Genomic DNA, 54,610 nt, shown 5'->3' with positions numbered 1-54,610 from the left:
ACCATCGATCTGGTCATAGGCCTTGAATTCACCAAAATACTTGGTGATCGCAGCCGTCAGAGTCGTCTTGCCGTGGTCAACGTGACCAATGGTCCCGATGTTGACGTGCGGTTTCGTACGTTCAAACTTTGCCTTTGCCATCATGGCCTCCTATGCGAGAGGGCCACCCGCGCGACAGCCCCCACCGTGAAACATCCGCCGCGACTTATATTTGCATGGGGGAAAAATCAAGGGCAGGCGGGCCGTCCCATGCGCGCGATACGCCGCGACATTCGACGGAACCAGAAAGACCCCACGGCACTTGTGGCAGGGAAGGTCGCCCGCCCTTCCGGCGGGTGCGATTTCATGGCGGAGGACCAGATGAGTCTGATGAAGTCACTAGCCCGCGTTGCGGCCGGCGTCATGCTGGCCAAGGGCATCGGGACCATGATGAAGAACGCTCAGGCGCGCAGCAGCCAGACCGCGGGCGCGGGCGGCGCGCACGGCCGGCAGCCGCAATCCGGCAGCATCCTCGACGACCTGCTCGGCAACAACACCCAACATGCCGGCACCCGCCAAGCGGGTTCGGGCGGCCTTGGCGACATCCTGGGCCAGGTTCTCAGCGGGCGCGGCACGCCATCCGCCGGGGGCGGGACGCCCTATGGCGGCGCGCGCTCGCCCTCGGGCGGGCTTGGCGGGATCCTTGACGACCTGACGCGCGGGCGCGGCGGCGCGACCACTGCCGGTTCGGGTTCGGGCGGCGGTCTGGGCGGCATCCTCGCCGGGGGCGCTGCGGCAGGCGGCCTCGGCGGCATCCTCGGCGACCTTCTGGGCGGCGGCGGCCAAGCGCGCGCCGGCACTCCGGCCGAGGGCCTTGCGCAAAAGGGTTCGCAGCCCAGCAACGACACCAGCTTCGGCGATATCTTCAACCAGACGCTCGCCAGCGGCAACGAGCCCGAGGTCGCGCCCACGCCTGAACAGAACGCCCTTGCCGGGCTGATGCTGAAGGCGATGATCCAGGCCGCGAAATCGGATGGCGAGATCGACGAGGTCGAGCAGCAGCGCCTGATGAAGGAATTCGGAGAGCTTGACGACGAGGAGCGCAAGTTCATCCGCGCCCAGATGGCGGCGCCCGTCGATGCCGCCGCCCTTGCCCGCGAAGTCCCGCCCGAGGTCGCGCCCCAGCTTTACCTGATGTCGGTAATGGCCATTGATTTCGACAATCGCAAGGAGGCGGAATACCTGCATTCGCTGGCGACCGCGCTTGGCCTCGACAAGGCGACGGTGAACAGCATCCACGAAAGGGTCGGCGCGACCAACCTTTACGCCTGATCGAACAGGCCAAGCTGGCGCGGGGCGGCCACCGCCCCCGCCTCCTCCAGCGCGGAAAGCGTGATCCCGAGCAGCCTGACCCCGCGCGGATCGGCGAAGACCGGGGCGAGGAGTTCGCAGGCAATCGCCAGCATCTGGTCCCGGCTCTCGACCGGCGCGGGCAGCGATTTCGCCCGCGTGATCTGGCGGAAATCGCCGTATTTCACCTTCAGCGTAACCGTCCGCCCCGCCCGCCGGGCCGACGTCGCGTGCCGCCAGACCTTGTCGGCCAGCGGCGCAAGCTCGGCATGGGCGGCGGCAAGGTCGCGCAGGTCGTCGAAGAAGGTGTTCTCGGCCCCGATCGACTTCCTGATCCGGTCCGGCTTCACCTCGCGGTGGTCGATCCCGCGCGCGATGTTCCAGTAATATGTTCCCGACTTCCCGAAACGCCCGGTCAGGAACTCAAGGCTCTGCCGCGCCAGATCAGCGCCGGTCAGGATGCCATGCGCCTCCATCCGCGCCGCGGTGGCGGGGCCGACGCCGTGAAAGCGGCCGATCGGCAGCGACTGGACGAAAGCCGCCCCCGCCTCGGGCGGGATGACGAAAAGCCCGTCCGGCTTTCGCTGGTCCGAGGCGAGCTTTGCGAGGAACTTGTTGTAGCTGACCCCGGCCGAGGCGGTCAGCCCGGTCGCCTCGCGGATGCGGGCGCGGATCTCCTGCGCGATCCGGGTCGCGGTCCGCCCCTCCAGATGATCGGTCAGGTCCAGATAGGCCTCGTCCAGCGATAGGGGTTCGATCAGCGGGGTATAATCGGCAAAGATGGCGCGGATCTGCTGGCTGACGGTGCGATAGACCTCGAAGCGGGGCTTGACGAAAATCAGGTCGGGGCACAACCGTTTCGCCCGCATCGAGGGCATGGCCGAGCGCACGCCGAAGCGCCGCGCCTCGTAGCTCGCGGCAGCGACGACACCGCGCTGGATGCCGCCCACGGCGACCGGTTTTCCCCGCAATTCGGGATTGTCGCGCTGTTCGACGGACGCGAAGAAGGCGTCCATGTCGACATGGACGATGCGGCGGATGCGTCCCCCCGCGCTCACGCGAGGATGCGGGCGTCCCCCGCCGTCAGCCCCTCGCCCATGCGGTCGAAGCGCATATGGGCGATGGCCTTCCCGCCAGACTGGGTAAAGAGCGTCCCGGCCTCGCGCCCATCCGCCATCAGGATCGGCGTGCCGACCGGGGCCTCGCCCTCGATTCCGACGGTGATCAGGCCCTTGCGCAGCTCGGTCTTGTGCTTCATCCGCGCCGTGACCTCCTGCCCGACATAGCAGCCCTTGCGGAAATCGACGCCATGCAGGCGCTCGAACCCGGCCTCGAGGATGAAGGTCTCGTTCGGGATCAGCTCGATCAGCGACTCGGGGATGCAATGCTCGACCCGGATCGCGTCGAAATCGGTGCCGTCATCGCCCTCGGCGCTGCCATAGAGCCGCCAGCCAAGCGCCTCGTGGCGCGGATCGGCAATGGCCGCGTCAGGCATGTCGCCAACCCCGCGCGTGACCTGAAGGTCGGTGGCCTCGATCGCGACCGCCGAGCGCAGCTTGTACATCGAAAGCCTGCGCGTCAGATCATCCGCCAGCCGGTCATCGACGTCGATGAGCAGCCGCTCACCCATCGGGATGACCAGGAAGTCGGCCAGATACTTGCCCTGCGGCGTCAGCAGCGCCGCCCAGCAGGGCACATCGCCGACCTTGTTGGTCACCAGCCCTTGCAGGAATTCGACCCGATCCGCCCCCGTAACCGCCAGGATCCGCCGCATCACTTCTCTCCGAATTGCAGTTTGACCAGCGCCGCATAGGCGCCGCCCTTTTCCATCAGTTGGTCATGGCTGCCTTCCTCGACAACCCGTCCCGCCTCCAGCACGACGATCTTGTCAGCGCGGCGGATGGTCGAGAGGCGGTGGGCGATGACCAGCGTGGTCCGGTCCTGCGACAGCTCGTCCAATGCCTGCTGGACCAGCAGCTCGCTTTGCGCGTCAAGCGCGCTCGTCGCCTCGTCCAAAAGCAGGATCGGCGCATTGCGCAGGACCGCGCGGGCGATGGCGACGCGTTGGCGCTGGCCCCCGGACAGCGCGGAACCCCGCGGCCCGGCCGGCGTGTCGAGGCCCTGCGGCAAAGGATCGGTGAAATCCGCGACATGCGCGGCCTCGATCGCGCCGCGCAGCCGCGCCTCGTCCTCGGGATGGCCCAGCAGGATGTTCTCGCGCAGCGTCTCGTCGAACAGCGCCGCATCCTGGCTGACGGTCGAGAACTGGTCGCGCAGGGTGGCCAGGTCGAACTCGGCCAGCGGCACGCCCCCCAGCGTGATCGACCCCGAGGCGGGATCGACCATGCGCGTCAGCAGATTGAACACAGTGGACTTGCCCGCGCCCGAAGGCCCGACAAGTGCGGTCGTCTGGCCGGCCTTCGCAGTGAAGCTGAGGCCGTTCAGGACCGGATAGCCGTCATAGGAAAGGCGCACATCGTCAAGGATGATGGTGGTGTCCGGCGGCGGCTCGCGGCGCGGACCCGAGGTGATCGAGGGCCGCATGTCAAGGATCTCATAGATGCGCTCAAGGCTGGCAGCCGCCGTCTGCCATGTCCCGGCAAGACTGCCAAGGCGGCGTAGCGGCTGGAAGGCCAGCGCCATGGCGGTGAAGAAGGACATGAAGTCGCCGACCGTGCGCTCGCCCGACATGACCTCGGCCCCGCCGAGCCAGAGGACGCCCATGAAGCCGATGCCGGTCACGATGTCGACCAGCGCGGGGACCGTGGCCCCGATCGCCGACATCTTGATCTGGCCGCTGCGGATGCGGCCGACGATCTGGGCGAAGCGGCCGGCCTGATAATCCTCCATCCGGTTCAGCTTGACCGCGTTGATGCCGTGCAGCACCTCGTCAAGGCGCGTCGCGCGCTGGCTGGCAATCTGGCGGTTCTGGCGCATCTTGCGGCGGATATAGCGTTGGACCAGCACCATCGGCACGATCAGCAGCGGCGCGCCGATCAGCGCGGCCAGCGTCCATTGCGGATCGACCGCAATCGCAACCCCGAAGAGCGAGACGAGCGAGACGATGTCGCGCCCCATGCCCGAGATGAAGGTGGACCAGACGCCCTGCACCGCGATCGAATCGCCCTGCACCCGTTCGATCATTGCGCCGGGCGGGTTCTTCTGGAAGAAGCCGCCGTCGAGGGTCATCACATGGCGCAGCAGATCGGTCTGCATCCGGGTCGAGACCGCCAGCGAAACCGAGGTCATCAGGCTGCGGTTGATCACGAAGGTCGCGGCCCGGAGCATGAAGAGGCCGAAGATCACGCCACCCACCCACCAGATCGCATCGGCTTCGCCGCCGACGAAGACGCGGTCGAAAAGCGGCTTCAGCATCCAGCTGAGCAGACCCAGCGTCGAGCCCTCGAGGATAAGGAAGAACAGTGCCAGCGCGATCCGCGCCCAATAGGGATGCAGGTAGTCCCGCCACATCCGCGCGAAGAGATTGGCCCTGATCTGTAATCTGTCTGCCATCCGTGCTTCCCGCGATCGAGTTCCGCCAAAGGCATAAGCCGTGACGCCCCCCGCGGCAACCCGGCCGGGCGTTGACCTTGCCGCCGCGCCGGCCTACCGATTGCGGATTCACCTTGTAGAGGCCTTCCCGAAATGAGCTTTGCACAGGGCCGCCCGGTCGTCGCCATCCCCGGCCCCTCGCCTGTTCCCGATCGCGTGCTGCGCGCCATGCACCGTCCCTCGCCCGATATCTACGGTCCCGACCTCGCGGCCGAGAACCGCGCGATGATCGCCGGGCTGAAGCGGCTGGCCGGTACCTCGGCCCATTGCGCGCCCTATATCGGGAACGGCCATGCCGGCTGGGAAGCCGCGAATGTGAACCTGTTCAATCGGGGCGATCTGGCGCTGGTGCTGACCTCGGGCCATTTCGGGCGCGGCTGGGCGCAGACCGCCGGGGCGCTTGGCATCCGGGTCGAGACGCTGGATTTCGGGCTTTGCCCGCCCGATCCCGCCCGCCTTGCCGAACGGCTGGCCGCTGATAAGGGGCATGAGATCAAGGCGGTGCTGGTCTGTCAGGTCGATACCGCAAGCTCGGCCCGCGCCGACATTCCGGCGCTGCGGCAGGCGATCGGCGATCACCCAGCCTTCTTCGCGGTCGATGCCATCGCCGCGCTTGGATGCGAGCCGATGCTGATGGACGAATGGGGCGTCGACCTGCTGGTCTCGGCCAGCCAGAAGGGCCTGATGCTGCCGCCGGGTCTGGCGCTGCTGTGGCTTTCCGACCGGCTGCGGGCGATGGGGCCGACCGACCTGATCACGCCCTATTGGAACTGGGCGCCGCGGATCGAGGCGGCGGAGCTGTGGCAATTCTGGGGCGGCACGCCGCCGGTCCAGCACATCTTCGGCATGAACGAGGCGTTGAGTCTGCTGCTGGACGAGGAGACGCTGCCCGTCGCATGGGCGCGGCACGAGGCGCTGGCCCGCGCGACCTGGGCCGCGCTTGACGCCTGGGGCAAGGGCGGCAGCGGCATCTCGGCCGTGGTGGCCGAGCCTGCCGGGCGGGCGCGCTCGGTGACGGCGGCGACCATTCCGCGGGCGACGGCGCTGCGTGGCTGGGCGCAGGAAAAGGCCGGGCTGACGCTGGGCGTGGGCCTTGGTGCGGCGGATCCCGAGGCCGGATTGCGCATCGCCCACATGGGCCATGTGAGCGCCCATCAGCTGCTGGGCACGCTTGCGGTGATCGAAGCGGGTATGGACGCGCTTGGCATTCCCCATGGTCCGGGCGGGATCGCGGCGGCGGCGAAGCTGATCGCAGAGAGCGCCTGATCTGCTGGCCTTGCGCCTGTCCGCCATGTCGAGATGGGTATTTGGGAAACGGTGAAAGCGGAAGGTGCCGCGCGATTTCCGATTGTCCGGTGGATCGGCGCGCGGCATTTTCGGCACGACAACGAGAGGTGGCCGGATGCGCCTGACGACTCCGCCCGAGTTTCAGTCCGAAGCGATGCTGACCGGCACCGATTTCGCCCTGCTTGACGGTTTGCTGCGGCAGGAGGCCGCGGAGCACGGGCTTGACCTGCATGACGGGCACGGCCGGTCGACCTGGTGCGAGACCGAGATGGGCGAATTCGGCGTCAAGAGGCGTGGCCCTGACGTGTTGGTCTTTGCGCGCGCCCACCGGCCCGAATGGCTGGTCGCGATCCAGGAGGCGATCGGCGAGCATCTGGCCGAGGTTCACCCCAAGCTGGCCGAGCGCCTCGACTGGTCCTCGCTTGCCGATGTGGGCAAGATGCCCGCGAATTTCAGCCTGGCCAGCGTTGCCGGGATCCGGCGGATCTCGACGAATTTCCTGCGGCTCAAGCTGCAAGGCCCGGATCTGCGCCGCCTTGCGACCGAGGATTCGATCCATTTCCGCCTTGTCCTGCCAGCGCGTGGCGACAGGGCGCCGGAATGGCCGAAGATCGGCGCAAATGGGCAGGTGGTCTGGCCGAAGGGTGAGCGCGCGCTGCATCGACCGGTCTTTACCGTCCGCAATGCCGACCCCGACGCGGGCTGGCTGGAAACGGATGTGTTCCTGCATGCCGGCGGCCGGATCACCGAATGGGCGGAAAGCGACGCGGTTGGCGATGTGGTCGGGCTGAGCGGCCCATCGGGCGGGGGGATTCCCCCGGCGGGGCGGCTGATCCTTGCGGGGGACGAGACCGCCTATCCCGCGATCGCCCGGATCATCGCGGCGCGACCTGACGCAGTGGGCGAGGTCTGGCTATGGGGCGCGCGCGAGGATTATCCCATGCCGCGCACCCCCGGTTTCAGCATCCGGCACCTGCCCGGCGGGGCCGAGGACATGCAGGCGATCCTGCGCACGACGCCCCCCGCGCCCGATGATTTCCTGTGGATCGCGGGCGAGCGCGGAGAGATCGACCGCCTGCGCACCCTGCTGCTGGAAGATGGCGCCCACCGCCGGCATCGCAGCCATATCGCGGCCTACTGGACGCGCTAGACCCCGCCAATTCGGTCCGGGTAATAGTTGACAATTTTACCCTGAAGTTGGATATGCACGGCAAAGCCGCAGCCAAGGCAGATGCCTGCGTTCATGCGCAGGCCCGTTACCCGGCCTCAGCGGAGCTGCAAATGCCGAAGAGACGAAGGACCGCCATGAGCCACCTGCCGCTACCGCGCCTGCGCGCGGGGACCGCCCTTACGCTTGCCTGCCTGATGATGGCCGCGCCGCTTCATGCTCAGGACGCGGCAAGCCAGCCTCCGGCGGCTGTCACCGGCACGGCGGCGGATCCGGCCCCGGCGGGTGAGGCGGCCACCGTCGCAGAAACCCCAACTCCGGGGAGCCCGGCGACCGCGCCTGTCGAAACGCCCGCGACCCAGCCCGAAGCGGCACCTGCAACGGATGCCCAACCCTCCGAGGCCGAAGCCCAGCCCGCGCCTGCCCTCGCGCCGGTGCCGGTCGAAACCGCGCCGGAACCTGCCGGGATGCTGCCGCAGGTCATCCACGACGCGCTCGCCCCCCTCTCGCCGCAGGAGCGCGACCCGAACCTGCCCCATGACCTTTCGCCGATGGGCATGTTCTGGGCGGCGGACTGGGTGGTGAAGGGCGTGATGATCGGCCTCGCCTTCGCTTCGGTCGTGACCTGGACGGTGCTGGTCGCCAAGTTCCTCGAACTCGCCGGGGCGCTGAGCCGCGTGCAGCGCGGCATCCACCGGGTCGAGACCGCCGCCAGCCTGCCCGCCGCGCTGGCTGCGGTTGGCGGACGCCGCGACCCGGTCTCGCGCATGATCCGGGCCGCCGCGACGGAATATGACCGCTCGGCCCCGGCGCTGGATCAGGCGGGCGACAGCGGGCTGAAGGAACGCGTCGATTCCCATCTGGACCGGATCGAGGCGGTTGCCGGTCGCCGGATGGGCCGGGGCACCGGGGTTCTGGCCACCATCGGTTCGACCGCGCCCTTCGTCGGCCTGTTCGGCACGGTCTGGGGGATCATGAACAGCTTCATCGGCATCTCGGAATCGCAGACCACCAACCTTGCCGTCGTGGCCCCCGGCATCGCCGAGGCGCTGCTGGCCACCGCGATCGGCCTTGTCGCCGCCATCCCGGCCGTGGTCATCTACAACGTCTTTGCCCGCGCCATCACCGGCTACCGGCTGCGCCTTGCGAATGCCGCGGCGGGGGTGAAGCGCCTTGTCAGTCGCGACCTCGACTTTCGCGACGCCCCCCGCAGCGAGGTCTGAGCCATGGCCGGTGGCATCCGCGAATCCCAAGGCGACGATCTGGTCGAGAACCACGAGATCAACGTCACGCCGTTCATCGACGTGATGCTGGTGCTGCTGATCATCTTCATGGTCGCGGCCCCGCTGGCGACGGTCGACGTGAATGTCGACCTGCCCGTTTCGAACGCGACGCCGGCGCAGCGCCCTGACCAGCCGGTCTGGGTGACGGTGAAGCCCGACCTGACGTTGGCGCTGGGGAACGAGGACATCCCGCCGGGCGGGCTGGCCGCGGCGCTTGCGACGGCGACCGGAAACGACCGCGAGAAGCGCATCTTCCTGCGCGCCGACAAGGCCGTGACCTATGGCGACCTGATGGGCGTGATGAACACGCTGCGCGAGACGGGCTATCTGAAGATCGCGCTGGTCGGGCTGGAATCGACCGCCGCCACGCCCGGAACCGCGCCGGCGGCAGGCGAAGCGGCACCCGCGCCCGGAGGAGCCGCCGCGCCATGAGCAGCAACCACAACAGCGTGATCCGCGAAGGGGCGCTCTGGGGCTCTGCCGCCGCTGTGGTGCTGGCCGCGCATCTGGGTGGCGCGCTGTGGATCCTGCACCGGGCCGAGGCTGCGGCACCGCCCGGTATGCCTGATGCGGTCTATGTCGAACTGGCCGACATCGCGCAGGCCGCCGCGCCGCCGGACGAGGTGGAGTCCGAGCAGGTGGCCGAGGCCGAGCCAGAGCCGGAACCCGAGCCTGCGCCCGATTTCGCCATGGCGGAACCGCTGCCGGAACTCGAGCCGCTGCCCGACATGAACTCGCTTTTCCCGCCGCCGCCCGATGCGGTGGTGCTGCAAAAATCCGTCCGCCCGAAGACGCGCCCCGAGCCGCCCGACCCGGAACCCAAGGTGGCCACGCAAGAGCAGGTGCCGAAGAAGGAAGAGAAGAAGGAAAAGGCGCCGCAGCAGCAGGCTCAACGTCAGGCGTCCACCACGGTTCGCGCACCAAAAGCCCAGCAGACCACGTCCCAGCAATCCGGGGCGCAACCGAGCGCGCGACAGGTCGCGACATGGGAGTCGAAGGTCAACTCGGCCGTGGCCCGTCACATGCGGCGCGCACGCGTGTCGCAGAAGGGTGCCAGTGTCACCGTGGCGTTCACGATTTCCCCGAATGGCGCCGTCTCGGGCGGCAGGCTGATGAACTCGACGGGGGATGCCCGCACGGATGCGGCGCTGCAACGTCAGGCAGGCAGTCTGCCCCGGATGCCGCCCCATCCCTCGGGGAGGTCGATTCCCATATCGCTGCCGGTAAGGATCAACTGACGGCAGGGACCGGGCTGCCCGCCTCCAGCGCCTCGACCCCGAGCAGCGGGGCGAGGCTGCGGATCACCTCGGCCAGCGCGCGGGCATCGCCCTCGGCCTCGGCATTGCGGCGCCAGACGACGGCAAGGTCGCGCGAAGGGGCCGGCTCGGCAAAGGGCACGACCCGCAGGCGGCCATCGCGGTTCTCGTCGGCCAGCGCAAGGCGCGGGATCAGCGTCATCCCCATCCCGCTGGCCACCATCCGCATCAGGGTCGCCATCGACGCCGCCTCGAGGTTCAGCTTGTTGCGGGCATTGCGCATCCCGCAGACCTCCAGCGCCTGATCGCGCAGGCAATGGCCATCGGCCAGCAGCAGGAGGCGCCCGATCTCGATATTCTCGGGCCGGGCCGGACCGGACAGCAGGGTGGTGTCATCCTCGGACATGGCGACAAGGAACGGGTCGCGCAGGACCGGCTCGGCCTCGATCCCGGGGGCGCTGGCCGGCAGCGCCATCAGCCCGGCATCGAAGCGGCGCGCGGCGACCCCTTCCAGCAACTCATCCGTCACCACCTCGTGCAACTCAAGGTCGAGGAGGGGATGATTGCGGCGCAGCATCGGGATCAGATGCGGGATCAGATAGGGCGCGACCGTCGGAATGATCGCAAGCCGCATCCGCCCCGACAGCGCCGAACGCTCGGCCCGGGCCGCGGCCTGCAACCGCTGTGCGGTGTCCATCAATTCGCGGGCAATCGGCAGCAGGCGTTCGCCCAGGGCCGTCAGCCGGACCGGGCCGGTCCCTGCCCCGCGCTCGAACAGCGGACCGCCCAACCGCGCCTCAAGCTGGGCGATCTGGCTCGACAATCCCGGCTGCGAGACATTCGAAACCTCGGCCGCGCGGACGAAGCTCAGAAGCCGGGCGACGGCGAGAAAATAGGTGATCTGGCGCAGGGTGAAATTCATAACGAACGATTATCACACCTGCGCCGAATGAGAAGAAGGGATTCTATTTCACCCCTCAACTCCGCGCGAGGCGGTCGACCAGCAGCTTGTCGATGCGGCGGCCGTCAAGGTCCATGACTTCGATCCGCCAGCCGTCCCAATCGACCTTGTCGCCCACCTGCGGGATCGCCCCCGCAAGGTCAAGAACGAGGCCCGCGACGGTGGAATAGTCGTGATCATCGGCAAGCTGGACGCCCAGCCGGTCGGCAAATTCATCGACCGGCATCCAGCCCGCGACCAGCATGCTGCCATCGTCGCGCACGACCAGCTTCGGCTCGTCATCGTCCATGCCGGAAAATTCGCCGGTAATGGCCTCCAGCACATCCATCGGGGTCACGACGCCTTCGAAATGCCCGTATTCGTCATAGACCAGCAGCATCTGGCCCGGAGAGGCGCGCAGGCGGCTGATGACCTCGGGGGCGTCCATGGTCTCGGGGATGATCGGCGCGGGCTTCATCAGCTCGCGCAGGTCGAAATGCTGGCGATCGACCGAGATCAGGTCGGCGCTGGCGACGACGCCGATCAGATTCTGGTCGTCCCCGTCACTGACCGGCAGGCGGGTGCGATGGCTTTCCTTGAACTTGCGGGCGACGGTGGCATAGCTGTCCTGCAGGTCCACGGCGAGGATGTCGCGGCGCGGCGTCATCAGGCCCCGCGCGCTGCGGTCGGCAATGCGCATCACGCCGGCGATCATCTCGGTCTCGGCCCGGTGGATGACGCCGGCATTCTCGGCCTCGGCGATCACCAGCCGGATCTCCTCGTCCGAGATGCCGCGGTTGTCCTCGCCCGACTGGCGCAGCAGCGACAGCACCAGCTTGCCCGAGCGGTCGAGCAGCCAGACCAGCGGCGCCGCCACGCGCGAGATGCCGCGCATCAGCGGCGCGACCCGCACCGCCACGCTCTCGGGCGAGCGGAGCGCGATCTGCTTGGGAACCAGCTCGCCCAGGATCAGCGAGAGATAAGTGATCGCGACGACCACGCCCCCCATGCCCAGCGGTTGAGCGAGCGAGGGGGGCACCCCCCAGCCGGGCAGCGCCGCGGCCAGCCGGGCGCCCAGCGTCGCGCCCGAGAATGCGCCCGACAGCACGCCGACCAGCGTGATGCCGATCTGGACCGAGGAGAGGAAGCGGCCCGGATCCTCGGCCAGCCGGATCGCGGTCGCCGCGCCCTGATTGCCCCGGTCGGCCAGCACCTTGAGGCGCGCGGGCCGCGACGAGACGATGGCCAGCTCGGACATGGCCAGAAGGCCATTGAGCAGGGTCAGCAGGACGACGATCAGGATTTCAATCCACATGGAAGAGTCTCGGTTCCGTAAGGGAGATGCGCGGATGGCTCATGCCAGCACGCGCGACAGAAGGAAGATGGTGGCCTTGATCATCGCATAGACGACCCCGACCGCGATGAAGAGGGAGATGAGGCCGACGAATGCGCCGATGATCACCCAAAGCCCGTCCCGCCCCAGCAGGCCCAGCATGGCAAGGCTGATGCCAAAAGCGGGCAGCATGTTGCCCAGCGGGACCGGCAGGACGAGGATGACCGAGAGGGCGACGCAAAGCCCGCCAATGATCCGCTCGGCCAGCGGGCTGGCGAAGGGGGCAAGCCGCGGCCGCAGCCGCCGCTCGAGCCAGGCGAGGCCGGGCGTCACCCGCCGGACCAGCGCCGCGAATGTGGCACGTGAAACAGAGCGCTGCGCGATCATCGGCGGCAGCCAGGGACGCTGCGCCATCATCATCTGAAAACTGAGATAGATCAGCGGCAGGCCCAGCACCGCCGAGAGGCCGGGCGGCGCGGGCAGGACATTCGGCGCGGCAAAAAGCAGGATCAGCGCCGCAAGCGTGCGCCCCGGCAGCAATTCGAGGAGATCGCGCATGGCGATGCGCTGGTGAACGCCCTCCTGCGCAAGGTCGGCCAGGCGCTGCGACAGGCTCTGGCGCGCTTCAGGGTCGCTCTGGCCGGACTCCGGCGAGGGTTCATCCGCGGGCACGGGGATGACGGGTTCGACATCACCCGGCCCGCATCGTCGCGGGGGGTCGGGCTTGTCGGAAGGGTCGTCGATCATCGAAAGGTCGGCGGCTGTTTTTTCCGTGGGTGTGGCGTCCTAGTCTAGCGAAAATGCGTTGAAGAACAACCGCCGATCGGCAGTTCCCGCACCAAAACGCCGATCACACCGGCGAATGGGCAGATCGCGCGGGGCTAGCGGGCCCTGAAAAGCTCCTTCAGGGTCGCGGGTTGGCAGCGCAGAAACTGGGGCGAGACGGTGACGCTGGCGCCCAGTTCCGCCGCGACATGCCAGGGCCAGCGCGGATCATAGAGGATGGTGCGCGCCACCGCGATTAGGTCCGCATCGCCCGTTGCCACGATCGCCTCGGCCTGCTGCGCCTCGGTGATCAGGCCGACCGCGATGACCGGGATCGAGACCGCCTGCTTCACCGCGCGCGCGAGCGGCACCTGATAATTCGGGCCGACCGGGATCTTCTGCCGCGCATCCAGCCCGCCGCTTGAGACGTGGATCGCATCGCAGCCCCGCGCCTCAAGCTCCCTCGAGATGGCGACGGTGCTTTCGCTGTCCCAGCCGCCCTCCTCCCATTCTGCCGCGTCGATCCAGTCGGTTCCCGACAGGCGGACGGTGACGGGATAGCCTGCGGGGACGGCAGCCCTGACCGCGTCGAACACCTCAAGCGGGAAGCGCATCCGGTTTTCCAGACTGCCGCCATATTCGTCGGTCCGCTTGTTCGACAGCGGCGACAGGAACTGATGCAGCAGATAGCCATGCGCGGCGTGGATCTGGATTGCGTCGATCCCCAGCCGGACCGAGCGGCGCGCCGCTTCGGCAAAGCCATCCCGCACCCGGTCGAGGCCGGCGCGGTCAAGCGCGGTCGGTGGATTTTCAGTGGCCACGAAGGGCAGGTCCGAGGCCGAGACGGTCTGCCAGCCATTCGCCTGACCGGGCGCGATCTGCGCCCCGCCCTCCCAGGGCTTCGCGGTCGAGGCCTTGCGCCCGGCATGGGCAAGCTGGATCGCGATCGGCATGTCGGACCAGTCGCGGATGGATTTCAGGACACGAGCCATCGCGGCCTCGGTCGCGTCATCCCACAGCCCGACATCGCCATAGGTGATGCGCCCCTCGGGGACGACGGCGGTGGCCTCGATGGTCAGGATGCCCGCGCCCGACTGGGCCAGCATTCCCAGATGCATCTGGTGCCAGTCGGTCATCTTCCCGTCCTCGGCCGAATACTGGCACATGGGCGCGATGACGATACGGTTCGCAAGGGTAGAGCCGCCGATGGCGACCGGCTCGAACAGTTTCGACTGGGGCATGTGACCCTCCTGCTTGGGTTGCCCAAGATGAATTAGGCAGCAGGAGGGTTTTGGCAAGTGCGCTCAGAAACTGTTCCGCTCGTGATAGGTGCGCAGGAAGGACTGGATGCGGGGGTCGGCGGGCTGGTGCAGGATGCGGTCGGGGGTATCGACGCCCACCAGCTCGCCCTTTTCCATGAAGGCGACCTGATCGGCGACATGGGCGGCAAAGCCCATCTCATGGGTCACGACAACCATGGTCATGCCCTCGGCGGCGAGGGTTTTCATCACGTTCAGCACCTCGCCCACCAGTTCGGGGTCAAGCGCGCTGGTCGGCTCGTCGAAGAGCATCAGCCGCGGCTCCATCGCGATGGCGCGGGCGATGGCCACGCGCTGCTGCTGGCCGCCCGAAAGCCGCGTCGGGTGGTTCTCCATCTTGTCGCCCAGCCCCACCTTGGTCAGGGCAGCCGCCGCGCGCTCATGCGCCTCGGCCCGGGCGATGCCACGCACGCGGATCAGCCCCTCGGCCACGTTTTCCCGCGCGGTCATGTGCGGCCACAGGTTGAACTGCTGGAACACCATTCCGATCGAACGCCGCATCTCGCGCAGCTTGCGGCCCGACATCTTCTTGCCGGGCGCGTCATAGCCGATCATCTGGCCGTCGATCAGAACCTCGCCGGAATCGTATTCCTCGAGGAAGTTGATGCAGCGCAGCAGCGTGGACTTGCCCGAGCCGGAAGGCCCGATCAGGCAGGTCACCTTGCCCGGAATGATGTTCATGTCCACGTCTTTGAGCGCGTGGAACGGCCCGTAGAACTTGTTGACCTTGCGGATCTCGACGGCAGCGGCCTGCATCGCTCAGGTCCTTTCGATCAGATGTTTGGTGATGCGCGTCTCAAGCCGGCGGCCAACGCGCGAGATGGTTTCGACGAGCAGCCAGAAGAACAGCGCCAGCACGAGGTTCGCCTCCAGATAACGGAAGGTCTCGGTCGACATGCGGTTCACCTGATACATCAGCTCGGGCACGGTGATGATGGAGAGGATCACCGTCTCCTTGGTCAGGATGATCGAGAAGTTGATCAGCGCCGGCAGCGACGAGACGAGGCCGAGCGGCAGCAGGATGCGTCGCACGATGGCCATTTCGGTCATGCCGATGGCACGGGCGGCCTCGATCTGGCCATGCGGCACGGCCCGGAAGCCCGAGCGGAAGATCTCGGCGAAATAGGGGCTGCCATAGATGGTCAGGCCCAGAAGGCCGGCGGGCAGCGCATCAAGGCGCAAGCCGATCAGCGGGCCGCCGTAATACAGCACGAAAAGCTGGACGAGGAAGGGCGTGCCGCGGATCACCTCGATATAGGCCTGAATGATCCAGCGCACCCAGCGCGGGCTATAGCGCTGGATCAGCGCGATCACGAGGCCAAGGCACATGCCGAAGATCGTGCCGAGGATCCAGCACAGGATGGTGATGCCGAACCCCCTCAGCAGCGCGGGGCCGTATTGCTGGAAGATGCTGAAATCCATCACACGGCCGTCCTGTGTTCAAGGTAGCGTCCCAGCGCCGCGAGGCACAGGTTGATCGCCAGATAGATGATGGCGGCGGCGATATAGACCTCCAGCGGGCGGAAGGTGGTCGCGGCCTGCGCCTGACTGGCCCGCGTGATCTCGAGGATGCCGACGACCGAGACCAGCGAGGATGCCTTGACCAGCAGGATCAGTTCATTGACCAGCGCGGGCAGCGACAAGCTGAAGGCCTGCGGCAGGATCACCCGGGTCCAGACGTCGCGCGGGCCCATGCCAATGGCGACGGCCGCCTCGGCCTGCCCCTTCGGCAGGGCCGCGATCGCGCCGCGCCAGATTTCCGATATATAGGCCGAGGCGCAGACGCCGACGCAGATCACCGCCGCGGCAATGGCCGGGATATCCACCCCGATCACCGGCAGGGTGTAATAGAACACCAGAAGCTGCACCAGCAGCGGCACGCCGCGCAGGAAGCTGACCCAGATCGCCGCGAAGCGGCGCAGCGCCCCATAGGGCGAGAGGCGCGCGGCGCAGATCAGGGTTCCGATCACCAACCCCAGCGCGATCCCGAGGACCGAGATCAGCAGCGTATATCGCGCCGCCCAAATGAGCGGCCAGAAACTTTCAAAGAACACCGGGATGGAAAACATGCACGTCTCGCCTTGGGTCGGAAAACCGGGCGGAGATGTCCCCGCCCGGCGAAAGGCTTACTTCGTCGGAACTTCGCGGGGCAGCTCGGTATAGGTGCCCAGCCACTTCTCCTGAATCGCCTTGACGCGGCCGTCATCGGTCATCTTCAGCATCGCGTCATTGATCGCCTTGGCGAAGGATTCGCTGTCGGCATCCTTGCGCAGCACCCACGAGAAGTATTTCGGCTCGCCGAACTTGGCCGGCTCGAACATCGCGAAGGTCTCGGGGCGGTTCTTCACCAGATAGGTCAGGTTCGGCAGCGAGCCTGCGACGGCATCCAGACGACCGGCGGCGAGGTCGGCATAGGCCTCGTCGGTGGTGCCGTATTCGTTGATCGTCACGCCGCCCAGCTCGGCGCCATAGGCCTCGAGCTGCTTGAACTGCGCGGTGCCCTGCTGGACGCCGACGGTCTTGCCCTTGATGTCCTCGGGCTTCGCGAGGTCGCTCGACGCGGCCTTGACCAGCGCGACCGTGGCATCGGCGATCGGCAGGGTGAAGGTGTAACGCTCGACCCGCTCGGGCGTGATGGTCACCGGGGCGATGACGATGTCGAATTTCTTGACTTCGAGGCCCGGCAGCTCGGCGGTCCAGGGAATGTCCTGATAGACCGGCTCGACCCCGATTTCCTTCGCCACTTCGTCGAAGAGATCCTTGGTCAGGCCCTCATAGGTGCCGTTGTTCAGCATGTCGAAGGGCGCATAGTGCATGTCGGTCGCGGTGACGATCTTGCCGGCTGCCTTGATATCGGCGAGCTGGTCGGCCGAGGCGGCCGAGGCCGCGCCGAGAGCGATCAGGCTGACCAGTGCAGCCCGGACGGTCATGTGGAAGCTCATGTCTTTCTCCTTGTTGGACAGGGTGGACGGGGCGACGTCGGAGCGTTGCGTCGTCGCCCCCTTGGATCAGAGAATGCCGGGCAGATTCAAGCCATGCTCGCGCGCGCAGTCCAGCGCGATTTCATAACCTGCATCCGCATGACGCATTACGCCCGTCGCCGGGTCGTTCCACAGCACGCGGGCGATGCGGCGATCGGCATCGGCGCTGCCGTCGCAGCAGATCACCATGCCCGAATGCTGCGAGAAGCCCATGCCGACCCCGCCGCCATGATGCAGCGACACCCAGGTCGCGCCCGAGGCGGTGTTCAGCAGCGCATTCAGCAGCGGCCAGTCGGAAACCGCATCCGAACCGTCGCGCATCGCCTCGGTCTCGCGGTTGGGCGAAGCGACCGAACCCGAGTCGAGGTGGTCGCGGCCGATCACGATCGGGGCCTTCAGTTCGCCGTTGCGCACCATCTCGTTGAAGGCGAGGCCCAGCTTGTCGCGCAAGCCAAGCCCGACCCAGCAGATCCGCGCCGGCAGGCCCTGGAAGCTGATCCGTTCGCGCGCCATGTCCAGCCAGTTATGCAGGTGCGGATCGTCGATCAGTTCCTTCACCTTCTGGTCGGTCTTGTAGATATCCTCGGGATCACCCGACAGCGCGGCCCAGCGGAACGGCCCGACGCCCCGGCAGAAGAGCGGGCGGATATAGGCCGGAACGAAGCCGGGGAAAGCGAAGGCGCGCTCGAAGCCTTCTTCCAGCGCCATCTGGCGGATGTTGTTGCCGTAATCCACGGTCGGGATCCCGGCATCGGCGAAGGCCACCATCGCCTCGACCTGCACGCGCATCGAGGCGCGGGCGGCTTTCTCGACCGCTTTCGGATCGCTTTCCTGTTTCGCGCGCCATTCGGCGACGGTCCAGCCGATCGGCAGATAGCCATGGACCGGGTCATGGGCGCTGGTCTGGTCGGTGACGATATCCGGGCGGACGCCGCGCCTGACCAGTTCGGGGAAGACCTCGGCCGCGTTGCCGATCAGGGCCACGGATTTCGCTTCGCCGGCCTTGGTCCAGCGGTCGATCATCGCCAGCGCCTCGTCGAGGCTGTGGGTCTTTTCATCGACATAGCGGGTGCGCAGGCGGAAATCGGCGCGGGTCTCGTCGCATTCGACGGCAAGGCAGCAGGCCCCGGCCATCACCGCCGCCAAAGGCTGCGCGCCGCCCATGCCACCAAGGCCGCCGGTCAGCACCCATTTGCCCTTGAGGTTGCCGTCATAATGCTGGCGCCCCGCCTCCACAAAGGTCTCATAGGTGCCCTGAACGATGCCCTGCGTGCCGATATAGATCCACGAACCGGCGGTCATCTGGCCGTACATGGCCAGGCCCTTCTTATCCAGCTCGTTGAAATGGTCCCAGTTCGCCCAATGGGGAACGAGGTTCGAGTTCGCGATCAGCACGCGCGGCGCGTCCTTGTGGGTGCGGAAGACGCCGACCGGCTTGCCGGACTGGACCAGCAGCGTCTCGTCCTCCTCGAGCTTCTTCAGGCTGTCGACGATCAGGTCGAAATCCTTCCAGGTCCGGGCGGCGCGGCCGATGCCGCCATAGACGACCAGCTCATGCGGGTTCTCGGCCACGTCGGGATGCAGGTTGTTCATCAGCATCCGCATCGGCGCTTCGGTCAGCCAGCTTTTCGCGGTGATTTCGGTGCCGGTCGCGGGATAGATGTCGCGGGTGTTGTGACGGGGATTGTCCATGTCATGCCTACTCGGTCAGGCCAGCATATTGCCGGAAATGATGATGCGTTGGATCTCGGACGAGCCTTCATAGATGCGCATGATGCGAAGGTCGCGGTTGATCCGTTCGATGGGAAAATCGCGGGTATAGCCATAGCCGCCCAGCAATTGCAGCGCGGTATCGGCGATCTTGCCCGCCGCCTCCGACGCGGCGAGCTTCGCCATGGAGGAAGCGAGCGAGAAGCGCCCGCCGCCGTGATGGGCCGCCTCGCGCTGGCGCGCGGCATCCTGCGACAGCAGCAGCGCCTGACGATAGGCCAGCCCCATATCGGCGATCATCCAGCGGATACCCTGCCGATCGCTGAGAAGCTGGCCGCCGATCACGCGCTCCTTGGCATAGCCGATCGCGGCCTGCATCGCCGCCTCGGCAAGGCCAAGGCATTGCGCCGCGACCTCGATCCGGCCGTTGTCCAAGACCTGCATGGCGGTGCGGAAGCCCTTGCCCTCCTCGCCCAGCAGCGCCTCCTCGGGCAGGTGGCAGTCGATGTTCAGGGTAAAGACCTGCCCGCCCTTGAGGCCCATGGTCCGCTCGGCCGCGCCCGGCTCCAGCCCCGGCGTGCCCTTCGGCAGGATGAAGGCCGAGATGCCGCGATGCGCCTTTTCCGGGTCGGTCACGGCATAGACCACGATGAAATCCGCCACGCCGCCATTCGAGATGAAGCATTTCGTGCCCTTGAGGTGCCAGCCGGTTTCGGTCCGGCGGGCGCGGGTCTTCATGTCGGCGGGGTCGGAACCGGCGGTCGGCTCGGTCAGGGCGAAGGCCCCCAGCGCCTCGCCGCTCGCGGCCTTGGGTAGCCATTCCCGCTTCTGCGCCTCGGACCCGCCCAGAAGGATCGAGTCGGTGGCAAGGTAATGCGCCGTCAGCGCCGAGGCGGTCGAGCCGCAGGCCCCCGCCACGATCGCGACCGCGCGCAGCAGCGCCGGGGCCGAAATGCCACTGCCCTCGTATTCCTCGGGCAGGTTCGCGCCCAGCATCCCGGCCTCGGCCAGCGTCGCAAGCTGCGCATGGACAAAGGCCGAGGTCTCGTCGGTCTCGGCGGCCTTCGGCGCGATCTGCTCCGCGCAGATGCGGGTCAGCACGTCGCAGAACAGCCGCTCCTCCTCGGCCAGCATGTGCCAGTCGTCACTCATGCAATTTCCTCCAGTCCGAATTCGCGCAGGATCGCGGCGCGGTCTCCACCCAGCGCGGGGGAGGACACGGCCGATACCGGCTTCTCGCCGTCAAAGCGCACCGGCTGCCCGACGGTCGGGGCCATGCCAAGGACGGCATGGGGCAGCGGCGTCACAAGCCCGCGCGCGGTCGCGTGCGCGTTGCCAGCGGCCTCGGCAATGTCCCAGATCGGCGCGGCGGGCAGGCCGGCGCCCGCAAGGGCGGCAACCGCCTCCTCGGTCGTCAGCTGCGACGACCACGCCTCGATCAGCGCCTTGACCTCAGGCTCATGCGTGGTGCGGGATTCGTCGGTGGCAAAGCGCGGGTCGCCCGCCGCCTCCGGCGCGCCGATCAGCGCGGCCAGCGTGGCAAAATGCTTGCCCGACAGCACCGCGATCGCGACCTGCCCGTCCTGCGTCGCAAAGCAGCCGAAGGGCGTCGACAAGGGATGGCGGTTCCCGACGCGCTGCGGCAGCAGCCCCGCGTAAAGATGCAGCGCATGGCTGGTCGTCAGCATGGAAAAGAGGGCGTCATACATCGCCACGTCCAGCGTCGCCCCCTGCCCCGAGGCATTGCGCCCGACCAGCGCCGCCATGATCGACCAGCTTGCGAAAAGCCCGGCGATCAGGTCGGCGATGCTTTCGCCGGTTTTCAGCGGCTGACCGCCTTCCTCGCCTGTCCCGGCCATCAGCCCGGACATCGCCTGCACGACCAGATCATAGGCCGGCAGGTCGCGGAACGGCCCCTGCTGCCCGAAGCCCGAGATCGAGCAATAGACCAGCCGGGGATTCGCGGCCCTCAGCGCCTCGGCCCCAAGACCCAGCCGCTCGGCCACGCCGGGGCGGAAATTCTCGACCACCACATCGACCTTGGCCGCGATGGCCTGTGCAAGTTCCAGATCGGCGGGGTTCTTCAGGTCGAGGACGAGGCTTTTCTTGCCCCGGTTGTTCAGGGTGAAAAGCGCGCTTTCGCCGTCCTTGAAGGGTCCGATATGGCGATAGTCGTCGCCCTGCGGCGGCTCCAGCTTGATGATCTCGGCCCCGAGATCGGCCAGCAGCGCGGTGCAATAGGGACCGGCCAGCACGCGGGAGAGGTCAAGAACCTTGATGCCCGACAGCGGCTTCATGCACGAAGCTCCGGCGCAAGCGCCGCGAGGCGTTCGAGGATCGCCTTCAGCGTCACGCGCAACTCCCCGGCCTTGCCCTCGTCATAGGCAAAGGGCGGCGTTTCGGTTGTGAGATGCGAGGATTGCGAAAGCTCCATCTGGATCGCGTGAACGCCAGTGCCCGGCTGGCCGTAATGCCGCGTCGTCCAGCCGCCCTTGAAGCGGCCGTTCAGCACATGGGTCCGCCCGGTCGCGGCGCAGGCGTCGAAAACCGCCGCCGCGATCCGGGGATCGCAGGCCGCGCCGCTATTCGTGCCGATGTTGAAATCGGGCAGGATGCCCTCGAACAGGAACGGGATATGGCTGCGGATCGAGTGGCAGTCGTAAAGGATCGCGACGCCATGTTTCGCGCGGACGCGCTCGATCTCGGCCGCGAGCGCGGCGTGATAGGGCGCGTGGAAGCGGGCCTTGCGGTCGGCGATTTCCTCGGCGGTCGGCTCTTCGATCCAGATCGGCTCGCCGTCGAAATCGGTGGCAGAGACCAGCCCGGTGGTGTTCTGGCCCGGATAGAGGCTCGCGTCATCCGGCCCGCGATTGGCGTCGATGACATAGCGGTGGAAGGTCGCCCGCACCGTCGTCGCACCAGGCAGCAGCCCGTCATAAAGCCGGTCGATATGCCAGTCGGTATCGGCCAGAATCTGTCCGCGCGGGTTCAGGCGGGCGCGGATGTCGTCGGGCAGCCATGTCCCGGTATGGGGCAGACCGAGGATGACGGGGCTGTCGCCCTGATGGATCTCGACCGGGTTCATGGGTGGACCTCCTCGAAAAGCTGGGCGGGCACGGTTGCGACAAGCGCCCCCTCGCGCACGAGGCGCGCGGCTTCAGCAAGGTCAGGGGCGAGGTAGCGGTCCTGTTCCAGTGCGGGGACGGTCTCGCGCAGTTTCGCGATCACCGCCCGCAGGGGTGCCGAGGTGGCCAGCGGCGCGCGGAACTCCACCCCCGCGCTGGCGCAAAGCGCCTCGATCCCGACGATATGGGCAAGGTTCGCATTCATCCGCTTCAACCGGCGCGCGCCATGGGCGGCCATGCTGACGTGATCCTCCTGATTGGCCGAAGTCGGAGTCGAATCGGTCGAGCAGGGATTGGCGAGGTGCTTGTTCTCGCTCATCAGCGCGGCCGACGTGACTTCGGCGATCATCAGGCCCGAATTGAGGCCGGGATCGGGGGTCAGGAAAGGCGGCAGGTCATGGGACAGGGCCGGATCGACCATCAGCGCGATGCGGCGCTGCGAGATTGCACCGATCTCGGCAATCGCCAGCGCGATCTGGTCGGCGGCGAAAGCCACCGGCTCGGCATGGAAATTGCCGCCCGAGACGATCAAATCGGCGCTGGTCAGGACCAGCGGGTTGTCGGTCGCGGCATTCGCCTCGATCTCGAGCGTGCGGGCGGCCTGCCACAGCAGGTCGATGCAGGCGCCCGTGACCTGCGGCTGGCAACGGATGCAATAGGGATCCTGCACGCGGGCGTCGCCCTCGCGGTGGCTTTCGCGGATTTCCGAGCCGTCCATCAGCCCGCGGATGATGCGTGCCGACAGGATCTGCCCGCGATGCCCGCGCAGGGTGTGGATCTCCTCAAGGAAAGGCGCGGTCGATCCCATGATCGCATCGGTCGAAAGCGAGGAGGTGACCAGCGCGGCGCGAACCGCGGCAAAGGCGTCGAAAAGGCCGACCAGCGCGAAGGCGGTCGAAACCTGCGTGCCGTTGATGAGCGCGAGCCCCTCTTTCGCGGCCAGAATGACGGGCTTCAGCCCGGCAGCGGCCAGCGCCTCGGCCGAGGGCATCTCGCGGCCTTCATGGGTCGCGCGACCCTCGCCCAGCATGGCGGCGGCCATATGGGCCAAGGGCGCAAGATCGCCCGACGCGCCGACCGAGCCTTGGGACGGGATGACGGGCAGGACGCCGCGCGCCAGCATGTCCTCGATCAGCTGGATCACCTCGGGGCGCACGCCCGAGGCGCCGCGACCCAGCGACAGCAGCTTCAGCACCATGATCAGGCGGACGACCTCCGGCTCCACCGCCTCGCCCACGCCGCAGCAATGCGAGAGGATCAGGTTGCGCTGCAACGTCGCGGTATCCTCGGAGCGGATCTTGATCGAGGCCAGTTTTCCGAAACCGGTATTGACGCCATAGACCGGCGCATCACCATTGGCAGCAGCCTCGATCCGCGCGGCGGATGCGGCGATGCCGGGGCGGGCGCTATCGGCCAGCCGGACGGCCAGCCCCTCGCGCCAGACCCGCTCAAGCTGGGTAAGCGTGGTTTCACCGGGAATAAGGATCAGTTCAGACAAGTTCGCCTCCGACAAAGCGGGCATGAAGAGGATTGAAGCCGATGCGATAGGTCAGCTCGGCCGGATGCCGGACGTCCCAGACCGCAAGATCGGCGCGCAGGCCGGGCCGAAGCTGGCCGCGATCGGCAAGACCAAGCGCCGTCGCCGCGTGGCGGGTCACGCCGGTCAGGCATTCGGTTGGGGTCATGCGGAAAAGCGTCGCGCCCATGTTCATCGTCAGCAGCAGCGAGGTCAGGGGCGAGGTGCCGGGATTGCAATCCGTCGCCAGCGCAATCGGAACGCCCGCATCGCGCAATGCCTGCACCGGCGGATATTGCGTCTCGCGCAGGGTATAGAACGCGCCGGGCAGCAGCACCGCGACGGTGCCCGAGGTCGCCATCGCGTCGATGCCGTCCTGCCCCAGCCATTCCAGATGGTCGGCGGAAATCGCGCCGTGCTGCGCCGCCATGGCCGCGCCATGAAGGTCGGAAAGCTGCTCGGCATGGAGCTTGACCGGCAGGCCAAGCGTTGCCGCATGATCGAAGATCCCGGCCATCTCGTCGCGGGAAAAGGCGATGCCTTCGCAGAAGCCGTCGACGGCGTCGATCAGCCCCTCGGCATGGCCGCGATCCATCCCGGCGATCACGACCTCGCGGATATAACCCGCGCGGTCGTCCTTGTATTCGGGCGGCAAGGCATGGGCGGCGAGCCATGTGGTGCGCACCGTGACCTTGCGCAACTCGCCGATCCGGCGGGCGACGCGCAGCATCTTCAGTTCGCTCTCGACATCCAGCCCATAGCCCGACTTGATCTCGATCGTCGTGACACCCTCGGCCAGCAGCGCATCGACGCGCGGCAGGGCCGAGGCGAGCAGCGCGGCCTCATCCGCCTCGCGGGTGGCGCGCACGCTGGAGAGGATGCCGCCGCCGGCGCGCGCGATCTCCTCATAGCTCGCGCCCTCCAGCCGCATCTCGAACTCACGCGCGCGGTCGCCGCCGAAAACGATATGGGTGTGGCAGTCGATCAGGCCCGGCGTGACCAGCCGGCCGCCCAGATCCTGATAGGGCAGGTCCGCATATTCCTCCGGGAGCTTCCCGACCTCTCCGATCCAGTCGATTCGACCGTCCCGGATCACCATGGCGCCATCCTCGATCAGATCGTAACCGCCTGATCCAGCGCCCATTCCGGCAAATCTTCCCCCGGTAAGAAGCAGCATCCTCGAAGCTCCCGCAGTCATTTCTTGCTTTGCATATGTCTAAACTTAATTATACTCTATGTCTAAACTTATTTTGACAGAAAGAAGGGCAACAGCATGGTTCGGATCTGGGCAGAGCGGGCTTTGCTGCCTGACGGCTGGGCAGAAAATGTATCGGTCACGCTGGATCAGGGCCGCATCGCGACCGTGGAAACCGGCGCGGCCCCTGCGGGCCATCGGGTCGGGCTGCTGCTGCCCGCGATGGCGAACCTGCACAGCCACGCCTTCCAGCGCGCCATGGCCGGCCTCAGCGAGGCGAAGGGGCCGGAGCCGCGCGACACCTTCTGGACCTGGCGGCAGATCATGTATCGCTTCCTCGACCACCTGACGCCCGAGGATGTCGAGGCGATTGCCGCCCTCGTCCAGATGGAGATGCTGGAGGCGGGCTATGCCACCAATGTCGAGTTCCACTATCTGCACCACCGCCCCGGCGGCGGGCATTACGAGAATATCGCCGAGATGGCCGCGCGCATCAGTGCCGCTGCCAGCCGGACCGGAATCGGCCTGACCCTGCTGCCGGTGCATTACCAGTTCGGCGGCACCGACCGCCGCCCGTTGGCCCCCGGCCAGAACCGCTTCGGCACCACACCCGAGGAATTCCAGCGCCTGCTGGAAGGGGCGGAGGCCGCGCTGGCACATCTGGACGCGGATAGCGGCATCGGTGTCGCGCCCCATTCCCTGCGCGCCGTCTCGCCCGAGGCATTGCGGATCTGTGCGGCGCTTCGCCCGGACCGGCCGCTGCACATGCACCTCGCCGAGCAGATCCCCGAGATCGAGGAGATCAGCGCCGCCTATGGCCGCCGCCCGGTCGAATGGCTACTCGACAATTTCGATCCCGACCGGCGCTGGACCCTGATCCACCTGACCCACATGACCGATGATGAGACCCGCCGCCTTGCCGCGACCGGGGCCGTCGCCGGCCTCTGCCCGATCACCGAATCATCCCTTGGCGACGGCATCTTCAACGGCACGATCTGGGCCGAGGCGGGCGGCCGCCTCGGCTTCGGCTCGGACAGCAATATCCGCATCTCGCTGGTCGAGGAGTTGCGGACGCTGGAATACAGCCAGCGCCTGCGCGACCGTGGCCGGGCGATTCTGGCCACGCCCGACCGCTCGACCGGGCGGGTCATCTACGAGGCGGGGCTGGATGGCGGCGCGACCGCTGCCGGACGCGAGACGGGCGCGATCCTCGAGGGCCTCTGGGCCGATCTCTGCGCCGTCGATCTGGCGAACCCGGTGATGTTCGGGCGCGGCGGCGACCAGATGCTGGACAGCCTGATCTTTGCCGGGCATGACGGGCTGATCCGCGATGTCTGGTCGGCGGGACGGCATGTGGTCAAGGACGGCCGCCACATCGCCCGCGACGGCATCGTCGCCGATTATCTGGCCACCATCGCCCGTGTAGAGGAGCGCATGTGACCGACCGCCCCGCCCCCTCATCCTCGAAAGCGCAGGCCATCGTGGCCGAGGTCCGGCGACGGATCGTCGACCGCGAATGGCGGCAGGGCGACCGCATCCCCGACGAGGCCGAGCTGGCGATCGAGTTCGGCGTCGCCCGCGCCACCGTCAACAAAGCCCTGCAAATGCTGGCCGAAGAGGGGCTGCTGGACCGCAAGCGCCGGGCGGGAACCCATGTCACGGTGAACCCCGCCCGCAAGGCCACGCTGACCATCCCGATCGTGCGCGAGCAGATCGAGGGGGCGGGCATGGCCTATCACCACCGCATCGTCGCCCTGAAACACAGCCCCGCCCCGAAGGATGTCGCCCGGCGGATGGCGCTGCCCGAGGGCCGGGTGCTGATCCATCTCCAGACCGTCCATTACGGCGACGCCAAGCCCTTCCAGATCGAGGATCGCTGGATCAACCCCACCGCCGCTCCGGGCGTCGAGGAGGTCGATTTCCAGCGCATCAATCCGAACGAATGGCTGGTGCGGAATTTTCCATGGCTGCGCGCCGATATCGAGTTCCGGGCCGAGAATGCCGATGCCCGCGACGCGAAACTGCTGGAAATCCGGCAGGGAACGGCGCTCCTGATCATCGAGCGGACGACCTGGAACGACCTTGGCGCGATCACCTCGGTGCGGCTGGCGTTCCGTCCCGGCTATTCCCTGACGGCCAGCCCCTAGTCTGGCTTCACTTTTTGCGGGCCTTTGTCTAATAGCCTTGCCAATCCCAAAAAGGAAAAGCCATGGCCAGCGCCAATCTCAACATCATGATCAAGGCCGCGCGCAAGGCGGGCCGCAGCCTCGTGAAAGACTTCCGCGAGGTCGAGAACCTTCAGGTCAGCGTCAAGGGCGCCGGCGATTTCGTCAGCCGTGCCGACCGCGAGGCCGAGCGGATCATCAAGGAGGAGCTGCGCGGCGCCCGCCCGAACTATGGCTGGATCGGCGAGGAGACCGGCGAGGAAGCGGGCGAGGATCCGACCCGCCGCTGGATCGTCGACCCGCTGGACGGCACCACCAACTTCCTGCACGGCCTGCCGCATTGGGCGGTCAGTATCGCGTTGGAACACAAGGGTGAAATCGTCGCCGCCGTGGTCTTCGACGCCGCCAAGGACGAGATGTTCACCGCCGAGAAGGGCGACGGCGCCTTCCTCAACGACCGCCGTATCCGGGTCTCGGGCCGCCGCCAGATGATCGAGTCGATCTTCGCGACCGGCGTGCCTTTCGGCGGGCGCGGCACCCTGCCCGCCACCATCCGCGACCTGAGCCGCCTGATGCCGGTGACGGCCGGGGTACGCCGCTGGGGCGCGGCCTCGCTCGACCTCGCCTATGTCGCCACCGGCCGCTTCGACGGCTATTGGGAACGCGGCATCAAGTCGTGGGACGTGGCCGCCGGCATCCTGCTGGTTAAAGAGGCAGGCGGTTTCGTCGAATCGATCCGGTCCGAGGACAATCCGGTCGAATCCGGCTCGATCATCGCAGGCAACATGCAGTTGTTCGAACCCTTTGCGGAAATCATCCGCAGCCGCGACTAAGTCCCGTTGACCTTTCAGGCGGGCGGGCGCAAGCCTTCCATACCAGAGGATTGCCCGCCATGACCCAGCACAGCAAGCCGGGGCCGTTCAAGGCCCCGTCTCCCGAGCGCGTAGCCCCCTCGCCCGTCCCGCCCCGCGACGACCGGCAGGGAAAGGCGATCATGCTGATCTGCGCCTCGGCGTTCATTTTCGGGGCACAGGACGGGATCTCGCGCTATCTCGGCACGGCCTATTCGCCGGTCTTCGTGATCATGCTGCGCTACTGGTTCTTCGTGGCTTTCGTCATCGTTCTTTGCGCCCGCGCGCCGGGCGGCATCCGGGGCGCGATGCGGACGCGGCATCCCTTCACCCAGATCTTTCGCGGTGTCCTGCTCGCCCTCGAGGTGGTGGTGACGGTCGAGGCTTTCGTGCGCCTCGGCCTGATCAACACCCACGCGGTCTTTGCCTGCTATCCGCTGCTGATCTCGGCCTTTTCCGGGCCGATTCTTGGCGAGAAGGTCGGCTGGCGGCGCTGGGTGGCGGTGGGCGTCGGCTTCTGCGGCATCCTGATCGTGCTGAAACCCGGCAGCGGGGTCTTTACCGCCGAGGCGGCGCTGCCCTTCCTCGCCGCCGGGATGTTCGCGCTTTACGGGCTGCTGACGCGGCTGGTCGCGCGCGACGACGGCGCGATGGTCAGCTTCTTCTGGACGGCGATCGGTGGCGCGGCCGCGATGACGCTGATCGGCATTCGCGAGTGGGAGCCGATCGCGACCTCCGACCTGCCATGGCTCCTGATCCTCTGCATCTGCGGGGCGGTGGGGCACATGCTGCTGATCAAGGCCTATGAGATGGCCGAGGCCTCCGCGCTGCAACCCTTCTCCTATACCCAGCTTGTCTGGGTCAGCATCTTCGGCGTGGTGATCTTTGGCGAGACGCTGGCCCCGAATGTCGCCATTGGCGCCGCGATCGTCGTCGGCGCGGGCCTCTTCACCTGGTGGCGGTCTCGCCTGCGCGAGCGGGACGTTCGGGGCTGACGGTGGCCGCAGCCGGAAGGCTTGCCGCGGCATTCGCCTCCTCGATCACCGGCGGCGCGGGCACGACTTCGGCCAAGACCCCACCCGCCGCCATATGGATAAGCGCCCGGCCCGACATCGGCGGCCTTGCCGAGAAAGCCAGCCGGATCGGCGGCTGCGGCGGCACCGGCATCAACCCGCCGCCGGTCAGGTCGAAGCTCGGCACGATCGGGGCGGGTTTCCCCATGATCCGCGCGCGATAGATCGGCAGCGCCTCGGCCACGCGCATGACATAGTTCCGGGTCTCGTCAAAGGGGATCATCTCGACCCAGTCGACCGGATCCGCCGCCCGCCGCAGGTCGCCGAAATCGTCGATCCAGCGCGCCGGACGCCCCGGACCGGCATTATAGCCCGCGCTGACCAGCGCGATCGAGATCCCGAACCGCTCGCGCAGCCCGGCAAGATAGGCCGCGCCCAGCCGGGCGTTATAAGCCGCGTCGCGGGTCAGGCGGCGCTGGTCGAAAGGCTCGCCCAGCTTGCGGGCCATGGCGCGCGCGGTATCGGGCATGACCTGCATCAGCCCCAGCGCGCCCACATGCGAGGATACGGTGTGGTTGAACTCGCTCTCACGCCGGGCGATGGCGAGGACCAGTTCGGGCGGCAGTCCCAGCGGCGCGTTCTCCAGCCCGGTCAGCGGGAAATAGGCGGCGGGATAGATCACGCCCTTGGCTGCCGCAGCCTTTGCCAGCCGCAGCGCATACCAGGGCTTGCGCACCTCCAGCATCAGCCGCGACATGCGGCCGATATCCTCGGCCTCGGCGGTCTCGGCGAGATGCAGGAAGAAGCGCCCCGCCTGATCGGCATCCCCCGCCGCCAGAAGCCACACCCCGGCCTGCCAGACCGGGTTCAGCCGCAGCGCGCTGCCCCGCCACTCCGGCAGGCTGTCCGCGGCAAGCCCCGGCGCCGCCAGCGCAGGTTGCATCGGCTGGCGCAGCTTCTCGGCGGCCAACTGCCCGTAATAGGCCGTCTGCCAGCTTGCCGCGTGCAGATAGGCCGCGTGGGCGGCGTCCTTCTGCTTCGCGTCCTCATGGGTGCGGCCCTGCCAGTAGAAGGCCCGCGCCAGCGAGATCGGGCTGCTGACCCCGGCCTCCAGCCGCTTGAAATGGCCAAGCGCGCGGTCATGCGCGCCCTGTTTCAGCGCCGCAAAACCCGCGATCCATTCGAGGTCGATGAAATCCTCGCCCCCCTCGGGCAGGAAATGCGGGGCGGCCAGCTTTTCGGCCAGTGCCCAGTCGCCCCGGCGCAGCGCGGCGCGGGCATAGTCGGCGCGCAGCCCGGCCCAGGCGGTGGGATCGCGCAGGGCCTCGGCGCTGGTCGAACGCTCCAGTATCAGATCCTGCGCCAGATCCTGCATCTTGGCCTTCGCCCGCCAGCGGAAGCGGTCGAGCGCGAGGCCCGCATCCCCCCTCTGCGCCTCGGGCAAGGCAAGGATCAGGGCATCGACACCCGCCCGCCCGGCCTGCAACGCGATCCGGGCGCGACCGACCTCTTGCGCGGGAACCGAGGCCAGCGGCAGCAGGCCTTGCGCCGCCTGCCATTCGCCCTGATCCAGAAGGCTCGCCAGACGCGCATCATGCAGCTTGGTCAGCGCCTCGCCATGCAGGGCGATGAAATTGTCGCTGTCGGCATCGTCGAGGGGCTGGCTGGTCCAGAAACGCGCCATCTCAGCCGCCGCTGCCTTGGGGTCGGTGGCGGCAAGCGCGGCGATCAGCGCCTTTTCGGCGTTCAGCGTCTCGGGCCGGCGTTCGCCGAACCATTCGATGATCTCGGCGGGCGGCAGGTCGGGCCGCAAAAGCGCGTCCCCCCTGCGATAGAGGAGCGCCATCCCCGGCCAGTCGCGATGTTCGCGGGCGAAGGCCAGATATTCGGGCCAATTCCCCTGCCCCGCGCGCAGGCGCTGCCACTGGATCAGCGCCGCGCCGATCGGACCCGAGCGCGCGGCTTCGGCCGTGGCGCGATCCCAGTCGCGCGCAGCCGAGGCGGCAAGCGCGCGCGCAATCGCAGCCGCATCCTCGGCGGCGGCGGGGATCGGACCAACGGTCATCAGGATGGCCAGCGACCAGCGCAGGATCCTGTCGCGCAAAGGATACATCATGGCCTCCTTTCTGCGGGCAAGCGCGGGGACGCGCAACTCACATCCTTGGCAAGCGCCGTTGCGGCATGTAAGGCCAACGGACATTCAAACTCAGGATACCGTCATGTTCAAAGGCTCTCTGCCCGCGCTGGTCACGCCATTCACCCCCGAAGGGGATCTGGATATCCCGGCGCTGAAGAAGCTGGTCGAGTGGCATATCGCCGAGGGCAGCCACGGGCTGGTCCCGGTCGGCACCACCGGCGAAAGCCCGACCCTGAGCCATGACGAGCATCGCCGGGTGGTCGAAGAGGTCGTGAGCCTTGCCGCCGGGCGCGTCCCGGTGATCGCCGGCGCCGGCTCGAACTCGACCCGCGAGGGGGTCGGCCTGATCCAGCACGCGCAATCGGCGGGCGCCGACGCGGCGCTGGTCGTCACCCCCTATTACAACAAGCCGACGCAGGCGGGCCTGATCGCGCATTACACCGCGCTGCATGATGCCAGCGACCTGCCGATCATCATCTACAACATCCCCGGCCGCTCGGTCATCGACATGACGCCCGAAACCATGGGCCAGCTGGCGAAGCTGCCGCGCATCATCGGCGTCAAGGACGCGACCGGCAAGCTTGAGCGGGTCAGCCAGCAGCGCATCACCTGCGGCACGGATTTCGTCCAGCTTTCGGGCGAGGACGGGACCGCGCTTGGCTTCAACGCACATGGCGGCACGGGTTGCATCTCGGTCACGGCGAATGTCGCGCCGAAGCTCTGCGCCGAATTCCAGGAGGCGACGCTGGCCGGCGACTATGCCCGCGCGCTGGAATTCCAGGACCTGCTGATGCCGCTGCATGTCGCGATCTTCCTCGAGCCGGGCGTCACCGGTGCGAAATACGCGATGTCGAAGCTTGGCCTCTGCTCGGACCGGGTGCGCCTGCCGCTGGTGGGCCTGAGCGATGCGACCAAGGTTGCGATCGACAAGGCCATGGCCCATGCCGGCCTGATCTGACTGGAGCATTCCGAAACAGGAAAGGCCGCCCAGGGGCGGCCTTTTTCATGGCTTCCGCCCAGTCACTTCGGGGCGGAATAGACCACCGACCAATAGGCGACCCGCCCGTCCGGCGACAGCGCCCGGCCGATGCCCATATCCCTCAACTGGGGGATCACCATGTTCTGCCGATGCCGCGCGGAACTCGTCCATTCCCTCATCGCGCCATTCAGATCAAAGATCGAACTTGCCCCGGCGGCGATATTCTCGGCGGTGATGCGCGGGCGGTAGCCCAGTTGCTTGACCCGCGCCCCCGGCCCGGCCGACCGCGCGCCGCGATGCTCCATCACGCCCCGGCCCGCCATATCGCAGGCCTGCAATTCCGCCGCCTTCTGCAACTTGGCGTTCAACTGAAGCGGCGGCAGTCCCGCCTGCTTACGGACGGCATTGGTATGGCTGAGGGCATAGCCCGTCTCGGCTGCCGGCAGCGGGCCGCAAAGCGCGCTGCCCGCGACCGAGACCAGCACCGGCCCGTGCCCGTCGGTCCGCTGGATCCCCCTCGGCATGTTCGAGTTGGTGGAGACAGTCAGGCCTTCCTGCTGGGCCATGGGCGGCTCTGCGCAGGCCGCGATAAGTGCCAGCATGGCGATGGAGGCAAGTTTCCGCATTCGATCCTTCAACAGGCATTTCCTCGGCGCCAAAGCGGACGCAGGGCGCGAATACAACCCTGAATTGAAAAAATCAAGCTGCGAAGATGTAGCCCCTTACCTGCCCTGCCGGGATTCGTGCTCGGGGTCGCCGAAGGTCGACCATTTGTGACCGGGTGCAGGCGCGGGGATCTCGTCCGGGCGCCAGTTCATGTGCATGTTCGCCTTGGCGATGACATTGCCCGTGACCGGCGCGGTCAGGAACAAAAACAGCGTGATCAGCAATTCGTGCCAGGTCAGATGCCCGCCCTGGGTCGGGAACCAGATCAGCGAGGCCAGCAGCACCGCGCCGACGCCCAGCGTCGCCGCCTTGGTCGGCGCATGCAGCCGCGTCATCGGGTCGGGCAACTTGACCAGCCCGTAGGAGCCGACAAAGCCGAAGAAGCCGCCGACGACCAGCAGCACCGAAACGATGATCTCTCCGATCAGAGCCATGGCCCCTCCTTACTCGATGATGTCGCCGCGCAGGATGAATTTCCCGTAAGCGACGGTCGAGATGAAACCGACCATCGCGAAAAGCAGCGAGGCCTCGAAATACATGCCGGTGCCCTTGTCGATCCCGAACAGGGTGAGAAGTGCGATGGCATTGACGGTCATCGTGTCCAGCGCAAGGACGCGATCGGCGATACCGGGGGCGCGCACGACCCGGTAAAGGCAGAAAAGCATCGCAATCCCGAAGCAGAGATAGGCAAAGCCGAGCGCGTAAGCGATCATTCGAAGATCTCCTTCAGGCGGGCCTCGTAGCGGGTCTTGATCTCCTCGACGACCGATTGCGGATCGGGCGCGTGCAGGCAATGGACCAGCAGGGCATGGCCGTCATCAGAGAGATCGCAGGTCAGCGTGCCGGGGGTCAGGGTGATGGTCGCCGCCAATGCCGTGATGGCCTCGGGCTGGCGCAGGTCCATCGGGATCACGATCCAGGCGGGCATCAAGGACCGGCGCGGCATGAAAAGCACGATCCGCGCCACCGCGAAGTTGGCCTTCACGATGTCGAGCAGCACGACCAGCAGATAGCCGACGATCCGCAGGGGCGACCTGAACCGCGCGCTGTCCGGCCAGTAAGGCCCGGTCATCAGCGGGATAACGACCCCGATAATGGCCGCAAAGACCAGCGAGCCGACGGCCCAGCGGTTGACCAGCAGCATCCAGACCAGCGCCAGCGTGACCGAAAGATAGGGATGGGGCAGAAGGCGCCGGATCATTTCGTGCCCTCCTGATTTTCCAGCACCGCGCCGAGATAGCGCGCCGGATCGTGAAGCTGCGCCGCGGTCTGGTCGGCAAAGCGCATCACCGGCCCGGAAAAGATCGTCAGCGCAACGATCCCGGCCAGCAGCGCGCCCACCGACACCGCCGCCAGCGCGGGCGAGGCGGCGTCGCCCAGATCCTGGATATGTTCGTCCGGTTCAAGCTTGGTCGGGATCCGGCCCGGCCGCGTCGGCGCGTGGGGCAGGATCGCGGCGGGCTTGCCCTCCAGCTCGTAGGATTTCCAGAACACCAGCGAACCAGCGCGCGTCATCCCATAGATCGCCACCAGCGACGAGATGAGGACCGCCCCCCAGATCCACACCACCTCGGGCGTGCCCCGCGTCGCGTCGAGAACCAGAAGCTTGCCGATGAAGCCCGAAAACGGCGGCATCCCAACGACGGCGATGGCGGTCGCGAAGAACATGGCGGCAATCAACCCGTTCCCCGGCATCACCGCGTCGAGCCTCAGCCACAGATCGCCGCGCCGCGCCCCGATCATGTCGATGATCAGGAACAAAGCCGCGACCGCAAGGGTCGAATGGATCATGTAATAGACCGCCGCCGCGGTCGCCTGCGGGGTAAATTGCGACACCGCGATCATCAGCGTCCCGACCGAGCCGACCGCGGCGAAGGCCGCCAGCCGCCCGAGGTTGCGCGTGCCGAGGATACCGATCTGCCCGATCGCCAGCGTGAACAGCGCGGCGGGCAGAAGCAGGTCCATCACCACCGACTCGATCACCGTGTCCTGCGGAAAGACCAGCGTGTAGAAGCGGATGATCCCGTAGACGCCCACCTTGGTCATGATCGCGAACAGCGCCGCCACCGGCCCCGGCGCGTTGGCATAGGTCGAAGGTAGCCAGAAATGCAGCGGCACCAGCGAGGCCTTGACCGCAAAGACCAGCATCAGCAGCACCGCGCCGGTGCGCAAAAGCGCCGTATCCTCGGCCGGCATCACCGCGACCCGCGCCGCCATATCCGCCATGTTGAGCGTGCCGGTCACCGCGTAAAGAACCCCCAGCGCGGCAAGAAACAGCGTCGAGCCGGCGAGGTTGTAGGCGATGTATTGCACGCCCGCGCGCAGCCGCATCGGCCCGCCGCCATGGATCATCAGCCCGTAGCTCGCGATCAGCAGGATCTCGAAGAACACGAACAGGTTGAAGGCGTCGCCGGTCAGGAAGGCGCCACAGACGCCCATCAGCTGGAATTGCCACAGCGCGTGGAAATGCCAGCCCTTGCGGTCCCAACCCGAGCCGAAGGCGTAAAGCTGGACGACCAGCGCCAGCACCGCCGTCAGCGCGACCATCAGCGCCGAGAGCCGGTCGAGCATCAGCACGATCCCGAAGGGCGCGGCCCAGTTCCCCAAACGGTAGACTAGAACCTCGCCCGAGCTGGCCAGCCAGCAGAGGTAAAGCGCGACGGCCAGCAGCGATGCCGTGCCCGCGATCGAGAAGACGCGCTGCAGCAGCAGGTCGGTCCGCATCCACAGGATGATGAGCGCGCCAATGACCGCCGGAAGGATGACGGGGGCAATCAGGATGTGGTTCATGCGCGGCGTTCCGGGGTTTCGCCCGCAGGCGCAAGGGCGGCTTCCGGCTCACGGTCGGCGCGCGGCATGTCGACCCGGTCGTCCCCCCCTTCGAGGAAGGCGCCAAGCGCCATCATCACCGTCACCGCCGTCATCCCGAAGGAAATCACGATCGCCGTCAGCACCAGCGCCTGCGGCAGCGGATCGGTGTATGAGGTCACGCCATCGGCCAGGATCGGCGGCTGGTTGACGACCAGACGCCCGGTCGAGAACAGGAACAGGTTGATCGCATAGCTGAGCATGGTGGTGCCAAGCACCACGGCAAAGGTCCGGCGGCGCAGGATCAGATAGATTCCGGCCGCGGTCAGCATCCCTATCGCGCTTGATAGCAGAAGCTCCATCAGCGGCCTCCTTCGGCTTGTCTTGGGTCGATATCCATGGGGTTGGCGTTCACCGTCTCGCCCGCCTGCCGCGCGATGCGCGACAGCGAATCCAGCGCCAGCATCACCGCGCCAAGGACGCAGAGGAACACGCCAAGATCGAAGCCCATGGCCGAGGCCAGTTCGAACTTCTCGATCCCCGGCAGCTTCACATAGCCATAGGTCGAGGTCAGGAAGGGCATCCCCGCGAACCACGCGCCGATCCCGGTCGCGCCGGCCGCGATCACCCCTGCCCCGATCAGGCCGTGATAGGGCACGCGGTTACGCTCCTGCGCCCAGACATAGCCCGAGGCCATGTATTGCGAGACCAGCGCGATCGCGACGACGAGGCCGGCGATGAAGCCGCCGCCCGGCATGTTGTGCCCGCGCAGGAAGATATACAGACCGACGACCAGCGACATGGGCAGGATGATCCGGGTGATCACCACCAGCAGCAGCGGATGGCGCGCACCGGCCCGGCGCGTGTCATAGACCCACTCGCGCAGCCTGCGCCCGCTGGCGCCCAGCAACAGCGTCTGGGTCAGGGCAAAGATGGTGAGGGCGGCGATGCCGAGGACGGTGATCTCGCCGAAAGTGTCATAGCCCCGGAAATCGACCAGGATCACGTTGACGATATTGTCGCCCCCGCCAAGCCTGTGGCTGTTCTCGACCATGTAGCCCGAGATCGACGGCAGCGCGAAGTCGCTGCGCATGATGACATAGGCCAGCGCGCCGAAACCAAGGCCGGTCAGTGCGGCGATGAAGGCGTCGAAGCCCCGCTTGCCGTCACGGCTTTCGCGAATGGTGTGCTTGGGCAGGAAGTTCAGCGCCAGCAGCAGCAGGACGACCGTGACCACCTCGACCGAGATCTGGGTCAGCGCAAGGTCCGGCGCGGAAAGAAAGACGAAGCTGCCCGAGACGATCAGCCCGATGATCCCGACCAGCACCAGCGCCAAGAGGCGGTGGCGGTGGAACGCGACCATGCAGGCGGTTGCGACCATCAGCAGCACCCAGCCGATCAGCGCCACGGCCGAGACCGGCAGCATGGGCCGGGTCGCGCCGCTATAGCCGCCGGTCGAGAAGGCCCAGCCGCCGCAAAGCAGCACGGTCAGCGAGAAGGCGGCAAAGGCGCGCGCCATCGAGCCATTGGTGAAGCGGTCGGTCAGCCGGTGGGAGACGCGCAGCGACCAATCCGTCAGGCCATCGAACATCACCTTGGCATCGGGGCGCGGGAAGGCCTCGCGCAGCGCGACGAAGCGGGGATAGCTCGCCAGCGCCACCACCCCTCCGACCAGCGCGATGCAGGACAAAAGCAGCGGCAGGGTGAAGCCGTGCCACAGCGCCAGATGCGGATGGGGCGCGCCCTGCGTGACCGCCGCGGCCGAGGCATCGACCAGCCAACCCGCCAGAAGATTGGGGAAAAGACCGATCAGCACCACCAGCACGACAAGGATCGCGGGTCCGACCCACATTCCGAAACCGGGGTCGTGCGGTTTGTGGGGATAGTCGCGCCGCTCAGGCCCGAAGAAGACCTGCCAGACGAAGCGCAGCGAATAGCCGACCGAGAAGATCGCGCCGATCGTCGCCATGACGAAGATCAGGCTACCATTCCCGGCCCATGTCGCATGGGTCGCCGATTCCAGCATCATCTCTTTCGAGAGAAAGCCGTTCAGCGGCGCGACCCCGGCCATCGACAGCGCGGCGATGGTGCCGATCACGAAGGTAATAGGCATCAGCCTGCGCAGCCCGCCAAGCCGCGCGATCGAGCGTGTCCCGGCCTCGTGGTCGATGATCCCCGCCGTCATGAACAGCGCGGCCTTGAAGGTCGCGTGGTTGATGATGTGGAACACCGCCGCGACCGCCCCCGCCTCGGTCCCGAAGCCCAGCAGCATGGTGATCAGGCCCAGATGCGACACGGTCGAGAAGGCGAGGAGCGATTTCAGATCATCGCGGAAGAACCCGATCCACGCCGCCATGACCATGGTGACAAGGCCGGTCGTCGCGACGATGTAGAACCATTCCGGCGTCCCCGACAGCACCGGCCACAGCCGCGCCATCAGGAACAGCCCCGCCTTCACCATGGTCGCGGAATGCAGATAGGCCGAAACCGGCGTCGGCGCGGCCATGGCGTGCGGCAGCCAGAAATGGAACGGGAACTGCGCCGATTTGGTGAAGGCGCCCAGCAGGATCAGCAGCAAGGCCGGCAAATAGAGCGGGCTGGCCTGAATCGCCTCGCGCGCATTCAGGATGTCCGAGATGTCATAGCTGCCCGCGATATTCCCGAGGATCATCATGCCCCCGATCATCGCAAGGCCGCCCATCCCGGTCACGGTCAAGGCCATCCGCGCGCCCTGCCGCCCCTCGGGCAGGTGCTTCCAATAACCGATCAGCAGGAAGGAGGAGAGCGAGGTCAGCTCCCAGAACACCAGCAGAAGCAGGATGTTGTCGGACAGCACGATGCCCATCATCGCGCCCTGGAACAGCATCAGATAGGTATAGAAAACGCCCGCCGGATCGCGCCGCGACAGGTAGAAGCGCGCATAGGTGATGATCAGAAGCCCGATCCCGAGGATCAGGATACCGAACAGCAGCCCCAGCCCGTCGATGCGGAAATTGGCATTGAGCCCGAGTTCGGGCAGCCATTCGAACCGGGCGGTGACGACCTCGCCCGCCATGATCGCGGGGATGTGCAGGCAGAGGCCCAGCAGCGCCGCAGCCGTCGCCGTGGCGCAGGAAATCGCGGCAACGTCTCGACCAGAGCGGATCAGCAGGCCCGGCAGCAATGCGCCGATGAATGGCAGGGCGGCGATGAGTGCGGGCGACATGGATCCTCTTTCCAACTCCGCCCCTTATGTCCTTGAGACGGTCCGGCAATGTCAACCCGAAGACGAACTTGCCGCTAGGCGATGTTCGCGTTTCGTGCTAGCGATCGGATAAAAATCGGGACAGGCATGAAGATTATCGGCATCGATCCGGGATTGCGCAACATGGGCTGGGGCGTCATCGCCGTAGACGGGCCAAGGCTGCGCCACCTCGGAAACGGCATCATCCATTCCGAGGCGGGCGAACTGGGGCCAAGGCTTGCCATCCTCTATCGCGGGCTTTGCGAGGTTCTGGCGCAGCACACCCCCGATGCCGCCGCGGTCGAGCAGACCTTCGTGAACAAGGATGCTGTCGGCACGCTGAAGCTGGGACAGGCGCGCGGGATCGCGCTGCTCGCCCCGGCGAGCGCGGGGATCGCGATCGGCGAATATGCCCCGAACGCGGTCAAGAAAAGCGTGGTCGGGGTCGGCCATGCCGCGAAGGAGCAGATCCAGCACATGGTCCGCTTCATGCTGCCGGGGGTCGAACTCGCCGGCCCGGACGCCGCCGACGCGCTGGCCGTGGCGATCTGCCACGCCCACCACTTGCAGGGCCGTGCGCTCCGCATCAAGATCAAGGCATGAGGGAACGCAGATGATCGGACGTATCGCGGGCACCATCCTGCACCGGGCACAGGACCATGTCCTGATCGACGTGCGCGGCGTGGGCTATATCGTCCATGTCAGCGAACGCACCGCCGCAAGCCTGCCGCCCGCCGGTCAGGCGACCGCGCTTTATACCGAGCTGCTGGTGCGCGAAGACCTCTTGCAGCTTTTCGGCTTTCCGACCCTGCTTGAGAAAGAGTGGCACCGCCTGCTGATCTCGGTGCAGGGGGTGGGGGCCAAGGTCGCGCTGGCGATCCTCGGCACACTCTCGGCCGAGGGGCTGTCGCGGGCCTTGGCGCTTGGCGACTGGTCGGCGCTGCGCAAGGCGCCGGGCGTCGGGCCGAAGCTCGCGCAGCGCATCGCGATGGAGCTGAAGGACAAGGCCCCCGCCATCATGGCGCTTGGCGGCAGCCTGACCGTCGATACCGGCCCCCTGCCCGAGACCGATGTGATCGAGGCGCCGCGCACCGCCCGCAAGGACACGGCCCCGCAGCGCGCCGATAACGGCGCCGCGCAGGCCACTGCCGATGCGCTGTCTGCGCTGTCGAATCTGGGCTATGCTCCTTCCGAGGCGGCAAGCGCCGTGGCCGAGGCTTCGGGCCGGGAACCGGGGGCCTCGACCGCGGCGCTGATCCGGGCCTCGCTGAAGCTTCTGGCCCCCAAGGAATGAGGCGACCATGACCGGCAACCTGCGCACTTTCGTCCTGATGGCCGCCATGACCGCGCTGGTCATGGGCATGGGCTGGCTGATCGGCGGTCAGGGCGGGGCCGTCATCGCGCTGATCTTCGCCGGGGCGGGTAACCTATGGGCATGGTGGAACAGCGACAAGGCGGTGCTGCGCCAGCAGGGCGCGATGCTGGTCACGCGCCAGCAGGCCCCGGAACTGGTCGACATGGTCGCGGCGCTGGCGCAGCGGGCGAACCTGCCGATGCCCAAGGTCTATATCCTCCAGACCGACCAGCCGAACGCCTTCGCGACCGGCCGCAACCCCGAGAATGCCGCCGTCGCGGTCACGCAGGGCATCATGCAGGTGCTGAACCGGGACGAGCTGGCCGGGGTTATCGCCCATGAGCTGGCCCATATCCGGCATCGCGACACGCTGACCATGACCGTCACCGCGACCATGGCGGGCGCGATTGCGATGCTGGGGAACATGCTGATGTTTTCCAGCATGTTCGGCGGGCGCGACGACAATCGCGGTGGTGGGCTGGCCGCGATCCTCGCCATGATCTTCGCGCCCCTCGCCGCGGGCCTCGTCCAGATGGCGATCTCGCGCACCCGCGAATATGAGGCCGACCGGACCGGGGCCGAGATCTGCGGCCAGCCGATGGCGCTGGCCTCGGCGCTGGCCAAGATCTCGCGCGCGGCGGGTCAGGTCGTGAACATCCCGGCCGAGCGCAACCCGGCCTCGGCCTCGATGTTCATCATCAACCCGCTGCATGCGCTGCGCATGGACCGCCTCTTTGCCACCCATCCGGCGACCGAGGACCGGATTGCCCGGCTGCGCGCCATGCCCGGCGGCAGGGGTGGCGGCGCGGGCGTCAGCCCCTCTCGCGTGCCGCCCAGCGGCGGGCGCGGCAGCGGCCCCTGGGGCGCGTGATGAGCCAGTCCGACCCGATGCTGCGTCCCGAACCGCTGGAGAGCGATGGCGAGGACCGCGCACTGCGCCCGCAACTGCTCTCTGATTTCGTCGGCCAGGCCGAGGCGCGCGCGAACCTGCGCGTCTTCATCGAAAGCGCCCGGATGCGCGGCAAGGCGATGGATCACACGCTGTTCCACGGCCCGCCGGGCCTCGGCAAGACCACGCTTGCGCAGATCATGGCGCGCGAGCTGGGGGTGAATTTCAAGATGACCTCCGGCCCGGTGCTGGCGCGGGCAGGCGATCTTGCCGCGATCCTCACCAATCTCGAGGCGCGGGACGTCCTTTTCATCGACGAAATCCACCGCATGAACCCGGCGGTCGAGGAGATCCTCTATCCGGCGATGGAGGATTTCGAGCTGGACCTCGTCATCGGCGAGGGGCCAGCCGCCCGCACCGTCAGGATCGAGCTTCAGCCCTTCACGCTGGTCGGCGCGACGACCCGGCTGGGCCTTCTGACCACGCCGCTGCGCGACCGCTTCGGCATCCCGACCCGGCTGCAATTCTACACGATCGACGAACTGGACCTGATCGTCACCCGCGGCGCCCGACTGCTCGACATCCCGTCCGAGCCCGAGGGCACGCGCGAGATCGCGCGGCGCGCCCGTGGTACCCCCCGCATCGCCGGGCGGCTGCTGCGCCGCGTCATCGACTTCGCGCTGGTCGAGGGGGACGGGCGGCTGACGCGCGCGATCGCCGACCTCGCCCTGACCCGGCTTGGCGTCGATCACCTTGGCCTCGACAGCGCCGACCGGCGCTATCTGACCCTGATGGCCGAGCATTACGGCGGCGGTCCCGTGGGGGTCGAGACCCTCTCGGCCGCGCTTTCCGAAAGCCGCGACGCGATCGAGGAGGTGATCGAGCCCTATCTGATGCAGCAGGGCCTTGTCAGCCGGACGCCGCGCGGGCGGATGCTGGCGCGGCTGGGCTGGCGGCATCTTGGGCTGGACGTGCCCCGCGTTCAGGAAAGCCTGTTCGATGACTGAGATCGAGGCGCGCATCCGCGACAGCTTCGCCCGCCAGAGCATGATGGCGACCCTCGGCGCGACGCTGGCCGGGATCGAGCCGGGCAAGGTCGCGATCACCGCGCCGATCCTGCCGACCTCGTTGCAGCAGCATGGCGCCGGACATGCCGGGCTGGCCTTCAGCATCGGCGATTCCGCGGCGGGCTATTCGGCCCTCAGCCTCATGCCCGAGGGGGCAGAGGTCATGACGGTTGAGATGAAGATCAACCTGATGTCACCCGCCACGGGCGAGCGCCTGATCGCCGAGGGCCGGGTCATCCGGCCTGGACGCCGCATCGTGGTCGTCGCCGCCGATGTCTGGGCGCTGACGGGCGAGGCGCGCAAGCATGTCGCCATGCTGCAGGGCACAATGATCCCGGTCTAGGCTCGCGGTTCCTTCAGGACGCGATCCTCCTGCGCGATGAAATGTTCCATCATCATGCGCCAGAGCCCCTCGGCCAGTTCCGGGTCGAGGCCGTGGCTGGCGGCAAGCTTGCGGGCGTTCGCCGCCACCTCCTCGACCCGGCTGTCGATGCGCGCGGGCAAGCCTTCGCGTGACTTGATCCGCGCCGCCTCGTCGATCATGCGCGAGCGTTCGGCCAGAAGCGCGACAAGCTGCGCGTCGAGCCGGTCGATCCGGGCGCGGAGCGCCGGCATTTCAGAATTCGGGGCAAGCTTTGGTTCGGCAGCAACCATGGGCCGACCTCCTTCGGGACAAGCGTGATGTTGCCGAATGGCAACATGGCATAGGCGGCTTTTCGCCGAATATGGAACTTCGGGGCCAAGCGCGGGTTTTGCTTTCAACCGGGGCAAATGCTCGCCCCGCTGGAAAGGAAGGCGCCGATGAAGACAGCAAGCTTCGTGATCCATATCGGTTTCGGCCTTGGCATCGCGCTGGGGGCAGTCGCGCTCCTCTTGCTCTGACCGCAGACCGGACCGGTCACAGGAAAAAGAAAACCCCCGGCCTCGACCGGGGGTTCTTCATTTCCATCTCAACCCTGCGGCTGCGGGGTCGCCGCCGGCGCGGGCGCGCTGCCGGCACGCGGGATCGACGTCACCGAGGGGATGGTCGAGCCGGGCGTATCGTCATCGCCGCCCAGAGCCTCGCCCCGGATGATCTTGCCGATATCCTCGCCGGTCAGGGTTTCGTATTCCAGAAGGCCCTTGGCGAGGCGCTCGAACTCCTCGGTCTTTTCGGTGAGGATGCGGTAGGCGTCCTGATAGCCCTGCTCGATCAGGTCATGGACCTCCTGCTCGATCAGTTCCTTGGTCGCGGCCGAAACCGAGAAACCGCCGGTATTGCCCGAATAGCCCTCATGCGCTTCGGCATAGTCGATATTGCCGACCTTGTCGGACATGCCCCAGCGCATCACCATGGCGCGGGCAAGCTGGCTTGCCTGCTGGATGTCGCCGGCCGGACCGTTCGAGACCCCTTCCTCGCCATATTTGATGATCTCGGCCGCCTTGCCGGCCATGGTCATCGCAAGCTTCTGCTTGGCCTCGTCCTTGTGATAGTTCAGCCGGTCCATCTCGGGCAGGCTGACCACCATCCCCAGCGCGCCGCCGCGCGGAATGATCGTGGCCTTATAGACCGGATCGCATTTCGGAAGGCTCAGCCCGACGATGGCGTGACCGGCCTCGTGATAGGCGGTCTTTTCCTTCTGCTCGGGGGTCAGGACCATGCTGCGGCGCTCGACCCCCAGCATGACCTTGTCCTTGGCATTCTCGAAATCCTCCATCGCGACGAAGCGGCGGCCAAGGCGGGCGGCCATCAGCGCGGCTTCGTTCACGAGGTTCATCAGGTCCGCGCCCGAGAAGCCGGGCGTGCCGCGCGCGATGATGCGCAGGTCCACGTCGGGGCCGATCGGCACCTTGCGGGCATGAACGTTCAGGATCTTCTCGCGGCCCTTGATGTCGGGGTTCGGGACATAGATCTGGCGGTCGAAGCGGCCGGGGCGCAGCAGCGCCGGGTCGAGCACGTCCTTGCGGTTCGTCGCCGCGATGATGATGACGCCTTCGTTCGCGTCGAAGCCGTCCATCTCGACCAGAAGCTGGTTCAGGGTCTGCTCGCGCTCGTCATTGCCGCCGCCGATGCCGACGCCGCGGGCACGGCCGACGGCGTCGATCTCGTCGATAAAGACGATGCAGGGCGCGGATTTCTTGGCCTGCTCGAACATGTCGCGGACGCGGCTTGCGCCGACGCCGACGAACATCTCGACGAAATCCGAGCCCGAGATGGTGAAGAAGGGCACGCCCGCCTCACCCGCGATGGCGCGGGCCAGCAGGGTCTTACCGGTGCCGGGCGGGCCGACCAGCAGCGCGCCTTTCGGGATCTTGCCGCCGAGGCGGCTGAATTTCTGCGGGTTGCGCAGGAATTCGACGATCTCCTCCAGCTCTTCCTTGGCCTCGTCGATGCCGGCCACGTCGTCAAAGGTCACGCGGCCATGCTTTTCGGTCAGAAGCTTGGCGCGGGACTTGCCAAAGCCCATCGCCCCGCCTTTGCCGCCGCCCTGCATCCGGTTCATGAAGAAGATCCAGACGCCGATCAGCAGCAGGAAGGGCAGCCAGACGCCCAGAAGCGACATGAAGCCGGATTGCTGCTGACGCTCGACCCGGACCTCGACGCCCTTGTCGATCAGCCGGTCGGCGATCTCCTCGCCCTGCGGGCGGACGGTCGAGTATTGCTTGCCGTCCTTCGCGGTGATGCCGATCGTTTCGCCGTCAATGGTGACAGCGTTCACTTCGTCCTTGTCGACGCGCTGGATGAAGTCGGAATAACTGATCTGGCGACTGTTCATCTGCGACGAGCCGTCGCTGAACAAGTTGAACAGCGCCAAGATCATCAGAAACAGCACCACCCAGAAGGCGATATTGCGCGCGTTGCCCAAAGGCAGATCCTCCACGGGTAGACAGGCTTTGGCCTGAAAATAAGGATTCCGGCGTCAGGTTCAATGAGTATACAGCAAAGCCTGCAACTCTGGCAGTCCGCGCAGCGGGATCGCCGTGATCCCCGCTGCGGGTTTCAGAAGCGGCGCGGCCAGCAGAACCTCGCCCTGCCAGACCGCCGGGCTGGCCGCCGCCTCCTCACGCGTGAGGCCCGAGAGCCGCCATTTCAGCTCCGGCAGCGCCTCGTATCCCAGCGCCCGGACATGCTGTCCCGACGCGAGGCCGGAAAGCAGCCAGCGCTGGTCCCAGAGGCATTTCCCCTCGCCATCAGGCACCGCCTGATCCGCCTTCAGGGCGGCCGCAGGCTCACGCGCAAGACGCAGCCAGTCGCTTGCTGCCTCGGCGATGGCGCCGTCCAGCGTGACCCTCGCACCGGTCTGGATCGCGGTCAAAGCGCGCAAGACCGCCTCGCGCCGAGGGGGATAATCGGCCCCGCTGACAAAGCGCAGCCCTGCGACAAGAAGTCGCCGCCGGATCTCCAGCGGCGCGCGGCGGAACGCGGTCAGGGGCAGGTAAAGGCTGCCATGCCGCGCCTCTGCCCCCGCTGCGGCGGTGGCCGCGGTCTCCTGCAGGGCATCCCGCGCCATCGCCAGATTCGCGGCGGATTGCGCAAGCTGCGCCGCCGGAAGCGCCAGTTCCGCCACCGCCTTGCGAATGCGCACGCGGTCATAATCGCTGTTGTCGTTCGACGGATCCTCAATCCAGCCGATCCCCCGCGCGTCGAGCCAGTCCCGCAGTTCCGCGCGTGAGACATCCAGCATGGGCCGCAGCCAGGTCGCGCCAAAGGCGCTGCGCCGGGGGGCCATGCCGGCCAGCCCGTCGACGCCCGAGCCGCGCGCCAGCCGCATCAGCACCGTCTCGGCCTGATCGTCGAGCGTGTGGCCCAGCAGGACCGCATCCAGCCGGTTGCGCACCGCCCAGCCCGACAGAAGCCGCAGCCTTGCATCCCGCGCCGCGGCCATCAGGTTCCCGGCCTCGGTCTCGCGCTGCCAGAGGAGGGTGGCGTGGGGCAGTCCCAGCGCCGCCGCCGCGCGATGACACCCGACCGCCTCGGCCGCCGATTCAGCGCGCAGGCCGTGATCGACCGTGGCAACCATCAGATGGCGCCCACGCGCCCAGCCACGCGCAAGATGCATCAGCGCGGTGGAATCTCCGCCGCCCGAGAAGGCGATGCCGATCCGCGCCATGTCGCCCGCGAATCTGTCCAATGCGGCATGGACCTTGCGCGTGACCTGATCCGCCAAACCCTTCGGTTGGTCGGGATCACATGTCATCGGCCATGTCCGCGGCCGCTTCGGGATCCATCAGCGACGGATCGGTTTCAGGCTCGGGAAGTGCGTCGAGGTCGATCGCGGGAGCGGTGCCGGCCCCCTCTTCCGGCGCATCGGAAAGCGCGCATTGCGCCTCGGCCATCCGCCGCTCGGCCTCGGCGGCCTGCGGCGCGTCGGGAAAGCGGGCGAGGATCTCTTGCAGGTAGAAGCAGCCTTCCTGCGGGCCGCCCTTCGCGCTCATCGCGCGCGACAGGCCCAGAAGCGAATCGGCGGCCTGCGGACTGTTGGGATTGGCGGCGAAGCTTTCAAGCCAGGCGATCCCGGCGCCGGGAAGATCGCCCGCGGAATCCAGCGCCGCGCCCCGCAGGAACAGCGCCTCGGCGGTCAGTGGACCGCCAGCATGGGTTTCGGCGACGGCCGCAAAGAGGTCCGCAGCACGACGAAAGTCACCTTGACCGAGCACCTCCCGGGCCCGGTCGAAATCGGCCTGCTCCGCAGCCGTGGCGGGCCCGGTCGAGGGCGCAGGTTTGGCGGAGCCGGTCAGCGCGCCCCCTTGGTTCGACGGCGGAAGCGGCGAGGAGCCGCCGCCCTGCTCGCCCAGCGTCGGCGTGGTCAGGCTGCCAAGATCGCAGCCCTCCTCCATCTCGCAGAGCCGGAACTCGATATCGCCGATGCGGGTGGTGCCGTCCCTGACGATGCGGTCAATGCGGTTCTGCAATTGCTCGGTCTGGCCGGTCAATTGCTGAAGCCGCGCCTCCATGGCGTTCATCCGGTCGATGGCGCTGTCGCCGCCCGCAGCCGCGAAACCGGCCGGGCCGGAGGCGACCATCTCGGCCCGCAGGCTTTGCAGGTCCGAGGACAGCTGCGAAAGCTCGCTCCTGATGTCGGCCAGCGACTGGCGATCCTGCGCCGCGGCGGGCAGCGCGGAAAGCGCCATGCCTGCGGCCAGGATCATGCCCCTGAGCGCGCGCCCCGCCATCACATGCCCGCTCCGGGGCTGACCACCGTAACGGCGCGGCGGTTCTTGGTATAGCATTCCTCGGTCGAGCAGATCTCGAGCGGACGCTCCTTGCCGTAGCTGACCGTTCTGAGCCGGCCCGAGGCGATCCCCTGCGAGACGAGGTATTCCTGAACCGAGTTCGCGCGACGCGCGCCGAGGGCGAGGTTGTATTCCCGCGTCCCCTGCTCGTCCGCGTGACCCTCGATCAGGGCCGAGAAGCCCTGGTTCTGGTTCAGCCACCCTGCCTGATTGGCAAGGATGGTGCGGGCTTCGGGCGTCAGCGTGGACTGATCGACCGGGAACAGGACCGTATCGCCGGCCGTCGCCTTGAAATGCTCGGCTGTGCCGGGCAGCGTGCCGGCACCGACCCCGCCGGCGCCCATATTGGCATAGGGATCGTTCACCAGCGCGCCCTGCTGGGCCGGGCGCGAACAGGCCGCCGTTGCCAGCAAGGCCCCGATGACCGCAAATTTCACGAAAGTCTTCATCATCCTGTCCCGTCCCGCGGTTTACGGCAGCAAGGGACCCCAATCGGGATCCGAGGCCGCGCCATTCAACTTGACCGGGCGCATGTTCCGCCCGGTGATATCCACCGAATGCAGGCGAGGTTCGCCATTTCCGCCCGGAGTCACGCGGGTGAACATCACGACGCGCCCATTGGGTGCCCAACTCGGCCCCTCGTCAAGGAACGATTCTGTCAGCATTTTTTCTTCGGATCCATCGGTGCGCATGACGCCGATGTGGAATTTCGGCCCGACCTGCCGCGTAAACGCGATCATGTCGCCGCGCGGCGACCAGACGGGGGTGCCATAGCGCCCCTCGCCAAAGCTGATCCGCTTCGCCTCGCCGCCATTCGCCGACATGATGTAAAGCTGCGGCACGCCCGAGCGGTCGCTCTCGAACACGATCTGGCTGCCATCGGGGCTGAAGCTGGGCGAGGTCTCGATCGAGGGCGAATTGGTCAGCGCCCGCTGCGCGCCCGAGGCCGCATCCATCTGGTAGATGTCCGTGTTGCCGCCCTTTTCCAGCGAATAGACGATCCAGCGCCCATCCGGCGAGAAGCGCGGAGAGAAGCTCATCGTGCCCTGCTCGCCCCCCAGCGCCCGGACGCTGAGCGAGTTCACGTCCATCAGCATCGCCTGCGGGAAACCCGAGGCATAGCTGGTGTAAAGCAGCCGCGACCCGTCGGGCGCATAGCGCGGCTTCAGGACCAGCGTGGAATCGTCGGTCAGGAACTTCACGTTCGCGCCGTCGTAATCCATGATCCCGATACGCTTGCGGCGCGCGTCCTTGGGGCCGCTTTCCTGCACGAAGGCAACGCGGCTGTCGAAATAGGGCCCCTCGCCCGTCAGACGGGCATAGACCTGATCCGCGGCCTTGTGCGCCGCGCGGCGCCAGTTCCCGGTCGAGGCGTCGAACTGCATCCCGTCGCCCAGCGGTTGGCCCGCGAAGACGTCGAACAGGCGGAACTTGACGATCACCTTGCCGCCTTCGACCCGGACCGCGCCGGTGATCAGCGCCTGCGCGTTGATCGCCTTCCAGTCCTCGTAGGAGACGGGGGATTCAAACCCCTCGGGCCGCGCGATATGCGCGCTGGCAGGGATCTCGCGGAAAAGCCCCGTGCCGGTCAGGTCGGCCGCGATCAGGTTCTGGACCTGGGACAGGTATTCGCCCGCGCCGCCCTCGTCATGGAATTTCGCGATCGCGAAGGGCATCGGTTCGATGACGCCATCGGTAATCTCGATCCGCAGGGGGCCGTCCTGCGCCAGGACCGGCGCGGCAAGGCCCAGCCCGGCAAGCGCCAAGGCGGAGGTCAGGAAAAGTCTACGCAACATGAATCGCCCTCGTGAGGTCTGGTTGCAGGATAGTGGGTCACGCCACGGGATGCCATGGCGCTACTTGATCGTCGCATTTCCGCTGGGATTGAAATCAATGACGATGTCTTTCCAGCGATTGTATTTTTCCGCCGGCAGCTTGTAGCCGCCACTGCGCGAGGCGCACATCAGGATCGCCCGGCGCGCCGCCTCATAGGCCTGCTTGCCTGCGGCTTCGGTCGCACCGTTATGGCCTATCATTTTCAGCGAGCCGGATTCCGGCATTCCGTCCGGCGACATCGAGAAGCTGACCGAAACCTTGGTCCTGCTCGCCTCAGTCGAGAGCGAACCGCGGTTCCAGCAGGCCTCGACCGCGACGCGGAAGCCATCCTTCTCGCCCTGGCTCAGCGGCGGGCCACTGGCGGCGGCACCGCCCCCGCCCGATCCGCCGGAGCCCTGCTGTTCCTTCTTCGCCTCGGCCAGAGCCGCCTTTTTCGCAGCCGCCTCGGCGGCCTTGCGCTCGGCCTCGGCGGCTTCCTTGGCCTTGGCGGCAGCCGCGGCCTCGGCAGCTGCCTTCTTCTCGGCGGCGCGTTTTTCCTCGGCTGCCTTCGCGGCGGCCTTTTCCTCGGCCTCCTCGCGGGCCTTGGCTTCGGCGGCGCGTTTCTCGGCCTCGGCCTTCTCGGCGGCGGCCTTGGCGGCTTTTTGTGCAGCCGCCTTCTCTGCCGCTGCCTTCTCGGCTGCGGCCTTCTTCTCGGCCTCGCGCCGTTCTGCCGCGCGTTCCTCGCGGGCACGTTCCTCGGCCGCCTCGGCAGCGGCGGCTTCGGCCTTGGCGGATTCTGCCGCTGCCTGCCGGCGGGCGCGCTCCTGCGCCTCCTGCGCCTTGCGGGCTGATTCAGCTTCCTCGCGGCGCTCGGTCTCGCGGCGTTCCTCACGGGCGCGCTGCTCGGCCTGACGTTTCGTGGCCTCATCGGCACGGCGCTGCGCGGCGGCTTCAGCCGCGGCGGCTTCCTCGGCCTCGCGGGCCAGGGTCAATTCGCGCTGGCGTGCGGCGGCCTCCGCCTCGCGGCGGGCTTGCACGGCCTCGGCCAGCCCATCGGGGCGGCCGCGCGGACGCGGTGCGTTGATCGCGGCGGCCTCGGATTGCTGCGGAACCGGCGCCGGCGCGGCCGGGGTCGCCGCCTCACGCGAGGGGTTGGGCCGCGAGGTGCTGGTCGGAACCACGGCCGCATCATCGGCAGGCGGCGGCTGGTTCGGCTGCGGGGCAAGGGTCGCCACCGCAACCGGACGCGACTGGTCCTCGAAATCCGAGAGATCGGGCTGCGCCTCGGGCCGTCCGGCGGGTCTGCTCAATTCGGCTGCATTCGCCTGCGGATCGGGCGGGCTCTGCGCCTCGGGCGCGCCGGCCACGACCTCCTCGGCAGGCGGGCGCGGCTGGGCGGGCGTCGTCTCGGCAATCCCCGTCACCGGGGCGCGTCCTTCCGCAGCCGAGGCCAGCGCCTGAAACTCGGCCTCGGACATGGTCGAGACCTCGGCCATGCGGATCGCCTCAAGCGGCTGGGGACGAAACAGCGCGCCACCCACGACCGCAAAGCCAAGCAGTCCGGCATGCGCGACACCCGAAACCCAGTAGCCAATGCGGTCGGCGCGATCCATCGCCCTAGCCTTCGACGCTCTGGCCGTCCATGCGGGGGCCGCCCGTGTCCGTCACCAGCACGATATTGTTGAAACCCGCGGCATTCAGCGCCCCCATCACCTCCATGATGCGCGCATAGGGGATCTGGCCATCGGCCCGCAGATAGATCTTGTCGCTCTGCCGCTCCTCGGCAACGGCGCGCAGGCGGGTGATCAGTTCGTCCTCGGGAACCTCGGTGCTCATCACCATGATCGGCCCCTCGGGCGTCACCGAGACGCTCAGCGGCTCCTCCGGCTCGGCGGGGACCGATTGCGCGGCAGTCTTCGGCAGCTCAAGCGGCACGCCCACGGTCAAAAGCGGCGCCGCGACCATGAAGATGATCAGCAAGACCAGCATGACGTCGACAAAGGGCGTCACGTTGATCTCGGCCATGGGCTGCGCCTTGGCGCGCCCGCCGCGCCCGCGCGCCTTGCGAACCACCCCGGCACCCATCACGCGTCGTCCAGCTGGCGCGACAGGATGGTCGAAAACTCATCCGCGAAGGAATCATAGCTGCCGACCAGCCGGTCGGAATCGGCGCTGAGCTTGTTATAAAGGACAACCGCCGGAATCGCCGCAAGCAGGCCAAGCGCGGTCGCGACCAGCGCCTCGGCGATGCCCGGCGCCACCACGGCAAGCGAGGTGTTCTGCGAGATCGCGATCTCCTCGAACGCGGTCTTGATGCCCCAGACGGTGCCGAAAAGCCCGATGAAAGGCGCGGTCGACCCGACGGTGGCAAGGAAAGGCAGGCCGCGCGTCAGGCGGTCATTCTCGCGGTTGATCGCGACATTCATCGCCCGGTCGATACGCGCCGTGGCGCCGGGGATCAGCCCGCCATCGTCGCGATGGCTGCGCCGCCACTCGGTCATGCCCGCGGCAAAGATCCGCTCGGACGCGCCCGAAGGCTTGTCGCCCACCCGGTCGAACAGGTCATCGAGCGGCTGGCCCGACCAGAAGGCCCGGTCGAAGCGATCGGCCTCGCGCTTGGCAGCGGCATAGGTGATGAATTTGCGGATGATGATCGCCCAGGCCCAGAAGGATGCCAGGATCAGGATCACCATCACGATCTGAACGGTCAGCGACGCACGCGCAAACAGAGCGATCAGAGAAAAGTCGACCGGCTGGCCGGCTCCGACGATTTGTTCCATGTAGACAGGCCTGTGCTTTTTTGACCGCTGCGCCGCGGCTTCGGGCGTCGATTAGCAGAATGCCCGCGACAGACAAACCCCATGGGCGTCAATTCTGCGTCAGTTGTCGCAGGTTGCGTCCTTCGGAAAGCGCGACGCGACGTCCCGGGGAATGCGCACCGGCCGCCCGGCTCCGTTGATGCAGACGAGCGTCACCACAGCCGAGAACAGCACCGCGCCCCCCCGCATCACCTTCTGGCACATCGAGATCCGGGCGGCGCCAAGATCATTCACACTCGAGACGACCTCCAATTGGTCGTCGAAACGCGCGGGGGAAAGATAATCGGCCTCGATCCGGCGCACGGCAAAGACCAGGCCCTCCTCCTTCAGGCGAGACTGGTCGACGCCCAGCTCACGCAGCCATTCGCTGCGGCCGCGCTCGATGAATTTCAGGTAATTCGCGTAATAGACGATACCGGCAAGGTCGGTATCCTCGTAATAGACCCGGACGGGAAAGCGATGCATCACCGATCCCCTCCGCTCGCCAGCCGCGCCGCAAGGCGCAATGCGTGCGAGGGATCGGTCGCCGCGACCGGCATGACCGGGTCATAGGCAGCCCGGATCAGCGCGGCGATCTCGGCCGAAGGCGTCACATCCCGCGCGAAGGTCAGCAGCGAGCGCATGGCCAGCATCTCGGCCAATTGCGCCGGATGCGCGTCGCGAAGCGCACCGCCCATATTGACGAAGCTCAGGCAGGCCCGGATCCCGCCATCGGCATCGAAGCGAAAGATGCGGTATTGATCCGCCCCCTGCTCCTTCAGGCGCGCGGCAAGCCCCGCCTGCCCGGTCAACCGCTCGAGGTCGGGCACATCCTCCAATTCGCCCCAGTCGCGAACTAGGAACGTCATCATGTTCGCGCCCATCTCGGGATCGGTCTCGGCCAGCGGATGGCGGGCATGGGCCAGCGCCGCCCGCATCACCTCGCGAAAGATGTCGAGCGTCTCGTCGGCCAGCCCGAAGATGACCGGAGCGACCGGTCGCCCCCAGCGAGCGCAAAGATAGCGCCCGTCGCGGGTGAACAGCCCGGCGATCTGATCGGAATCAAGCACGAGGATCCTCTCACCGTTTTTCAAATACCCTCGGGGTGAATTGCGGCAAAGCCGCAAGAGGGGCTGAAAGCCCCTCCGCCCACCCCGATCAGCTCACCCGACGATCCTGGCCTCGGTCGCGGAACGCAGCTCGTCCTCGCTGACGCCATCCGCCAGTTCGACGATCTTCAACCCACCCTCGACGACATCCAAAACGCCCAGGTTGGTGATGATGCGGTTGACCACGGCCTTCCCGGTCAGCGGCAGCGTGCATTCATGCAGCACCTTCGACTCGCCGGCCTTGTTGGTGTGGTCCATGACTACGACCACGCGCTTCACGCCCGCGACTAGATCCATCGCGCCGCCCATGCCCTTGACCAACTTGCCGGGGATCATCCAGTTCGCCAGATCGCCGTTCTCGGCCACTTCCATCGCACCAAGGATCGCCATGGCGATCTTGCCGCCGCGGATCATGGCAAAGCTCTCGGCGCTGTCGAAATAGGCGGTCTGCGGCAGCTCGGTGACGGTCTGCTTGCCGGCATTGATCAGGTCGGGGTCTTCCTCGCCCTCATAGGGAAACGGCCCGATCCCCAGCATGCCGTTTTCCGACTGCAGCGTCACATGCACCCCCTCGGGGATATAGTTCGCCACCAGCGTCGGAATCCCGATCCCGAGATTCACATACCAGCCGTCCTGAAGCTCCTGCGCGGCCCGCGCCGCCATCTGGTTCCGGTCCCAAGGCATCAGACGGTCTCCTTCTTGCGGGTCGTGTCGGAGACACGCGAACGGGTGGTGCGCTGCTCGATGCGCTTCTCGTGCTCGCCCTGAATCAGGCGGTGGACATAGATGCCCGGCAGGTGGATCGCGTCCGGGTCGAGGCTGCCGGTCGGGACGATCTCCTCGACCTCGACGATGCAGACCCGCCCGCATTTCGCCGCCGGCACGTTGAAGTTGCGCGCCGTCTTGCGGAAGATCACGTTGCCGCTCTCATCCGCCTTCCAGCCCTTGACGATGGCGAGGTCCGCGACGATCCCGCGCTCGAGGATATAGGTCTCGCCGTCGAAATCCTTGTGTTCCTTGCCCTCGGCAATGACGGTGCCCACGCCGGTCTTGGTGTAGAAGCCGGGGATGCCCGCGCCGCCCGCCCGCATGCGCTCGGCCAGGGTGCCCTGCGGGTTGAACTCAAGCTCAAGCTCGCCCGAGAGATACTGGCGCATGAACTCGGCATTCTCGCCGACATAGGAGGAGATCATCTTCCTGATCTGGCGGCTGTCCAGCAGGATGCCCAGCCCGAACCCGTCGACGCCGCAATTGTTGCTGGCGATGGTCAGGTCCTTCGCGCCCGCCTTGTGGATCGCATCGATCAGCAATTCGGGGATGCCGCAAAGACCGAAGCCGCCCGCCGCGATCAGCATTCCGTCCGACAGGACACCCTCGAGCGCCTCCGCCGCGCTGCCATAGATCTTACTCATTCGTCCCTCCGCCAAAGCTGGGAATCTTTTGGCGGTCTTGCGGGCTCCTGTCAACATGCTGCACTGCGGCATAAGCACCGCCCATGGCCGGGCGGGCCGGTTATCCGGCCGCCTTCGTCTTCGCTGCGGGCTTCTTCGCCGCGGCCTTGGTGCCTGCCTTCTTGGCAGCCGGTTTCTTGGCGGCTGGCTTTGCTGCCGCTTTCGCCGCCGTCTTCGGGGCGGGCTTCTTACCGGACTTCGCGCTCTTCTCGGCAATCAGCTCCAGCGCACGCTCCAGCGTGACCGAACCCGGCTCCAGATCGCGCGGCAGGGTCGCATTGACCTTGCCCCATTTGACGTAAGGCCCGTAGC

General features: G+C 67.2%; 56 protein-coding genes. 16 read left to right on the top strand and 40 right to left on the bottom strand.

Going from position 1 to position 54,610, the window contains the following annotated elements:
• On the bottom strand, positions 1–141 hold a 141-nt coding region (locus VNQ78_RS00780; protein WP_287884751.1), incomplete at its 3' end, for a GTP-binding protein.
• A 219-nt stretch (positions 142–360) separates the two neighbouring features.
• Here VNQ78_RS00780 and VNQ78_RS00775 point away from each other — a divergent pair.
• The gene (locus tag VNQ78_RS00775; RefSeq protein ID WP_325685570.1) at positions 361–1,311 is read left to right on the top strand and encodes a DUF533 domain-containing protein; all 951 of its coding nucleotides are present in this window, start codon (positions 361–363) and stop codon (positions 1,309–1,311) included.
• Here the strand turns inward: VNQ78_RS00775 and dinB are convergent.
• Genes dinB through VNQ78_RS00760 form a run of 3 tightly spaced genes read right to left on the bottom strand, consistent with a single transcriptional unit; the run spans position 1,302 to position 4,842 of the window.
• Positions 1,302–2,387, bottom strand: a complete 1,086-nt coding sequence (dinB, locus tag VNQ78_RS00770; protein ID WP_325685568.1) for a DNA polymerase IV — start codon at positions 2,385–2,387, stop codon at positions 1,302–1,304. The two genes, VNQ78_RS00775 and dinB, sit on opposite strands and share 10 nt — an antisense overlap.
• Positions 2,384–3,103 carry a folate-binding protein gene (locus VNQ78_RS00765; RefSeq protein ID WP_325685566.1) on the bottom strand — a complete coding sequence of 240 codons (720 nt, stop codon included), beginning with the start codon at positions 3,101–3,103 and terminating at the stop codon, positions 2,384–2,386. Before VNQ78_RS00765 ends, dinB begins: the two co-directional genes overlap by 4 nt.
• Entirely contained in the window at positions 3,103–4,842 is a 1,740-nt protein-coding gene (locus VNQ78_RS00760) for an ABC transporter ATP-binding protein (RefSeq protein ID WP_325685564.1), read from the bottom strand. Before VNQ78_RS00760 ends, VNQ78_RS00765 begins: the two co-directional genes overlap by 1 nt.
• A gap of 132 nt (positions 4,843–4,974) precedes the next feature.
• Here VNQ78_RS00760 and VNQ78_RS00755 point away from each other — a divergent pair, with 132 nt between their 5' ends.
• From VNQ78_RS00755 to VNQ78_RS00735, 5 genes are all read left to right on the top strand, one after another.
• Positions 4,975–6,147, top strand: coding sequence for a pyridoxal-phosphate-dependent aminotransferase family protein (locus VNQ78_RS00755; protein WP_325685562.1), 1,173 nt, complete (start codon positions 4,975–4,977; stop codon positions 6,145–6,147).
• Between the two features lie 136 nt (positions 6,148–6,283).
• A complete protein-coding gene (locus VNQ78_RS00750) occupies positions 6,284–7,318 on the top strand; it encodes a siderophore-interacting protein (protein ID WP_325685560.1) in 1,035 nt (344 codons plus the stop codon).
• 155 nt (positions 7,319–7,473) lie between these two features.
• Positions 7,474–8,559, top strand: a complete 1,086-nt coding sequence (gene exbB, locus VNQ78_RS00745) for a tonB-system energizer ExbB (RefSeq protein ID WP_414694030.1) — start codon at positions 7,474–7,476, stop codon at positions 8,557–8,559.
• 3 nt (positions 8,560–8,562) lie between these two features.
• Positions 8,563–9,051, top strand: coding sequence for a TonB system transport protein ExbD (gene exbD / locus VNQ78_RS00740; RefSeq protein WP_325685556.1), 489 nt, complete (start codon positions 8,563–8,565; stop codon positions 9,049–9,051).
• Positions 9,048–9,857 (top strand): TonB family protein, encoded by an 810-nt coding sequence (locus tag VNQ78_RS00735; protein ID WP_325685554.1) that lies wholly within the window; start codon positions 9,048–9,050, stop codon positions 9,855–9,857. Before exbD ends, VNQ78_RS00735 begins: the two co-directional genes overlap by 4 nt.
• Here the strand turns inward: VNQ78_RS00735 and VNQ78_RS00730 are convergent.
• From VNQ78_RS00730 to hutI, 14 genes are all read right to left on the bottom strand, one after another.
• Positions 9,850–10,797 (bottom strand): hydrogen peroxide-inducible genes activator, encoded by a 948-nt coding sequence (locus tag VNQ78_RS00730; RefSeq protein ID WP_325685552.1) that lies wholly within the window; start codon positions 10,795–10,797, stop codon positions 9,850–9,852. The genes VNQ78_RS00735 and VNQ78_RS00730 overlap by 8 nt on opposite strands.
• A 55-nt stretch (positions 10,798–10,852) precedes the next feature.
• The gene (locus VNQ78_RS00725) at positions 10,853–12,130 is read right to left on the bottom strand and encodes a hemolysin family protein (RefSeq protein ID WP_325685550.1); all 1,278 of its coding nucleotides are present in this window, start codon (positions 12,128–12,130) and stop codon (positions 10,853–10,855) included.
• 39 nt (positions 12,131–12,169) lie between these two features.
• Positions 12,170–12,895 carry an exopolysaccharide biosynthesis protein gene (locus VNQ78_RS00720; RefSeq protein WP_325685548.1) on the bottom strand — a complete coding sequence of 242 codons (726 nt, stop codon included), beginning with the start codon at positions 12,893–12,895 and terminating at the stop codon, positions 12,170–12,172.
• 134 nt (positions 12,896–13,029) lie between these two features.
• On the bottom strand, positions 13,030–14,154 hold the full coding sequence (locus tag VNQ78_RS00715) for an NADH:flavin oxidoreductase/NADH oxidase (protein WP_325685546.1): 1,125 nt from the start codon (positions 14,152–14,154) through the stop codon (positions 13,030–13,032).
• 63 nt (positions 14,155–14,217) lie between these two features.
• Positions 14,218–14,988 (bottom strand): amino acid ABC transporter ATP-binding protein, encoded by a 771-nt coding sequence (locus tag VNQ78_RS00710; RefSeq protein WP_325685544.1) that lies wholly within the window; start codon positions 14,986–14,988, stop codon positions 14,218–14,220.
• Between the two features lie 3 nt (positions 14,989–14,991).
• Positions 14,992–15,654: an amino acid ABC transporter permease gene (locus VNQ78_RS00705; RefSeq protein ID WP_325685542.1), complete on the bottom strand. Its 663-nt coding sequence runs from the start codon at positions 15,652–15,654 to the stop codon at positions 14,992–14,994.
• Positions 15,654–16,301: an amino acid ABC transporter permease gene (locus tag VNQ78_RS00700; RefSeq protein WP_325685540.1), complete on the bottom strand. Its 648-nt coding sequence runs from the start codon at positions 16,299–16,301 to the stop codon at positions 15,654–15,656. Before VNQ78_RS00700 ends, VNQ78_RS00705 begins: the two co-directional genes overlap by 1 nt.
• A 57-nt stretch (positions 16,302–16,358) precedes the next feature.
• Positions 16,359–17,174, bottom strand: coding sequence for a transporter substrate-binding domain-containing protein (locus tag VNQ78_RS00695; RefSeq protein ID WP_325685538.1), 816 nt, complete (start codon positions 17,172–17,174; stop codon positions 16,359–16,361).
• Between the two features lie 66 nt (positions 17,175–17,240).
• Positions 17,241–18,905 carry a urocanate hydratase gene (hutU, locus tag VNQ78_RS00690; RefSeq protein WP_325685536.1) on the bottom strand — a complete coding sequence of 555 codons (1,665 nt, stop codon included), beginning with the start codon at positions 18,903–18,905 and terminating at the stop codon, positions 17,241–17,243.
• Positions 18,906–18,920: 15 nt separating this feature from the next.
• Positions 18,921–20,075 carry an acyl-CoA dehydrogenase family protein gene (locus VNQ78_RS00685; protein ID WP_325685534.1) on the bottom strand — a complete coding sequence of 385 codons (1,155 nt, stop codon included), beginning with the start codon at positions 20,073–20,075 and terminating at the stop codon, positions 18,921–18,923.
• Entirely contained in the window at positions 20,072–21,220 is a 1,149-nt protein-coding gene (locus VNQ78_RS00680) for a CoA transferase (protein WP_325685532.1), read from the bottom strand. Before VNQ78_RS00680 ends, VNQ78_RS00685 begins: the two co-directional genes overlap by 4 nt.
• Entirely contained in the window at positions 21,217–22,008 is a 792-nt protein-coding gene (gene hutG / locus VNQ78_RS00675) for an N-formylglutamate deformylase (RefSeq protein ID WP_325685531.1), read from the bottom strand. The genes VNQ78_RS00680 and hutG overlap by 4 nt, the downstream gene beginning before the upstream one ends.
• The gene (gene hutH / locus VNQ78_RS00670) at positions 22,005–23,570 is read right to left on the bottom strand and encodes a histidine ammonia-lyase (RefSeq protein WP_325685529.1); all 1,566 of its coding nucleotides are present in this window, start codon (positions 23,568–23,570) and stop codon (positions 22,005–22,007) included. Before hutH ends, hutG begins: the two co-directional genes overlap by 4 nt.
• A complete protein-coding gene (hutI, locus tag VNQ78_RS00665) occupies positions 23,539–24,708 on the bottom strand; it encodes an imidazolonepropionase (RefSeq protein WP_325685527.1) in 1,170 nt (389 codons plus the stop codon). The genes hutH and hutI overlap by 32 nt, the downstream gene beginning before the upstream one ends.
• A 129-nt stretch (positions 24,709–24,837) precedes the next feature.
• Here hutI and VNQ78_RS00660 point away from each other — a divergent pair, with 129 nt between their 5' ends.
• From VNQ78_RS00660 to VNQ78_RS00645, 4 genes are all read left to right on the top strand, one after another.
• Positions 24,838–26,199 (top strand): formimidoylglutamate deiminase, encoded by a 1,362-nt coding sequence (locus VNQ78_RS00660; RefSeq protein WP_325685525.1) that lies wholly within the window; start codon positions 24,838–24,840, stop codon positions 26,197–26,199.
• Positions 26,196–26,906, top strand: coding sequence for a GntR family transcriptional regulator (locus VNQ78_RS00655; protein WP_325685523.1), 711 nt, complete (start codon positions 26,196–26,198; stop codon positions 26,904–26,906). The genes VNQ78_RS00660 and VNQ78_RS00655 overlap by 4 nt, the downstream gene beginning before the upstream one ends.
• A 62-nt stretch (positions 26,907–26,968) precedes the next feature.
• Entirely contained in the window at positions 26,969–27,757 is a 789-nt protein-coding gene (locus tag VNQ78_RS00650; protein WP_325685521.1) for an inositol monophosphatase family protein, read from the top strand.
• A 59-nt stretch (positions 27,758–27,816) separates the two neighbouring features.
• A complete protein-coding gene (locus VNQ78_RS00645) occupies positions 27,817–28,770 on the top strand; it encodes a DMT family transporter (protein ID WP_325685519.1) in 954 nt (317 codons plus the stop codon).
• Here the strand turns inward: VNQ78_RS00645 and VNQ78_RS00640 are convergent.
• The gene (locus tag VNQ78_RS00640) at positions 28,724–30,901 is read right to left on the bottom strand and encodes a lytic transglycosylase domain-containing protein (RefSeq protein ID WP_325685517.1); all 2,178 of its coding nucleotides are present in this window, start codon (positions 30,899–30,901) and stop codon (positions 28,724–28,726) included. The two genes, VNQ78_RS00645 and VNQ78_RS00640, sit on opposite strands and share 47 nt — an antisense overlap.
• 106 nt (positions 30,902–31,007) lie before the next feature.
• Between VNQ78_RS00640 and dapA the strand changes: the two genes are divergently transcribed.
• Positions 31,008–31,883 carry a 4-hydroxy-tetrahydrodipicolinate synthase gene (gene dapA / locus VNQ78_RS00635; RefSeq protein ID WP_325685515.1) on the top strand — a complete coding sequence of 292 codons (876 nt, stop codon included), beginning with the start codon at positions 31,008–31,010 and terminating at the stop codon, positions 31,881–31,883.
• A gap of 62 nt (positions 31,884–31,945) precedes the next feature.
• On the opposite strand, the gene VNQ78_RS00630 is transcribed toward dapA, so the two are convergent.
• The 7 genes from VNQ78_RS00630 to VNQ78_RS00600 all read right to left on the bottom strand — a co-directional run bounded on the left by VNQ78_RS00630 (position 31,946) and on the right by VNQ78_RS00600 (position 38,583).
• Positions 31,946–32,530 (bottom strand): CAP domain-containing protein, encoded by a 585-nt coding sequence (locus VNQ78_RS00630; RefSeq protein WP_325685513.1) that lies wholly within the window; start codon positions 32,528–32,530, stop codon positions 31,946–31,948.
• A gap of 96 nt (positions 32,531–32,626) precedes the next feature.
• Entirely contained in the window at positions 32,627–32,998 is a 372-nt protein-coding gene (locus VNQ78_RS00625; RefSeq protein WP_414694029.1) for a Na+/H+ antiporter subunit G, read from the bottom strand.
• A gap of 15 nt (positions 32,999–33,013) precedes the next feature.
• Entirely contained in the window at positions 33,014–33,283 is a 270-nt protein-coding gene (locus VNQ78_RS00620; protein ID WP_325685509.1) for a K+/H+ antiporter subunit F, read from the bottom strand.
• On the bottom strand, positions 33,280–33,771 hold the full coding sequence (locus VNQ78_RS00615; protein WP_325685507.1) for a Na+/H+ antiporter subunit E: 492 nt from the start codon (positions 33,769–33,771) through the stop codon (positions 33,280–33,282). The genes VNQ78_RS00620 and VNQ78_RS00615 overlap by 4 nt, the downstream gene beginning before the upstream one ends.
• Positions 33,768–35,360, bottom strand: coding sequence for a monovalent cation/H+ antiporter subunit D (locus VNQ78_RS00610; RefSeq protein WP_325685505.1), 1,593 nt, complete (start codon positions 35,358–35,360; stop codon positions 33,768–33,770). Before VNQ78_RS00610 ends, VNQ78_RS00615 begins: the two co-directional genes overlap by 4 nt.
• Positions 35,357–35,740 carry a Na+/H+ antiporter subunit C gene (locus tag VNQ78_RS00605; RefSeq protein WP_325685503.1) on the bottom strand — a complete coding sequence of 128 codons (384 nt, stop codon included), beginning with the start codon at positions 35,738–35,740 and terminating at the stop codon, positions 35,357–35,359. Before VNQ78_RS00605 ends, VNQ78_RS00610 begins: the two co-directional genes overlap by 4 nt.
• Positions 35,740–38,583 (bottom strand): monovalent cation/H+ antiporter subunit A, encoded by a 2,844-nt coding sequence (locus VNQ78_RS00600; protein ID WP_325685502.1) that lies wholly within the window; start codon positions 38,581–38,583, stop codon positions 35,740–35,742. Before VNQ78_RS00600 ends, VNQ78_RS00605 begins: the two co-directional genes overlap by 1 nt.
• Before the next feature lie 126 nt (positions 38,584–38,709).
• Here VNQ78_RS00600 and ruvC point away from each other — a divergent pair, with 126 nt between their 5' ends.
• From ruvC to VNQ78_RS00575, 5 genes are read left to right on the top strand one after another with little or no spacing between them, the layout of a single operon-like run.
• The gene (gene ruvC, locus VNQ78_RS00595) at positions 38,710–39,204 is read left to right on the top strand and encodes a crossover junction endodeoxyribonuclease RuvC (protein ID WP_325685501.1); all 495 of its coding nucleotides are present in this window, start codon (positions 38,710–38,712) and stop codon (positions 39,202–39,204) included.
• A 10-nt stretch (positions 39,205–39,214) separates the two neighbouring features.
• Entirely contained in the window at positions 39,215–39,895 is a 681-nt protein-coding gene (gene ruvA, locus VNQ78_RS00590) for a Holliday junction branch migration protein RuvA (protein WP_325685500.1), read from the top strand.
• A 7-nt stretch (positions 39,896–39,902) separates the two neighbouring features.
• Positions 39,903–40,826 carry a zinc metalloprotease HtpX gene (htpX, locus tag VNQ78_RS00585; RefSeq protein WP_325685498.1) on the top strand — a complete coding sequence of 308 codons (924 nt, stop codon included), beginning with the start codon at positions 39,903–39,905 and terminating at the stop codon, positions 40,824–40,826.
• The gene (gene ruvB, locus VNQ78_RS00580; RefSeq protein WP_325685496.1) at positions 40,826–41,851 is read left to right on the top strand and encodes a Holliday junction branch migration DNA helicase RuvB; all 1,026 of its coding nucleotides are present in this window, start codon (positions 40,826–40,828) and stop codon (positions 41,849–41,851) included. The genes htpX and ruvB overlap by 1 nt, the downstream gene beginning before the upstream one ends.
• Complete coding sequence (locus VNQ78_RS00575) at positions 41,844–42,254, top strand: PaaI family thioesterase (RefSeq protein WP_325685494.1); 411 nt, start codon at positions 41,844–41,846, stop codon at positions 42,252–42,254. Before ruvB ends, VNQ78_RS00575 begins: the two co-directional genes overlap by 8 nt.
• On the opposite strand, the gene VNQ78_RS00570 is transcribed toward VNQ78_RS00575, so the two are convergent.
• The 14 genes from VNQ78_RS00570 to VNQ78_RS00505 form a co-directional block, all read right to left on the bottom strand.
• Entirely contained in the window at positions 42,251–42,565 is a 315-nt protein-coding gene (locus tag VNQ78_RS00570; protein ID WP_325685492.1) for a chorismate mutase, read from the bottom strand. The genes VNQ78_RS00575 and VNQ78_RS00570 overlap by 4 nt on opposite strands.
• Before the next feature lie 296 nt (positions 42,566–42,861).
• On the bottom strand, positions 42,862–44,757 hold the full coding sequence (gene ftsH, locus VNQ78_RS00565; RefSeq protein WP_325685490.1) for an ATP-dependent zinc metalloprotease FtsH: 1,896 nt from the start codon (positions 44,755–44,757) through the stop codon (positions 42,862–42,864).
• Between the two features lie 60 nt (positions 44,758–44,817).
• Positions 44,818–46,089, bottom strand: a complete 1,272-nt coding sequence (tilS, locus tag VNQ78_RS00560; protein ID WP_325685488.1) for a tRNA lysidine(34) synthetase TilS — start codon at positions 46,087–46,089, stop codon at positions 44,818–44,820.
• Complete coding sequence (locus VNQ78_RS00555) at positions 46,079–47,065, bottom strand: tetratricopeptide repeat protein (protein WP_325685486.1); 987 nt, start codon at positions 47,063–47,065, stop codon at positions 46,079–46,081. The genes tilS and VNQ78_RS00555 overlap by 11 nt, the downstream gene beginning before the upstream one ends.
• Positions 47,065–47,574, bottom strand: coding sequence for a peptidoglycan-associated lipoprotein Pal (pal, locus tag VNQ78_RS00550; protein WP_325685484.1), 510 nt, complete (start codon positions 47,572–47,574; stop codon positions 47,065–47,067). The genes VNQ78_RS00555 and pal overlap by 1 nt, the downstream gene beginning before the upstream one ends.
• Before the next feature lie 21 nt (positions 47,575–47,595).
• Positions 47,596–48,921, bottom strand: a complete 1,326-nt coding sequence (tolB, locus tag VNQ78_RS00545; RefSeq protein WP_325685483.1) for a Tol-Pal system beta propeller repeat protein TolB — start codon at positions 48,919–48,921, stop codon at positions 47,596–47,598.
• A gap of 60 nt (positions 48,922–48,981) precedes the next feature.
• A complete protein-coding gene (locus VNQ78_RS00540; protein ID WP_325685481.1) occupies positions 48,982–50,553 on the bottom strand; it encodes a protein TolA in 1,572 nt (523 codons plus the stop codon).
• Positions 50,554–50,557: 4 nt separating this feature from the next.
• Entirely contained in the window at positions 50,558–51,025 is a 468-nt protein-coding gene (locus VNQ78_RS00535; protein ID WP_325685479.1) for an ExbD/TolR family protein, read from the bottom strand.
• Positions 51,025–51,720: a protein TolQ gene (gene tolQ / locus VNQ78_RS00530; RefSeq protein ID WP_325685477.1), complete on the bottom strand. Its 696-nt coding sequence runs from the start codon at positions 51,718–51,720 to the stop codon at positions 51,025–51,027. Before tolQ ends, VNQ78_RS00535 begins: the two co-directional genes overlap by 1 nt.
• A 99-nt stretch (positions 51,721–51,819) precedes the next feature.
• The gene (gene ybgC / locus VNQ78_RS00525) at positions 51,820–52,227 is read right to left on the bottom strand and encodes a tol-pal system-associated acyl-CoA thioesterase (RefSeq protein ID WP_325685475.1); all 408 of its coding nucleotides are present in this window, start codon (positions 52,225–52,227) and stop codon (positions 51,820–51,822) included.
• Complete coding sequence (locus tag VNQ78_RS00520) at positions 52,224–52,808, bottom strand: hypothetical protein (RefSeq protein WP_325685473.1); 585 nt, start codon at positions 52,806–52,808, stop codon at positions 52,224–52,226. The genes ybgC and VNQ78_RS00520 overlap by 4 nt, the downstream gene beginning before the upstream one ends.
• A 93-nt stretch (positions 52,809–52,901) precedes the next feature.
• Entirely contained in the window at positions 52,902–53,531 is a 630-nt protein-coding gene (locus VNQ78_RS00515; RefSeq protein WP_325685471.1) for a CoA transferase subunit B, read from the bottom strand.
• The gene (locus VNQ78_RS00510; RefSeq protein ID WP_325685469.1) at positions 53,531–54,259 is read right to left on the bottom strand and encodes a CoA transferase subunit A; all 729 of its coding nucleotides are present in this window, start codon (positions 54,257–54,259) and stop codon (positions 53,531–53,533) included. The genes VNQ78_RS00515 and VNQ78_RS00510 overlap by 1 nt, the downstream gene beginning before the upstream one ends.
• Before the next feature lie 100 nt (positions 54,260–54,359).
• The coding region (locus tag VNQ78_RS00505; protein WP_325685467.1) for a topoisomerase C-terminal repeat-containing protein at positions 54,360–54,610 on the bottom strand (251 nt) is incomplete at its 5' end.

It is taken from the genome of Paracoccus sp. (in: a-proteobacteria), assembly GCF_035556475.1.
Lineage (GTDB): Bacteria > Pseudomonadota > Alphaproteobacteria > Rhodobacterales > Rhodobacteraceae > Paracoccus.
The sequence above is the reverse complement of the archived record's forward strand: the minus strand, read 5'-3'. Positions and strand labels throughout refer to the sequence as shown.

Excerpts from the sequence above, each read along its gene's own strand:
- VNQ78_RS00775 (WP_325685570.1), top strand. The coding sequence starts at position 361 with ATGAGTCTGATGAAGTCACTAGCCCGCGTTGCGGCCGGCGTCATGCTG.
- VNQ78_RS00765 (WP_325685566.1), bottom strand. The coding sequence starts at position 3,103 with ATGCGGCGGATCCTGGCGGTTACGGGGGCGGATCGGGTCGAATTCCTG.
- VNQ78_RS00760 (WP_325685564.1), bottom strand. The coding sequence starts at position 4,842 with ATGGCAGACAGATTACAGATCAGGGCCAATCTCTTCGCGCGGATGTGG.
- VNQ78_RS00755 (WP_325685562.1), top strand. The coding sequence starts at position 4,975 with ATGAGCTTTGCACAGGGCCGCCCGGTCGTCGCCATCCCCGGCCCCTCG.
- VNQ78_RS00750 (WP_325685560.1), top strand. The coding sequence starts at position 6,284 with ATGCGCCTGACGACTCCGCCCGAGTTTCAGTCCGAAGCGATGCTGACC.
- exbB (WP_414694030.1), top strand. The coding sequence starts at position 7,474 with ATGAGCCACCTGCCGCTACCGCGCCTGCGCGCGGGGACCGCCCTTACG.
- exbD (WP_325685556.1), top strand. The coding sequence starts at position 8,563 with ATGGCCGGTGGCATCCGCGAATCCCAAGGCGACGATCTGGTCGAGAAC.
- VNQ78_RS00735 (WP_325685554.1), top strand. The coding sequence starts at position 9,048 with ATGAGCAGCAACCACAACAGCGTGATCCGCGAAGGGGCGCTCTGGGGC.
- VNQ78_RS00730 (WP_325685552.1), bottom strand. The coding sequence starts at position 10,797 with ATGAATTTCACCCTGCGCCAGATCACCTATTTTCTCGCCGTCGCCCGG.
- VNQ78_RS00725 (WP_325685550.1), bottom strand. The coding sequence starts at position 12,130 with ATGTGGATTGAAATCCTGATCGTCGTCCTGCTGACCCTGCTCAATGGC.
- VNQ78_RS00720 (WP_325685548.1), bottom strand. The coding sequence starts at position 12,895 with ATGATCGACGACCCTTCCGACAAGCCCGACCCCCCGCGACGATGCGGG.
- VNQ78_RS00715 (WP_325685546.1), bottom strand. The coding sequence starts at position 14,154 with ATGCCCCAGTCGAAACTGTTCGAGCCGGTCGCCATCGGCGGCTCTACC.
- VNQ78_RS00710 (WP_325685544.1), bottom strand. The coding sequence starts at position 14,988 with ATGCAGGCCGCTGCCGTCGAGATCCGCAAGGTCAACAAGTTCTACGGG.
- VNQ78_RS00705 (WP_325685542.1), bottom strand. The coding sequence starts at position 15,654 with ATGGATTTCAGCATCTTCCAGCAATACGGCCCCGCGCTGCTGAGGGGG.
- VNQ78_RS00700 (WP_325685540.1), bottom strand. The coding sequence starts at position 16,301 with ATGTTTTCCATCCCGGTGTTCTTTGAAAGTTTCTGGCCGCTCATTTGG.
- VNQ78_RS00695 (WP_325685538.1), bottom strand. The coding sequence starts at position 17,174 with ATGAGCTTCCACATGACCGTCCGGGCTGCACTGGTCAGCCTGATCGCT.
- hutU (WP_325685536.1), bottom strand. The coding sequence starts at position 18,905 with ATGGACAATCCCCGTCACAACACCCGCGACATCTATCCCGCGACCGGC.
- VNQ78_RS00685 (WP_325685534.1), bottom strand. The coding sequence starts at position 20,075 with ATGAGTGACGACTGGCACATGCTGGCCGAGGAGGAGCGGCTGTTCTGC.
- VNQ78_RS00680 (WP_325685532.1), bottom strand. The coding sequence starts at position 21,220 with ATGAAGCCGCTGTCGGGCATCAAGGTTCTTGACCTCTCCCGCGTGCTG.
- hutG (WP_325685531.1), bottom strand. The coding sequence starts at position 22,008 with ATGAACCCGGTCGAGATCCATCAGGGCGACAGCCCCGTCATCCTCGGT.
- hutH (WP_325685529.1), bottom strand. The coding sequence starts at position 23,570 with ATGCCCGCTTTGTCGGAGGCGAACTTGTCTGAACTGATCCTTATTCCC.
- hutI (WP_325685527.1), bottom strand. The coding sequence starts at position 24,708 with ATGGGCGCTGGATCAGGCGGTTACGATCTGATCGAGGATGGCGCCATG.
- VNQ78_RS00660 (WP_325685525.1), top strand. The coding sequence starts at position 24,838 with ATGGTTCGGATCTGGGCAGAGCGGGCTTTGCTGCCTGACGGCTGGGCA.
- VNQ78_RS00650 (WP_325685521.1), top strand. The coding sequence starts at position 26,969 with ATGGCCAGCGCCAATCTCAACATCATGATCAAGGCCGCGCGCAAGGCG.
- VNQ78_RS00645 (WP_325685519.1), top strand. The coding sequence starts at position 27,817 with ATGACCCAGCACAGCAAGCCGGGGCCGTTCAAGGCCCCGTCTCCCGAG.
- VNQ78_RS00640 (WP_325685517.1), bottom strand. The coding sequence starts at position 30,901 with ATGTATCCTTTGCGCGACAGGATCCTGCGCTGGTCGCTGGCCATCCTG.
- dapA (WP_325685515.1), top strand. The coding sequence starts at position 31,008 with ATGTTCAAAGGCTCTCTGCCCGCGCTGGTCACGCCATTCACCCCCGAA.
- VNQ78_RS00630 (WP_325685513.1), bottom strand. The coding sequence starts at position 32,530 with ATGCGGAAACTTGCCTCCATCGCCATGCTGGCACTTATCGCGGCCTGC.
- VNQ78_RS00620 (WP_325685509.1), bottom strand. The coding sequence starts at position 33,283 with ATGATCGCTTACGCGCTCGGCTTTGCCTATCTCTGCTTCGGGATTGCG.
- VNQ78_RS00615 (WP_325685507.1), bottom strand. The coding sequence starts at position 33,771 with ATGATCCGGCGCCTTCTGCCCCATCCCTATCTTTCGGTCACGCTGGCG.
- VNQ78_RS00610 (WP_325685505.1), bottom strand. The coding sequence starts at position 35,360 with ATGAACCACATCCTGATTGCCCCCGTCATCCTTCCGGCGGTCATTGGC.
- VNQ78_RS00605 (WP_325685503.1), bottom strand. The coding sequence starts at position 35,740 with ATGGAGCTTCTGCTATCAAGCGCGATAGGGATGCTGACCGCGGCCGGA.
- VNQ78_RS00600 (WP_325685502.1), bottom strand. The coding sequence starts at position 38,583 with ATGTCGCCCGCACTCATCGCCGCCCTGCCATTCATCGGCGCATTGCTG.
- ruvC (WP_325685501.1), top strand. The coding sequence starts at position 38,710 with ATGAAGATTATCGGCATCGATCCGGGATTGCGCAACATGGGCTGGGGC.
- ruvA (WP_325685500.1), top strand. The coding sequence starts at position 39,215 with ATGATCGGACGTATCGCGGGCACCATCCTGCACCGGGCACAGGACCAT.
- htpX (WP_325685498.1), top strand. The coding sequence starts at position 39,903 with ATGACCGGCAACCTGCGCACTTTCGTCCTGATGGCCGCCATGACCGCG.
- ruvB (WP_325685496.1), top strand. The coding sequence starts at position 40,826 with ATGAGCCAGTCCGACCCGATGCTGCGTCCCGAACCGCTGGAGAGCGAT.
- VNQ78_RS00575 (WP_325685494.1), top strand. The coding sequence starts at position 41,844 with ATGACTGAGATCGAGGCGCGCATCCGCGACAGCTTCGCCCGCCAGAGC.
- VNQ78_RS00570 (WP_325685492.1), bottom strand. The coding sequence starts at position 42,565 with ATGGTTGCTGCCGAACCAAAGCTTGCCCCGAATTCTGAAATGCCGGCG.
- tilS (WP_325685488.1), bottom strand. The coding sequence starts at position 46,089 with ATGACATGTGATCCCGACCAACCGAAGGGTTTGGCGGATCAGGTCACG.
- VNQ78_RS00555 (WP_325685486.1), bottom strand. The coding sequence starts at position 47,065 with ATGGCGGGGCGCGCGCTCAGGGGCATGATCCTGGCCGCAGGCATGGCG.
- pal (WP_325685484.1), bottom strand. The coding sequence starts at position 47,574 with ATGAAGACTTTCGTGAAATTTGCGGTCATCGGGGCCTTGCTGGCAACG.
- tolB (WP_325685483.1), bottom strand. The coding sequence starts at position 48,921 with ATGTTGCGTAGACTTTTCCTGACCTCCGCCTTGGCGCTTGCCGGGCTG.
- VNQ78_RS00540 (WP_325685481.1), bottom strand. The coding sequence starts at position 50,553 with ATGGATCGCGCCGACCGCATTGGCTACTGGGTTTCGGGTGTCGCGCAT.
- VNQ78_RS00535 (WP_325685479.1), bottom strand. The coding sequence starts at position 51,025 with ATGGGTGCCGGGGTGGTTCGCAAGGCGCGCGGGCGCGGCGGGCGCGCC.
- tolQ (WP_325685477.1), bottom strand. The coding sequence starts at position 51,720 with ATGGAACAAATCGTCGGAGCCGGCCAGCCGGTCGACTTTTCTCTGATC.
- VNQ78_RS00515 (WP_325685471.1), bottom strand. The coding sequence starts at position 53,531 with ATGCCTTGGGACCGGAACCAGATGGCGGCGCGGGCCGCGCAGGAGCTT.
- VNQ78_RS00510 (WP_325685469.1), bottom strand. The coding sequence starts at position 54,259 with ATGAGTAAGATCTATGGCAGCGCGGCGGAGGCGCTCGAGGGTGTCCTG.